Source organism: Pseudomonas sp. YuFO8 (assembly GCF_035065025.1).
GTDB lineage: Bacteria > Pseudomonadota > Gammaproteobacteria > Pseudomonadales > Pseudomonadaceae > Aquipseudomonas > Aquipseudomonas putida_AE.
Genome location: NZ_JAXDEQ010000008.1, coordinates 57672 through 115342 on the forward strand (window position 1 = coordinate 57672; position 57671 = coordinate 115342).

51 protein-coding genes and 2 pseudogenes (2 of these 53 cut by a window edge) are annotated in these 57671 nt (G+C 60.0%); 32 read left to right on the top strand and 21 right to left on the bottom strand.

All coding sequences use genetic code 11. The annotated features are described in order from the left end of the window. The 3 genes from SOP95_RS09480 to SOP95_RS09490 all read right to left on the bottom strand — a co-directional run. Positions 1–43, bottom strand: the beginning of a protein-coding gene (locus tag SOP95_RS09480) for a hypothetical protein (RefSeq protein WP_323606922.1). 1214 nt of this gene lie to the left of the window's left edge; 43 of the gene's 1257 nt are visible here — the first part of the coding sequence; the start codon lies at positions 41–43; its stop codon lies beyond the left edge, outside the window. 33 nt (positions 44–76) lie between these two features. Further along, the gene (locus SOP95_RS09485) at positions 77–2599 is read right to left on the bottom strand and encodes a TcfC E-set like domain-containing protein (RefSeq protein WP_323606923.1); all 2523 of its coding nucleotides are present in this window, start codon (positions 2597–2599) and stop codon (positions 77–79) included. Between the two features lie 110 nt (positions 2600–2709). After that, complete coding sequence (locus SOP95_RS09490) at positions 2710–3207, bottom strand: CS1 type fimbrial major subunit (protein ID WP_274074257.1); 498 nt, start codon at positions 3205–3207, stop codon at positions 2710–2712. A 490-nt stretch (positions 3208–3697) separates the two neighbouring features. Here SOP95_RS09490 and SOP95_RS09495 point away from each other — a divergent pair, with 490 nt between their 5' ends. Continuing rightward, positions 3698–4273, top strand: coding sequence for a PadR family transcriptional regulator (locus tag SOP95_RS09495; protein WP_274074256.1), 576 nt, complete (start codon positions 3698–3700; stop codon positions 4271–4273). Next, the gene (locus tag SOP95_RS09500) at positions 4270–5055 is read left to right on the top strand and encodes a siderophore-interacting protein (protein ID WP_274074255.1); all 786 of its coding nucleotides are present in this window, start codon (positions 4270–4272) and stop codon (positions 5053–5055) included. Before SOP95_RS09495 ends, SOP95_RS09500 begins: the two co-directional genes overlap by 4 nt. Before the next feature lie 92 nt (positions 5056–5147). Here the strand turns inward: SOP95_RS09500 and SOP95_RS09505 are convergent, their stop codons facing one another. The 3 genes from SOP95_RS09505 to SOP95_RS09515 all read right to left on the bottom strand — a co-directional run bounded on the left by SOP95_RS09505 (position 5148) and on the right by SOP95_RS09515 (position 6646). Next, complete coding sequence (locus tag SOP95_RS09505) at positions 5148–5537, bottom strand: hypothetical protein (protein ID WP_323606924.1); 390 nt, start codon at positions 5535–5537, stop codon at positions 5148–5150. Positions 5538–5754: 217 nt separating this feature from the next. Next, positions 5755–6396, bottom strand: coding sequence for a Pr6Pr family membrane protein (locus tag SOP95_RS09510; protein WP_442967737.1), 642 nt, complete (start codon positions 6394–6396; stop codon positions 5755–5757). 19 nt (positions 6397–6415) lie between these two features. After that, a complete protein-coding gene (locus SOP95_RS09515) occupies positions 6416–6646 on the bottom strand; it encodes a VF530 family protein (protein WP_274074250.1) in 231 nt (76 codons plus the stop codon). A gap of 258 nt (positions 6647–6904) precedes the next feature. Here SOP95_RS09515 and SOP95_RS09520 point away from each other — a divergent pair, with 258 nt between their 5' ends. The 5 genes and pseudogenes from SOP95_RS09520 (at position 6905) to SOP95_RS09540 (ending at position 14855) form a co-directional block, all read left to right on the top strand. Then, positions 6905–8272: a carbohydrate porin gene (locus tag SOP95_RS09520; RefSeq protein WP_323606926.1), complete on the top strand. Its 1368-nt coding sequence runs from the start codon at positions 6905–6907 to the stop codon at positions 8270–8272. 39 nt (positions 8273–8311) lie between these two features. Beyond that, positions 8312–8401, top strand: a pseudogene (locus SOP95_RS09525) (outer membrane lipoprotein carrier protein LolA); the annotation flags it as partial. Positions 8402–8495: 94 nt separating this feature from the next. Continuing rightward, positions 8496–10904, top strand: a complete 2409-nt coding sequence (locus SOP95_RS09530) for a glucose/quinate/shikimate family membrane-bound PQQ-dependent dehydrogenase (RefSeq protein WP_323606927.1) — start codon at positions 8496–8498, stop codon at positions 10902–10904. A gap of 316 nt (positions 10905–11220) precedes the next feature. Beyond that, positions 11221–13272: a putative bifunctional diguanylate cyclase/phosphodiesterase gene (locus SOP95_RS09535; RefSeq protein WP_274074247.1), complete on the top strand. Its 2052-nt coding sequence runs from the start codon at positions 11221–11223 to the stop codon at positions 13270–13272. Between the two features lie 227 nt (positions 13273–13499). Continuing rightward, positions 13500–14855: an imelysin family protein gene (locus SOP95_RS09540; RefSeq protein WP_274074246.1), complete on the top strand. Its 1356-nt coding sequence runs from the start codon at positions 13500–13502 to the stop codon at positions 14853–14855. Between the two features lie 72 nt (positions 14856–14927). Here the strand turns inward: SOP95_RS09540 and SOP95_RS09545 are convergent, their stop codons facing one another. Then, complete coding sequence (locus SOP95_RS09545) at positions 14928–19178, bottom strand: dermonecrotic toxin domain-containing protein (RefSeq protein ID WP_323606928.1); 4251 nt, start codon at positions 19176–19178, stop codon at positions 14928–14930. 191 nt (positions 19179–19369) lie between these two features. Between SOP95_RS09545 and SOP95_RS09550 the strand changes: the two genes are divergently transcribed. The 5 genes and pseudogenes from SOP95_RS09550 (at position 19370) to SOP95_RS09570 (ending at position 27383) form a co-directional block, all read left to right on the top strand. After that, positions 19370–20797, top strand: a complete 1428-nt coding sequence (locus SOP95_RS09550; protein WP_323606929.1) for a di-heme oxidoreductase family protein — start codon at positions 19370–19372, stop codon at positions 20795–20797. Positions 20798–20823: 26 nt separating this feature from the next. Then, on the top strand, positions 20824–21888 hold the full coding sequence (locus tag SOP95_RS09555; RefSeq protein ID WP_274074243.1) for an imelysin family protein: 1065 nt from the start codon (positions 20824–20826) through the stop codon (positions 21886–21888). A 14-nt stretch (positions 21889–21902) separates the two neighbouring features. Continuing rightward, a pseudogene (locus SOP95_RS09560) lies at positions 21903–23002 on the top strand (DUF1513 domain-containing protein). Between the two features lie 191 nt (positions 23003–23193). After that, the gene (locus SOP95_RS09565) at positions 23194–24342 is read left to right on the top strand and encodes an efflux RND transporter periplasmic adaptor subunit (protein ID WP_323606930.1); all 1149 of its coding nucleotides are present in this window, start codon (positions 23194–23196) and stop codon (positions 24340–24342) included. A 14-nt stretch (positions 24343–24356) separates the two neighbouring features. After that, entirely contained in the window at positions 24357–27383 is a 3027-nt protein-coding gene (locus SOP95_RS09570) for a multidrug efflux RND transporter permease subunit (protein ID WP_274074240.1), read from the top strand. Positions 27384–27528: 145 nt separating this feature from the next. On the opposite strand, the gene SOP95_RS09575 is transcribed toward SOP95_RS09570, so the two are convergent. The 5 genes from SOP95_RS09575 to colR all read right to left on the bottom strand — a co-directional run bounded on the left by SOP95_RS09575 (position 27529) and on the right by colR (position 31237). After that, a complete protein-coding gene (locus tag SOP95_RS09575) occupies positions 27529–27756 on the bottom strand; it encodes a hypothetical protein (protein ID WP_081504798.1) in 228 nt (75 codons plus the stop codon). Positions 27757–27758: 2 nt separating this feature from the next. After that, the gene (locus SOP95_RS09580; protein ID WP_274074239.1) at positions 27759–28472 is read right to left on the bottom strand and encodes a lipopolysaccharide kinase InaA family protein; all 714 of its coding nucleotides are present in this window, start codon (positions 28470–28472) and stop codon (positions 27759–27761) included. A gap of 3 nt (positions 28473–28475) precedes the next feature. Further along, entirely contained in the window at positions 28476–29144 is a 669-nt protein-coding gene (locus SOP95_RS09585) for a class I SAM-dependent methyltransferase (RefSeq protein ID WP_274074379.1), read from the bottom strand. Between the two features lie 136 nt (positions 29145–29280). Next, positions 29281–30564, bottom strand: a complete 1284-nt coding sequence (locus tag SOP95_RS09590) for a sensor histidine kinase (protein ID WP_323606931.1) — start codon at positions 30562–30564, stop codon at positions 29281–29283. Beyond that, complete coding sequence (gene colR, locus SOP95_RS09595; RefSeq protein ID WP_053155177.1) at positions 30554–31237, bottom strand: two-component system response regulator ColR; 684 nt, start codon at positions 31235–31237, stop codon at positions 30554–30556. Before colR ends, SOP95_RS09590 begins: the two co-directional genes overlap by 11 nt. 219 nt (positions 31238–31456) lie before the next feature. On the opposite strand from colR, the gene SOP95_RS09600 reads away from it, so the two are divergent. Beyond that, positions 31457–32194: a phosphatase PAP2 family protein gene (locus tag SOP95_RS09600; protein ID WP_323606932.1), complete on the top strand. Its 738-nt coding sequence runs from the start codon at positions 31457–31459 to the stop codon at positions 32192–32194. 163 nt (positions 32195–32357) lie between these two features. Here SOP95_RS09600 and groL read toward each other — a convergent pair whose 3' ends face one another. The 4 genes from groL to SOP95_RS09620 all read right to left on the bottom strand — a co-directional run bounded on the left by groL (position 32358) and on the right by SOP95_RS09620 (position 35872). Beyond that, a complete protein-coding gene (gene groL, locus SOP95_RS09605; RefSeq protein ID WP_274074236.1) occupies positions 32358–34004 on the bottom strand; it encodes a chaperonin GroEL in 1647 nt (548 codons plus the stop codon). 49 nt (positions 34005–34053) lie between these two features. Beyond that, a complete protein-coding gene (locus tag SOP95_RS09610; protein WP_020799908.1) occupies positions 34054–34347 on the bottom strand; it encodes a co-chaperone GroES in 294 nt (97 codons plus the stop codon). Between the two features lie 250 nt (positions 34348–34597). Continuing rightward, entirely contained in the window at positions 34598–35074 is a 477-nt protein-coding gene (locus SOP95_RS09615) for an FxsA family protein (protein ID WP_274074235.1), read from the bottom strand. A 66-nt stretch (positions 35075–35140) separates the two neighbouring features. After that, positions 35141–35872 (bottom strand): HugZ family pyridoxamine 5'-phosphate oxidase, encoded by a 732-nt coding sequence (locus SOP95_RS09620; protein WP_274074234.1) that lies wholly within the window; start codon positions 35870–35872, stop codon positions 35141–35143. 153 nt (positions 35873–36025) lie between these two features. Between SOP95_RS09620 and SOP95_RS09625 the strand changes: the two genes are divergently transcribed. After that, positions 36026–36784 carry an SDR family oxidoreductase gene (locus SOP95_RS09625; protein WP_274074233.1) on the top strand — a complete coding sequence of 253 codons (759 nt, stop codon included), beginning with the start codon at positions 36026–36028 and terminating at the stop codon, positions 36782–36784. A 126-nt stretch (positions 36785–36910) separates the two neighbouring features. On the opposite strand, the gene apbC is transcribed toward SOP95_RS09625, so the two are convergent. Further along, positions 36911–38005, bottom strand: a complete 1095-nt coding sequence (apbC, locus tag SOP95_RS09630; RefSeq protein WP_323606933.1) for an iron-sulfur cluster carrier protein ApbC — start codon at positions 38003–38005, stop codon at positions 36911–36913. A gap of 153 nt (positions 38006–38158) precedes the next feature. Between apbC and metG the strand changes: the two genes are divergently transcribed. The 8 genes from metG to SOP95_RS09670 all read left to right on the top strand — a co-directional run bounded on the left by metG (position 38159) and on the right by SOP95_RS09670 (position 45099). Then, entirely contained in the window at positions 38159–40210 is a 2052-nt protein-coding gene (gene metG / locus SOP95_RS09635) for a methionine--tRNA ligase (RefSeq protein ID WP_274074231.1), read from the top strand. A gap of 201 nt (positions 40211–40411) precedes the next feature. Next, positions 40412–40981: an electron transport complex protein RnfA gene (locus SOP95_RS09640; protein WP_323606934.1), complete on the top strand. Its 570-nt coding sequence runs from the start codon at positions 40412–40414 to the stop codon at positions 40979–40981. Continuing rightward, positions 40978–41988, top strand: coding sequence for an electron transport complex subunit RsxB (gene rsxB, locus SOP95_RS09645; protein WP_274074229.1), 1011 nt, complete (start codon positions 40978–40980; stop codon positions 41986–41988). Before SOP95_RS09640 ends, rsxB begins: the two co-directional genes overlap by 4 nt. Then, positions 41975–42961 carry an RnfABCDGE type electron transport complex subunit D gene (locus SOP95_RS09650; RefSeq protein WP_274074228.1) on the top strand — a complete coding sequence of 329 codons (987 nt, stop codon included), beginning with the start codon at positions 41975–41977 and terminating at the stop codon, positions 42959–42961. Before rsxB ends, SOP95_RS09650 begins: the two co-directional genes overlap by 14 nt. Continuing rightward, positions 42958–43569, top strand: coding sequence for an RnfABCDGE type electron transport complex subunit G (locus SOP95_RS09655; RefSeq protein WP_323606935.1), 612 nt, complete (start codon positions 42958–42960; stop codon positions 43567–43569). Before SOP95_RS09650 ends, SOP95_RS09655 begins: the two co-directional genes overlap by 4 nt. Continuing rightward, positions 43562–44149: an Rnf-Nqr domain containing protein gene (locus tag SOP95_RS09660; protein ID WP_323606936.1), complete on the top strand. Its 588-nt coding sequence runs from the start codon at positions 43562–43564 to the stop codon at positions 44147–44149. The genes SOP95_RS09655 and SOP95_RS09660 overlap by 8 nt, the downstream gene beginning before the upstream one ends. 25 nt (positions 44150–44174) lie before the next feature. After that, entirely contained in the window at positions 44175–44813 is a 639-nt protein-coding gene (gene nth, locus SOP95_RS09665; protein WP_274074225.1) for an endonuclease III, read from the top strand. A gap of 106 nt (positions 44814–44919) precedes the next feature. After that, complete coding sequence (locus tag SOP95_RS09670; protein WP_046819033.1) at positions 44920–45099, top strand: PA3496 family putative envelope integrity protein; 180 nt, start codon at positions 44920–44922, stop codon at positions 45097–45099. A 90-nt stretch (positions 45100–45189) separates the two neighbouring features. Here SOP95_RS09670 and SOP95_RS09675 read toward each other — a convergent pair whose 3' ends face one another. Beyond that, complete coding sequence (locus SOP95_RS09675) at positions 45190–45816, bottom strand: response regulator transcription factor (RefSeq protein WP_008057539.1); 627 nt, start codon at positions 45814–45816, stop codon at positions 45190–45192. 516 nt (positions 45817–46332) lie between these two features. On the opposite strand from SOP95_RS09675, the gene SOP95_RS09680 reads away from it, so the two are divergent. Continuing rightward, positions 46333–47106: a hypothetical protein gene (locus SOP95_RS09680; protein WP_323606937.1), complete on the top strand. Its 774-nt coding sequence runs from the start codon at positions 46333–46335 to the stop codon at positions 47104–47106. Positions 47107–47174: 68 nt separating this feature from the next. On the opposite strand, the gene SOP95_RS09685 is transcribed toward SOP95_RS09680, so the two are convergent. Further along, complete coding sequence (locus SOP95_RS09685) at positions 47175–48392, bottom strand: argininosuccinate synthase (protein ID WP_020799894.1); 1218 nt, start codon at positions 48390–48392, stop codon at positions 47175–47177. A 129-nt stretch (positions 48393–48521) separates the two neighbouring features. Further along, positions 48522–49427, bottom strand: coding sequence for a flagellar protein MotY (locus SOP95_RS09690; RefSeq protein ID WP_274074223.1), 906 nt, complete (start codon positions 49425–49427; stop codon positions 48522–48524). Between the two features lie 159 nt (positions 49428–49586). Here SOP95_RS09690 and pyrC point away from each other — a divergent pair, with 159 nt between their 5' ends. Further along, positions 49587–50633, top strand: coding sequence for a dihydroorotase (gene pyrC, locus SOP95_RS09695; protein ID WP_020799892.1), 1047 nt, complete (start codon positions 49587–49589; stop codon positions 50631–50633). Then, complete coding sequence (gene rnt / locus SOP95_RS09700) at positions 50630–51307, top strand: ribonuclease T (RefSeq protein ID WP_323606938.1); 678 nt, start codon at positions 50630–50632, stop codon at positions 51305–51307. Before pyrC ends, rnt begins: the two co-directional genes overlap by 4 nt. Positions 51308–51457: 150 nt before the next feature. Here rnt and SOP95_RS09705 read toward each other — a convergent pair whose 3' ends face one another. After that, a complete protein-coding gene (locus SOP95_RS09705; RefSeq protein WP_008057532.1) occupies positions 51458–52060 on the bottom strand; it encodes a peroxiredoxin in 603 nt (200 codons plus the stop codon). 305 nt (positions 52061–52365) lie between these two features. On the opposite strand from SOP95_RS09705, the gene SOP95_RS09710 reads away from it, so the two are divergent. The 7 genes from SOP95_RS09710 to SOP95_RS09740 all read left to right on the top strand — a co-directional run. Next, positions 52366–52584: a bacterioferritin-associated ferredoxin gene (locus tag SOP95_RS09710; protein ID WP_008057530.1), complete on the top strand. Its 219-nt coding sequence runs from the start codon at positions 52366–52368 to the stop codon at positions 52582–52584. A gap of 198 nt (positions 52585–52782) precedes the next feature. After that, on the top strand, positions 52783–53259 hold the full coding sequence (gene bfr / locus SOP95_RS09715; protein WP_274074221.1) for a bacterioferritin: 477 nt from the start codon (positions 52783–52785) through the stop codon (positions 53257–53259). 200 nt (positions 53260–53459) lie between these two features. Next, positions 53460–54362: a chemotaxis protein CheV gene (locus SOP95_RS09720; protein WP_274074220.1), complete on the top strand. Its 903-nt coding sequence runs from the start codon at positions 53460–53462 to the stop codon at positions 54360–54362. A 27-nt stretch (positions 54363–54389) separates the two neighbouring features. Continuing rightward, complete coding sequence (locus SOP95_RS09725) at positions 54390–54848, top strand: GNAT family N-acetyltransferase (protein ID WP_323607007.1); 459 nt, start codon at positions 54390–54392, stop codon at positions 54846–54848. 87 nt (positions 54849–54935) lie between these two features. Continuing rightward, positions 54936–55250: a hypothetical protein gene (locus tag SOP95_RS09730; protein ID WP_323606939.1), complete on the top strand. Its 315-nt coding sequence runs from the start codon at positions 54936–54938 to the stop codon at positions 55248–55250. 105 nt (positions 55251–55355) lie between these two features. Further along, the gene (locus SOP95_RS09735; protein WP_323606940.1) at positions 55356–56516 is read left to right on the top strand and encodes an efflux RND transporter periplasmic adaptor subunit; all 1161 of its coding nucleotides are present in this window, start codon (positions 55356–55358) and stop codon (positions 56514–56516) included. Next, positions 56513–57671, top strand: the 5' portion of a protein-coding gene (locus SOP95_RS09740) for a multidrug efflux RND transporter permease subunit (RefSeq protein ID WP_274074216.1). Its footprint extends 1955 nt past the window's final position; the window shows 1159 of its 3114 coding nt (coding positions 1–1159); the start codon lies at positions 56513–56515; the stop codon falls past the right edge of the window. The genes SOP95_RS09735 and SOP95_RS09740 overlap by 4 nt, the downstream gene beginning before the upstream one ends.

Genomic DNA, 57671 nt, shown 5'->3' on the forward strand with positions numbered 1-57671 from the left:
CGCTGCCACGCAACCGCTTCGGTAATACGCGAAAAAACTTCACTGTCCTGCCCCCTTGAAATACGTCCGAGACGGTTTAACCCGCCTCCCCTTCCGCCTGCCCGATACCCGCCAACGTATCCGGCGTGCAGCGCAGATCGCCGATCATCAACACGTTGTTTTCAGTGCGCCCAAGGCTCGGGTCCAGGCGGAACTGGCAGAGCAACTGGTTGCCGTGGCGCACCTCCAGCGTCGGTGAGCCTGCGTTCATTTCCATGGAGAAAAACCCGTCCACTTCACTCACGCCGCGGCTGGCGTGGTTGATGATGTGGTGGCCCTTGAGCGGATTGCCCTGGGGGTCGATCAAGCGGCCGAGCACGGTGAGGGTTTTCATCACGCGGACCTGGCGATATTCCACGCCGCCCTTGTTCAGGTGATAGCTCGAACGGGCGGGCTGGATGGTCGCGGCAGGCACGTGATTGCCCTCGAAATCGAAGCTCACCGAGCTGCTTCTGTAGGCGGTGATCGGCACGAAATTTCGCCCCGGGCGCAGCACCGCGCTGCCGCCACTGAGGTCGTCGGCACGCAGGGCAATGCCCTCGATATCGGACTCCACGTCGATGATCATGCCGGCGCCGTTACGGTGGTACTGGCTGGTCATGACCATTTTCTGTCCGCCAACGGCCACGGTGCTGTCCAGGTTCAGGCCACCGGTGAGGTCGTTGTTGTAGGACGAGCGCTGAATGAAACCGTCGCCGTTGACCAGGTCCGATGTCATGGTCGCCATGGCGTTCAGACCGATGCCGTAAGTGTCGGTGATGGCTGTCGCCGAAACGCTTTGCAGCAGGTGATCCTGCAAGTCCTTGCGGTAGGTGACCGAGGCATTGTTGTCCCGACCGCCATCGCGGTCGGTGCGCGAGCCGATGCTGCCGGAAATCTGCTGACCCGGCCCGCCCAAGGCCAGGGTCAGGCTCAAGTCGACGCCACGATTTCTATCGTCACCGGAGCTGTAACTGCCAGGCCGATCGAACAGCGACAGCCGCCAGTTGGCATCGCTGCCGAACAGGCGCGTGCGCTGGGTCCAGCCGAGGTCCACGCCGGTGCCTTCGGTGTTGCCTTCACTGTGGGACACCCGGGCATTGAGGGAATTTTTACTGTCGAGCCGATGATTCACCGACAACGAAGAGTTGCTGGTCTGGCCGACAAACACGTTGCGCTGCCGCACCCGTGTACCATCGGGCAAGGTGTCGTAGAGTCGGGTCGTGTCGAGCCAGCTGCGGGTGTGGCTGGCGACGAGGCTGCCGCTGCCATAGGACCAGAGCCCCTGCACATCGAGGCCGGTGCCGTAGTCTTCGGTCTGGTAGATGTTGGCAAAGAGATTGGCATTGTTGACGATCGCCCAATCGACCGACGTGCCGTATTGCAACGTGTCGCGCACCTGCCGCCCGCTTAAGCCCAGGATGACCCGCGGGTGCAGCAGGAAGTTGAAGGCCGCGCCGGCGGTCATGTCGCCGTCGTCCTGCTCGTCCCAGTTACTGAGTACCTTGGATTCACGGCCGGCAAACAGGTTGTAGCGCCAGCGCTCGTCGTGATTGCGCCAATTGTTGGGTTTGTAGATCAGCTCCTGTGTGCTGGAGGTGATCTGGCCGTCCTCGATCAGGCGCACTTCCACTTCATAAATGCCGCCGGGTAGCGGCCGGGTATCGAGGGTCTGCAATCCGGCCGGTACGGCCTGGGTATTGATCAACAGACCGTCGCGGTAGATTTCCACCGACCCCTGGCGATTGGCGGTGACGTAGACCGGATAGACCGCCGGTTTCGGGTTGTTGATGGCCAGGCTGTCGGAGCTGCCATACATGACGCCCACCGCGGTGTCGGGGCTGGTGCCGAAGGTACGCGGTTGGCGGGTCAGGCCTTCGGACGAGGGCGTGAAAAGACCCAGGCGCAGGAAGTTGCCCTCCAGTTCGCGTTGGGTGTACAGCTCGTTGACCGAGTGATAGAGCTGGTTATCCAGGCCACCCAATCGAGACAACTGAACGTTCAACGCTTGAGTCCAGTTGCCCAGGCTGCTGCTGGCCTCCAGGCCATAACGCCCACCCAGGTCCTGGTTCTGGCCACCGTTGAGGTTCAACTGGTTGCGCACGATCAAGCCGGTACTGCCGCCTTCGGGCAGGCTGTAGTAACGCTGCACCTGGTCGTCGCGCTCGGCGTTTTCGGTCAGGATCGAAACCAGGGAATTTTCCAGGCTGTAGTGCACGGCCAAAAGCTGTTCCGGGCACTTGGCCTGACACCCGCCCAGCGCTATGCCTTGCTTGAGATAGCTCGACCAGGTATCGCGTTCACTGGCCTTGATGGAGCTGTCGCTGACATCAGTGAAGTCAACGAGGGTGATGCGATCGTCGCGCGATAACACGACCATCGCCTCACCGAGAAATTGTTGATCAAGTTCCACGCGCACCGCCAGCGGCACATCAAAGAAGTGCTCTTCAAACTCACTCGGTAAACCTTTGGCTTGCGCCAGCAAACTTCGAGGCGTCTGGCTGTTATCCATGGGCGCAGCCAGGGCGCTTGCACAAAAACACAGGGCAAGCGCCGTCGCGATGGGCGTCATCGGGAACATGAACGGAATTCTCTGAAGATAAATGCATTGAAACCCGATCGACGGACAGAAGTTACCCGTCGACCGGTATTTGTCATCAAACAGGGACAGTGCCCTGGTGAATAACCGTATTACTGGGTGATGCGAGGAATGGCGTCGAAGACCACCACTGGATTGGCGGTGTACAGGCCGGTCTGACCATCGCCCGGTTTGGCCGCCGTAATACGCATCTCGGCACGCATCCCGCCATTGGACTCGGTGTCACCCACCACTTCCTGAGAAGTGCCGGTCAGTGTTACGCCGTTGAAGGTGTAGGTCAGTGGAATGTTTTGCGCTGGATTGCCATTGAACAATGGCTGCGGGCCGCCTTCGACGTAAGCATTCACCGAGCCGTTGGTGTGCTGGATGTCGAACATGCCGGCTACATCGGTCAAGGTACCGGTGCCCAACTGGTACCGCATATTTTCGTCTTTGCCGAAATCCGGGTTCACAGGCTGGGCATGAAACACCTTGCTCGGAATATCAGCGGTGATGTTGATGGAGGTGCGCGCTTCTTCCGCAGCGAACGCCATCGAAGTGCTGAGGGCCAGGAGGGTCATCGGGACGGCGATTGCAAACTTCTTGAACATTGTCGAGTACCTGTGTTTTCAAAGGATTGGTCTGTAGAAAGTTTTGATGATCCGTGCCAACAACCAGAATGATGGCGTTTCGGTTCAACTTTCGACACGGAGAATGATTGACCAATTTCCTAAGAAAGTAAGTACGAAAACTCTGCGCAACATGTAATAAAAGTGACTCACGCACATACGGAAAAATCATGTAAATCAGACAACTACGACATTTACCCATCAGCCATATCCTACACACAGTTTTATCTGAAAAAGCATACAGACAAAAACTAAAACAACTTCTGTAAGATCCATACTACTTAGCCAGTAACTAACTACTGACAATAGTTGGAAGCCTGATAATTAGTTTAATTACTCTAAAATAGCCAGCACTCCTTTCTCCCGCCGGACCGACGGGCGCGGCGCACCTGCCGACCGCTGGTCAAAAAAGCTTGCACGGGGCATAAGATATATCTTACGTTGTATCTTGACACGACAAGAGAAGGAAAAAATGAGAGACCATCATTCCCCCCACCGCGAACACGGCGACGGTCGCGACGGCTTCGAAAAACGCCCCGGCCGCGAACGCGGCGGTCGCGGCCCCCGGGTATTCGCCCCCGGCGACCTGAAATTGCTGTTGTTGGCCCTGATCGCCGAACAGCCCTGCCACGGCTACGACCTGATCCGCCAGATCGAAGGCATGTTCGACGGCGCCTACAGCCCCAGCCCCGGTGTGATCTACCCCACCCTGACCTTTCTGGAAGAAAGCGAAATGATCCAGGGCGATGCCGAAGGCGGGAAGAAACGCTACAGCGTGACCGACGCCGGCCGCCTGTCCCTGAGCGATCAGGCCATCGCCCTCGAAGGCGTGCGGGTGCGCATCGATGTCAGCAAACGCTCACTGCGCGGTCATGATCGCCCGCCGGAAATCCACGAGGCGGTGCATAACCTGCGCCATGCCCTGCAACTGCACCACGGCCGCTGGAGTGCGCAAGAGATCCAGCGCGTCGCCACCCTGCTCAACAACACCGCCAAAGCCATTGTCGACGGCCCTGCCGTTCAGGCTGGCCAGGAGATCGCCGAATGACCGCAGTCGATACCTCAACCATTCACCGTGTGATGCACGAGATCAAACGTCGCAAACTTGAAGTCCTGCGCGTCGTTGACCTGACCCCGCGCATGCGCCGTATTACCTTGGGCGGCCCTGAGCTGGCCGGTTTCATCAGTCTCGGCACCGACGACCACGTCAAACTGCTGTTCCCGCAGGACGCGGCGCAACAGGCGGCACTGGACACCCTGGTACTCGGCGCCGGCAAGGACGACGGCCCAAAGCCGGCCATGCGCGACTACACCCCGCGCCGCTATGACCTGGATGCCCTGGAGCTGGATATCGATTTCGTCCTGCACGGCGACGGCCCTGCCTCGACCTGGGCCGAACAGGCTCAGCCCGGGCAGTTCCTGCACATCGGCGGGCCACGGGGTTCGATGATCGTGCCGGACATCTTCGACAGCTACCTGCTGATCGGCGACGAGACCGCCCTGCCCGCCATCGCCCGACGCCTTGAAGGCCTGGCGGCCAATCGCAAGGCGCTGGTGATTGTCGAAGTGGAAAACGGCAAGGAACAGCAGGTGTTGGAGAGTGCTGCCGAGGTCAATGTAATCTGGGTGCTGCGCGAAGGCGGCAAGGATCATCTGCTGAGCACCGTGCGCCAGATCCAGGTGCCCGCCGGCAGCCTGTACGCGTGGGTGGCGACCGAGAGCAAAGTGTCGCGGCAGATTCGTCGGGTGTTGCTCGATGAGCATGGGCTGGATGAGCAGTTCGTCAAGGCGGTGGGTTACTGGCGGCTGGATGACAGCGACGAGGAGTGACCGGCTTCAGGGCCCCATCGCCAGCAGGCTGGCTCCCACATGGGATCTGTGTACACCACCCCCTAGTGGGAGCCTTGTGGTGCCATGCTGGTTCAAATGATGGTGAGTAAAATCGGGTCTGAATCTGTAGTCAGACTCGATTCTCCTGTTCCCTGATAACGCAATTCCACTATTCGACCCTTGAACCATTGCAACTGCGCCAGGGACAGCTCGACCTCCAGGTCTTGGCTCTGTTGATATTCACCGTCTTCCGGTTCTGCATCTGGCGATGAGGGTACCCACTCGCCTGCGGCGATGTCGGCACCTTTCAATTCGGGGTCTTCGGGATCACCCAGAATGGGGTAGACCCTGCCTTCCGGATAAAGCTGTGCGGTATTGGAGATGCCGAGGCGCAGAGGTCCCTTGAACGTGGCGAGTGTAATCGTTGCTTGGGGGGGAGAGCCGGTGACGTCGATACTCAGCGTTGGCGCAGGATTGGCCATGATGAAAGCTCCTTGTAGTTTAGCCATCAGGTGTACGGCAGAAGCCGGCACTTGGCTTCAGGGGAGACTTATCCGCTGCGGGCTTGTTGGGGGGAACTGTTAGAAATAACAGTTCCGACCAGCGGCCCTATCGCCAGCAGGCTGGCTCCCACATGGGATCTTGTATACATCACACTTGTGGGAGCCAGCCCTGCTGGCGATGGCGATGTTACCTACACTACAAATCCAGGACTTTGACACGACGCCCCAGCCACCGATCCCAGCCGATCAGCAACAGCGCAATCAAAAAAAACCCCACCAGCAATCCCCCGGCATTGATGAACACCTGTGGATAACCCAGTTTCTCGACATCAATGAATGGGTAGGGATAAACCGCCAGCACATGCCCACGCAGCAGCGAATAGGCGAAGTAGACTAGCGGATAGATCACCCACAACCCGATGTGTCCCACCCGCAGCCTGCCCTTGGGCACGCAACGCCACCAATACACCAGGAACAGCAGCGGCATCACGTCATGCAGCAACTCATCGGCCAACCATTGCCAGCCTTCTGGATGCCATAGATGACGCAGCAACAGGTTGTAGGCCAGGCTGACCACAACGATGCTCACGGCAATGCCACTACTGACCCACGGCTGCAGGAACCAGCGACGCGCCGCCGATTCGCGGGACGTCGCTGCACAGGTCAGCACGGTCGCCACCAGGGTGTTGCTCAGTACGGTGAAATAGCTGAAGAAACTCACCAGGCCGCCGAGCAGACTGGCGCCGAAATTCCAGCGCGCAAAAAAAATCAGGTACAGCTGGATACTCAGGCCGGCCCAGCCCAGCACGGCCGCCAGTGTAATCAAGCGTCGCTGCATACCCTGCGCGGGCGGCATGTCAAACCGGGCGCTTGGTGCGCATCAGTTTCACGTATAGACGTTCGACTTTCTCCCGCGCCCACGGGGTCTTGCGCAGGAACGTCAGGCTCGACTTGATGCTCGGATCGCTCTTGAAGCAACGGATATCGATGCGCTCGGCCAGCCCCGACCACTCGTAGTGTTCAACCAGCGCGTTGAGGATCTGTTCCAGTGTCACGCCGTGCAGCGGATCGGGGTTGTGTTCGTTCATGCCAGGCCTTCGAGCAGAGTGGGAATTGGAAGCCGCGCACCTTACGTTAAATGTAGGTGAAACGGAAAAGATCGCAGCCTGCGGCAGCTCCTGCAGGACTGTTACCAAATCTGAAAGGATGCATGTCGGTAAAAGCGCTTTCTCTATTCGTAACAGAACATTATCCTTACGCCCGCCCAAGCTGAAACGCTTCTGCCGTCAGCTTTGCTTCTGTCGTTTACGTTCATCCCCCAGAAAAAGATCAAGAATTCCTTCTCTATGCCTGAATCACGATTCTCGAAAGACAGCGCTGTCTTTGCGCCTGTCGCATGCCTGCTCACAGGCCTCGGCGCTTTCAGCCTCGCCACTTGCGCCCAGGCGGCGCCCGCCTTCGACAGCGACTCCCCGTGGATGCTCGGTGACTGGAACGGCACCCGCAGTGAACTCTCGGCAAAGGGCTACGATTTCAAGATCGACTACACCGGCGAAATGGGCAGCAACCTGCATGGCGGCTACGATCACGATCGCACCGCTCGCTACAGCGATCAGTTCGCCCTGGGCACTCACCTGGATCTGCAGAAAATCCTCGGCTGGGACGACGCCGAGTTCCAGCTGACCATCACTAAGCGCAGCGGCAACAACATCAGCAACGACCGGATCAACGACCCACGGGTCGGCGGCTTCACCTCGGCCCAGGAAGTCTGGGGTCGTGGCCAGACCACGCGTCTCACCCAGATGTGGTACCAGCAGAAATTCCTCGACCAGAAACTCGACATCAAGGTCGGCCGTTTCGGCGAGGGCGAAGATTTCAACAGCTTCCCCTGCGACTTCCAGAACCTGGCGTTCTGCGGCTCCCAGGTCGGCAACTGGGTGGGCGACATCTGGTACAACTGGCCCGTCAGCCAGTGGGCGATGCGGGTCAAGTTTCACCTGACACCCGAGTTGTACGCGCAGGTCGGCGCCTATGAGCAAAACCCGTCGAACCTCGATCGCGACAACGGCTTCAAGCTCAGCGGCAGCGGTACCCAAGGGGCCATCCTGCCGGTGGAGCTGGTGTGGACGCCAAAGCTCAACGGTCTGCCGGGTGAATACCGTGCCGGCTACTACTACAGCAACGCCAACGCCACCGATGTCTACAAGGACAGCCACGGCCAGCCTGCCGCCCTGAGTGGCGAGGCTTACCGCAGCGCATCGAGCAAGCATGGCGTGTGGCTGGGCATCCAGCAGCAAGTCACCAGCATCGCCAGCGACCATTCCCGCGGCCTGAGCCTGTTCGCCAACGGCACGATGCACGACAAGAAAACCAACGCCATCGACAACTATGTCCAGGCCGGCATCGTCTACAAGGGACTGTTCGATGCCCGCGCCAGGGATGACATCGGCTTTGCCATGGCCCGCGTGCACGTCAACCCGGCGTATCGCAAGAATGCCGAGGCGAGCAATCAGGCCAAGGCTGTCTTCGACTACGACGACCCGGCCTTCCTGCCGCCCCAGGACACCGAATACAGCGCCGAGCTCTATTACGGCGTGCACGTCACGAACTGGCTGACCGTGCGCCCGAACCTGCAATACATCCGCCACCCCGGTGGCGTGAACGAGGTCGATGACGCGCTGATTGGCGGGATCAAGATCCAGTCGTCCTTCTAACCAACACCACAACCCCCTGTAGGAGCGAGCTCGCTCGCGATGGTCGTGAACGATAACGCTGCGAACCTGACACCCCGCATCGTTCTCAGGTTTTTCGCGAGCAAGCTCGCTCCTACAGGGGATTGCGTGAACCCGATAGATATATCTGAACCATGCCCACGCGGGATCGTCATCTACAGTGAACCTGCGCGGGACCACTTGAAACGTCACGGAGAACCACACTATGAGCACTGAAGGTGCTTTGAGTCGAAGCCGTTTATTGCCGACCTTGCTCGGCATACTGCTTCTGGTAATGGGCCTGGCCATGCTGGCCGGCGGGATCAAGCTGAGCATGCTCGGCGGTTCGCTGTACTACCTGCTGGCCGGTATCGGCCTGGCGCTGACCGGCATCCTGCTGATCGCCGCGCGCCGCGCCGCGCTGGGCCTGTACGCACTGGTGCTGTTCGCCAGCACCGTCTGGGCACTGTGGGAAGTCGGTCTCGACTGGTGGCAACTGGTGCCGCGCCTGGCGATGCTATTCGCCCTGGGCCTGGTCATGTTGCTGCCGTGGTTCCGCCGTCCACTGCTGCGTAATGGCGCCGCCCCCATGGGCACCGGCGCCCTGAGCGTGGCCGTGGTGATCGCGGGCGCAACCGCCCTGGCCAGCCAGTTCACCAACCCGGGTGAAATCAAGGGTCAGCTGGACCGCGACAGCGTGCCGGGCATGACCAACACCGCCCCGGCCATGCCTGACGGTGACTGGAACTCCTATGGCCGCAGCGCCCATGGCGACCGTTACTCGCCGCTGGCGCAGATCACCCCGCAGAACGTCAACAAGCTGGTACCGGCCTGGACCTACCGCACCGGCGACCTGCCAGGGCCGAATGACCCGGGTGAAACCACCGCCGAAAACACCCCGCTGAAAGTCAACGGCATGCTCTACGTGTGCACGCCGCACAGCCAGGTGATCGCGCTGGACCCGGACACCGGCAAGGAAATCTGGCGTTTCGATCCGAAGCTGTCGACGCAGAACGCGGCGAACTTCAAGGGTTGGGCGCACATGACCTGCCGTGGCGTGACCTATCACGATGACGCGGTGTATGCCTCCGAGCAGAGCCCGACCGGTTCGGCCAGCCCGGCCCCGGCCAGCGCTTGCCCGCGCAAGATCTTCCTGCCGACCGCCGACACCCGCCTGATCGCCCTGAACGCCGACACCGGCAAGATGTGCGAAGACTTTGGCGACAAGGGCCAGGTCGACCTGCGCGCCAACATCGGCGGCTTCACCGCCGGCGGTTACTACTCCACCTCGCCTCCCGCGGTCACCAAGGACCTGGTGGTGATTGGCGGCCACGTCACCGACAACGTCTCCACCGACGAGCCGAGCGGCGTGATCCGCGCGTTCGACGTGCACACCGGCAAACTGGTGTGGAACTGGGACAGCGGCAACCCCGACGACACCACCCCGATTGCCGAGGGCAAGACCTACACCCGCAACTCGCCAAACATGTGGTCGATGTTCGCGGTCGATGAAAAACTCGGCATGCTCTACCTGCCGATGGGCAACCAGACCCCGGACCAGTTCGGCGGCGCGCGTACCCCCGAATCGGAATTGCACGCCGCCGGCCTGACCGCCCTGGACATCGCCACCGGTAAAGTGCGCTGGCACTTCCAGTTCACCCACCATGACCTGTGGGACATGGACGTCGGCGGCCAGCCAACCCTGATGGACCTGAAAACCGCTGACGGCGTGAAGCAGGCCGTTTTGGCGTCGACCAAGCAAGGCAGCATCTACGTGCTGGACCGCAGCACCGGTCAGGCCATCGTGCCGATCAACGAAGTGCCAGTGCCGCAAGGCGCGGTGGAAGGCGACTACACCTCGCCGACCCAACCGAAATCCGACCTCAACCTGATGCCACCGCCGCTGCAGGAGCGCGACATGTGGGGCGTCACGCCGTTCGACCAACTGATCTGCCGGATCGACTTCAAATCCATGCGCTACGACGGCCCGTTCACCCCGCCATCGCTGCAGGGTTCGATCGTCTATCCCGGTAACTTCGGCGTGTTCGACTGGGGCGGAATCTCGGTTGACCCGGTGCGTCAGATCGCATTCGTGAACCCAAGCTACATGGCGTTCAAATCGAAGATGATCCCGGCCGCCGAAATCGCCGCCCAGGGCCCGCGCAAAAGCGAAACCGAAGGCGTGCAACCCAACAAGGGCGCGCCGTACGGTGTGGTGCTCGAAGCCTTGCTGTCGCCAATGGGCCTGCCGTGCCAGGCGCCGGCATGGGGCTACGTGGCCGCGATCGACCTGACCACCCATGAAAAGATCTGGATGCACAAGAACGGCACCGTGCGCGACAGCTCGCCGGTTCCGATTCCCCTGAGCATGGGCGTACCGAGCCTGGGCGGCACCTTCACCACCGCCGGTGGTGTCGGTTTCCTCAGCGGTACCCTCGACCAGTACCTGCGAGCCTATGACGTGAAAAACGGCAAGCAATTGTGGGAAGGTCGCCTGCCGGCAGGCGCGCAAACCACGCCGATGACCTACACCGGCAAGGACGGCAAGCAATACGTGCTGGTCGTGGCTGGCGGTCACGGTTCGCTGGGCACCAAACAGGGTGACTATGTGATTGCGTACAAACTGTCGGAATAAGCGACAACCGTAGTTAAAGCCAGGGCGACTCTCGCAAGAGGGTCGCCTTTTTTGTGCCCTGAAACCGGCACTCGGCCCCTTGCCTCAGCGCCACAGCCGTCTAACATCAAACAAAAGGAAATTTTGTCCCAATCCCCTCAAGTTGAAGGACTCGACTACCGACACAGTACTCATTGGGCAATCGCCCCAGACAACAGCAAATCGGCCAAGCAGCAGGCAAATTCCCCCAGGGTGGATTGTCCCTTTGACTGCCATCACGGGATTGCCAATACTCATGGCAACTTGACGCTACCCGCACGGAACAAGGAATAACCCTTTGAAGCTGGAACTCAAGAACAGCTTGTCGGTGAAGTTGCTCCGGGTCGTGCTCCTGTCGGCATTGATCGTCGGCGTGGTCTTGAGCTGCGCGCAGATTGTTTTCGATGCCTATAAAACACGCCAGGCCGTCGCCGGCGATGCCGAACGCATCCTCGACATGTTCCGCGACCCTTCGACCCAGGCCGTCTACAGCCTGGACCGGGAAATGGGCATGCAGGTGATCGAAGGCCTGTTCCAGGACGATGCCGTGCGTCAGGCGTCCATCGGCCATCCCAACGAAGCCATGCTGGCGCAGAAATCCCGTGAGTTGCAGCACTCCAGCAGTCGCTGGCTGACCGACCTGATCCTCGGCAAGGAACGCACCTTCACCACCCAGTTGGTGGGACGCGGCCCTTACAGCGAGTACTACGGCGACCTGAGCATCACCCTCGACACCGCCACCTACGGCAAGGGTTTTATCGTCAGTTCGGTGATCATCTTCATTTCCGGGGTATTGCGTGCCCTGGCGATGGGACTGGTGCTGTACCTGGTCTATCACTGGCTGTTGACCAAACCTTTGTCGCGCATCATTGAGCACCTGACCGAAATCAATCCCGACCGCCCCAGCGAGCACAAGATTCCGCTGCTCAAGGGCCACGAGAAAAACGAACTGGGGGTGTGGATCAACACCGCCAACCAGTTGCTCGAATCCATCGAGCGCAACACCCACCTGCGCCACGAAGCGGAAAACAGCCTGTTGCGCATGGCCCAGTACGATTTCCTCACCGGCCTGCCCAACCGCCAGCAATTGCAGACGCAGCTGGACAAGATCCTGGTCGATGCCGGCAAGCTGCAACGCCGGGTCGCGGTGCTGTGTGTCGGGCTCGATGACTTCAAGGGCATCAACGAACAGTTCAGCTACCAGACCGGCGACCAGTTGCTGCTGGCCCTGGCCGATCGCCTGCGCGCCCACAGCGGACGCCTGGGCGCCCTCGCCCGCCTGGGTGGCGACCAGTTCGCCCTGGTCCAGGCCGATATCGAGCAACCCTACGAAGCCGCCGAACTGGCGCAAAGCATTCTCGATGACCTGGAAGCGGCGTTTGACCTGGATCACCAGCAGATCCGCCTGCGCGCGACCATTGGCATCACCCTGTTCCCCGAGGATGGCGACAGCACCGAGAAGCTGCTGCAAAAAGCCGAGCAGACCATGACCCTGGCCAAGACGCGCTCGCGCAACCGCTATCAGTTCTATATCGCCAGCGTCGACACCGAAATGCGTCGGCGTCGCGAACTGGAAAAAGACCTGCGCGATGCACTGACCCGCGACCAGTTCTACCTGGTCTACCAACCGCAGATCAGTTATCGCGATCACCGGGTGGTCGGCGTCGAAGCGTTGATCCGCTGGCAGCATCCCGAGCACGGGATGGTACCTCCGGACCTGTTCATCCCGCTGGCCGAGCAGAACGGCACCATCATCGCCATCGGCGAGTGGGTACTGGACCAGGCCTGTAAACAGTTGCGCGAGTGGCACGACCAGGGCTTCAGCGACCTGCGCATGGCGGTCAACCTGTCCACCGTGCAGTTGCACCACGCCGAGTTGCCACGGGTGGTCAACAACCTGCTGCAAATGTATCGCCTGCCACCGCGTAGCCTGGAGTTGGAGGTCACCGAGACCGGCCTGATGGAAGACATCAGCACCGCCGCCCAGCATTTGCTCAGCCTGCGCCGCTCCGGCGCGCTGATCGCAATCGACGACTTCGGTACCGGTTATTCGTCACTGAGTTACCTGAAAAGCCTGCCGCTGGACAAGATCAAGATCGACAAGAGCTTCGTCCAGGACCTGCTCGATGACGACGACGACGCGACCATCGTTCGCGCCATCATTCAACTGGGCAAGAGCCTGGGCATGCAGGTGATTGCCGAAGGCGTGGAAACCCTGGAGCAGGAGGCCTACATCATCTCCGAGGGCTGCCACGAGGGGCAGGGCTACTTCTACAGCAAACCCCTGCCGGCGCGGGAGTTGAGCGCTTACCTGAGGCAGGCCCAGCGTAGCAACGCCGCCATCTTGTAATCCCTATGTGGGAGCGAGCTTGCTCGCGATGGACGTTAACGATAACGCGTGCTGTCTGAATAAACGCGGCGCCCTGACGTTCATCGCGAGCAAGCTCGCTCCCACAAGGTGAATAAGAAATATTTCCAACCACAACCCTTTACACATAATGCGAAAGATTTGCATTATGTCGCAGTTTTGCGCGCTGGACGCGTTATACCACCCCCTCTCGAAGCAGGATGTTCGCCATGATTCGTATGCCTCTGGCTACCGCCAGTCTGTTGGCCATCGCAATTTCCCTCGCCGGTTGCGGTGAAGGTAAAGACAAAGAAAAAGCGGCCGCTCCTGCGCCAGCGGCCAGCACCGCTGCTGCCCCGGCCGCTCCAGCCGCTGCACCTGCCGCTGCCAGCAAGGTCGACGAAGCCGCTGCCAAGGCCGTTGTCGCACATTACGCCGACATCGTGTTCGCCGTTTACAGCGATGCCGAATCCACTGCGAAAACCCTGCAAACCGCCGTTGACGCTTTCCTGGCCAAGCCGAACGCCGACACTCTGAAAGCCGCCAAGGCTGCCTGGATCGCCGCCCGCGTGCCTTACCTGCAGAGCGAAGTGTTCCGCTTCGGCAACACCATCATCGACGACTGGGAAGGTCAGGTAAACGCCTGGCCACTGGACGAAGGCCTGATCGACTACGTCGACAAATCCTACGAGCACGCACTGGGTAACCCTGGCGCCACGGCCAACATCATTGCCAACACTGAAATCCAGGTCGGCGAAGACAAGGTCGACGTGAAGGACATCACCCCGGAAAAACTCGCCAGCCTGAACGAACTGGGCGGTTCCGAGGCCAACGTCGCCACTGGCTACCACGCCATCGAATTCCTGCTCTGGGGCCAGGACCTGAACGGCACCGGCCCTGGCGCCGGCAACCGACCAGCTTCGGACTACCTGGAAGGCAAAGGCGCCACCGGCGGTCACAACGATCGTCGCCGCGCCTACCTGAAGTCCGTGACGCAATTGCTGGTCAGCGACCTGGAAGAAATGGTCGGTAACTGGAAGCCGAACGTGGCCGACAACTACCGCGCCACCCTGGAAGCGGAACCGGCTGAAAGCGGCCTGCGCAAAATGTTGTTCGGCATGGGCAGCCTGTCCCTGGGCGAACTGGCGGGCGAGCGCATGAAGGTTTCCCTGGAAGCCAACTCCCCGGAAGACGAACACGACTGCTTCAGCGACAACACCCACAACTCGCAGTTCTACGATGCCAAAGGCATCCGTAACGTGTACCTGGGCGAATACACCCGCGTCGATGGCACCAAAATGACCGGCGCCAGCCTGTCGTCCCTGGTGGCCAAGGCCGACCCGGCTGCCGACACCGCGCTCAAGGCCGACCTGGCCGCCACCGAAGCCAAGATGCAGGTCATCGTCGACCACGCCAACAAGGGTGAGCACTACGACCAGCTGATCGCTGCCGGCAACACCGCCGGCAACCAGATCGTCCGTGACGCCATCGCCTCCCTGGTCAAGCAGACCGGTTCGATCGAAGCCGCCGCCGGCAAACTGGGGATCAGCGACCTGAACCCGGACAACGCTGATCACGAGTTCTGATCAACGCAGGCCAGCCTGTGCATAAAAATGCCCCGACACGTTCGGGGCATTTTTTTTGTCGCTTCGCTTGCCTCAGATGCGGAAAACGAAAATATTCACCGCGCCACCCTCCACCGGCCGCTGGATACCGCCGATCAATGTCACCAGGTTGTTGTCAGCTTGAGCTTGAACGAACAACGCACGGGTTGCAGGGTCCATCTGGTGAGTCCTTGGACCGACATAGCTGCCGCCCTCGACCACGTCCCCCACGACGCTGCGTAAGGTCAACCAATACAGCGTCTCACGCCCCGGACGCCGGAAAATCAGCTCGGACCCGGCACCGCCGGGGACCACCTGGTAGCGACTGCCGGTCAATCGCTCGGTCATCAATGTCCGTAGCGTACTTCCAGATCCGCTACTGAGCGCGTCATGCAACAGCACATCAACCCCTTCAGTGCTGAAATGCAGCCGACTGTAATAACCTGGAGGGCTGTTGAGCGTCCAGGACCCATCCAGTGCCCTCGGCGCTCTCGGCAGCATCGACAACGGATCACCCAATGACGCTCGGGTTGCCGAGGGCCCGAAACGCCAGTTCTGCAGGGTGCGCCGCATCGAAGTGATCCCCCAGCCGGTTGGCCCCGCTGGATTGGCCTGATTGAACAGGCGGTTGGCCACCTGCAACCGCGAATCCACGGTCAACGTCGCAAACCCATCCTCCACGTACGCAGCGATACTTTTCTCGAAAGGCAACTCGATCGGATGTACCCACCGGGACAGTGTCGTACTGAAGGTGGCCACTCTTGGCTGGCTGAACAGATCAGACCGCAGCAACTGCTCGAATTGCACAAAATTATTGATCTCGATGGCCGGGTCGTACATGAAAACCAGCCCCTCTCTCACGGTTCCCCCGGCAGGCAGGATCGGATAATAGCGCTCGTCGATCTTGACGTAGTCGCGCCCGACCAACGCCGGGTCGCCCGCCGTTCGTCGATAGATCCCCATTTGCGCGTTTTGCAACTGAAGCTGGGTCGCATCAATGACTTGCCCCCAATCGGCAAATTTCTCATTGGCTGGACGGGCCGGGCGCGACGGGGCGGGCGCCGGTCGACTCGGCCCTGGCGTCGGCTCAACGGGTGCCGGTCGAGTGGTGTCGGTAACCTCGCCGCCGCTCCATGAGCGCGAGAAATCCAGGCCTCTGAGGCGTAATTGCAAACGATGGGGAGAGATCGTCAGGTACGGGTCGAAAACACTCAGGTCCATCCCTCTGCGCAGGTGATCAACCAGACTCAATTCGAACTCGCTTTGACGTCCTCGCGGAAAAAGGAACGAGTCGAACACGCGCCTGGCCTGTGTTTCGTCAAGAAACGGTCGAACATCCCTGAGTGCTCTCTCGGTGACTCCGCCGCCCAACCCGGGCGCATCGTGATGAGTGCCGATTTCCCAGTGCCCCGCCGAATCCTGGCGAATCGGTGAGTAATGCCCCTGGATCGGTTTGCGAGCGTCCCTGACTCGCCAGGCGTCCTCGAAACCTTCATCGATGATCGAGTACCAGTGGTTTCGGTCATTGAGGAAATACTGCTTTGAACCATCGACTTTCGATGTTCTGTAGTGGATGCCCTTGCCCTCCCACCCCGGCAAGGGCAACAGCCCCTCGGGCTTTTTCCCTAGCGCCATTTCCGGGTTCAACCATCGCGCGCCTGGAGCGACCTTCAGCCCGCCACTGACATGCCGCGAGCCGACAAACCCATCGGCCAACGCACCGACAAACTCGCCCAATGCCCGGACGACGTGATGGGCCGCGGCGGTTCGGTCTCCCAGGCTCGCCGCTTCCACCACGTTGAAGACGGAATACAGGCTCCTGGCCAGGCCGATCGGCAAGGTCACCCGCACCGGCAATACCATCATCAGCACATCGAGCGCCGTGGTGGCAACGCTGATTCCAGTCTCGACGTTGGTTTGCTCGGTGGTGGTCACTTGAGCCGCTGCATCGTTGATCGCAAAATTGACCTCGGTTTCGTAGGCGTCCTCAAAGAGGTTGTTGGCAATCCTGGACATGTGAACCATTGAAAGGTCGCCCCGACCTCTCAACGTGGACCGGACATGGGGTTGGAACGCCCGCTCTACCCGCCCAACCAGATACTCCCGCCATTGACTGTCATGGGTGAAATCAAGCGTGAAGCGCTCAGCGACAAACTCATGAAACACCCGCCCGCCAGGCGCCTGGGGCGTATACGCCACAATTGAACCGCCGGCCGCGGACGTACGGAACAACAACACCCCGCGTACCCGCTGACCGCGCAGCTTCAAATGTTCTACCACCACCCGATGCCCCTCGACCTCGCGACGCTTATCGTCGTCGACCGGCGCATCGAGCACCGCCTGTACCCAGTTGAAACCACGTGCCAGCCGGTCCGGGTAAAAATCGCCATTGATCTTGGCTTCAATGGCGTCCAGGCGCAGCTGCCGTTCCATGACCCGGGCATAAGCTTGCTTGCGAACCGCCGCCTGCGGGGAAGTGATCAATGCGTCCTTCAAAAAAGCGTCGTAATTTTTACCGACGTTGAGCCTGCGGACCAGGTCCTTGACCTGCTCAAGGCTCAAGTCGTCAAACGTCTCGGCCGATTTCGCTGCCTGCATATCCTCGGGCTGCAAGGCTTCCTCGGGCTTGTCGCTGCCCTCGACCTTCAAGGTCATCCTGGAGAAATGGGTGAAGTTGAAATCCAGTCCACCGACATTTTCCAGGGCCAGCTCGGTCAACGTCCGCTTGCGGTGCTTGTACAGCGGCTCGCCGGGGTCGCGGATGGTGGAGCCGGGCGCGCCGGGGGGAACGACAATCGGAGGGACTGATGGCTCCTTGCTGTGGACGATGATGTCGTCCGGATTGACCGTCAGGCCATACTCGCCCTCGAGGGCCGCGCGAAGTCGGCGATTGCTGTAGGCCAACAGGTCACGGCGGTTGCTGAACTGGGTTAATGACGGAAACCCTTCGGGCTCGGACAGGTTGGCCAGTTCCTCGCCATAACTGGCCGTTGCTGTGGCCCAGGCATTTTTGTCGGTTTCGTCGGCATCCTGCAGAAAGGCCGCCAACCGGGCCCTGCAGCGCTTTTTGATCCGCGCCCACAAGACCTGCTCGACATCAAAGGCCCCGCGCAAATCGGTCACCCGGTCAAATCCGCAGGGCAGGTCCGCCTTATCGATGTGCGCCCCCGTATCCTGGTACCTGTCAACGGTCGAGGCGAGGTTTTCGCGAATCAGCAGGCACTGCGATTCAATGCCATGGCTGAAGGGAGAGTCCAGACGCTCCAGGTAGTGCACCCGATCGCGTTCAGGGGCAGCACGATGCAAGGCCAGGCCGCGGGCCTGGTCCTTGTCGGCCACCAAGGCCAGCAACGTCGTGAACTCGGCGCCATGGCTCAATCTTCGATGCAGTTCGCGGTCAAGGCTGGCCAACGAGTCGAACGCTTCAAGACCCATGGCCGGGACAAACAACAACACCTGGCCCACATTGGCTGTCGGCGCAACGGGACGAATCGTCGGGGCAGCGTCCTTGGTATCCCACTTCACCTCCGAGTCTTGCGGGTCCCGTGCGGTCAGGATGAACGCACCATGCAGCGGGATATGGGCTGCCTCATCGTCCTTGAGGGCCAGCCCATACACACAAGGACGATAACTTTTTAAAAACTGTCGAGCCTGCGCGGTCGGGTAACGCAACACTTTGCCGAACAGCGCCTCATCGGTGGCGTCGAGCAAACCATCACCTTTGAGCAAGGCGACTTCGGCTTTCAGCGCCTCGGTTCGAGTCTCGATCAACCATTGCTTGCGGGTTCGCGAATCGGTCGGGCCCACGGCGCCAGCCCAGTATTCATCCAGGTACTGTCCATAGTTCGCCAGCAACCCGCCGGCCAGGTCATCGAGAAATGTATCGAACGCCCCGGGCGTGAGCGCGGTCAGGAGCGTCGCCTCCTTGCCCGCTTCGGGTACTCGATAGAAGCGGGCCTTGCGACTGGTAAAGTCCGCCGCTTGCCCATTGACGATACGTTGCACCACCGCGTCCATCAGGCTGGACGACATCGACTGGATATCGAACGTGTCGTCCGGCTCCCCGGTGGACGCGTCGTCGGTTTCGAGACACTCGATAAAGCTGCGCAGCAGATCCAGCGACGGCGTCAGATCAGGGAACGCCTTGTCGAAGTGCTGTTGCACGAAAGCATGGAAGGCAGGTTGGCCCTGGAACAGCTCTGCGGTCTGGATACTCAGTGCCGACAACTTCCTGCTCTGGGTGATTTGCAAGGAATTGTCCCGGACGGCAGGTAACGCTGCCAGGGATGAAGGTTCATGCAGCATGGCGAATCTCTTCTGTGGGTAAACAGCCCCCATCGTGCCCCTGGGAGAACCCCCTGGTGCGTTACATATGTATTGGGTGCGTCAGGCCTGGGTCTATGTCCCAAATCAGGCAAACGATAATTCCTCTTATTCAAAACCCCCTGCCCTGTTAGACTTTGCGCCCTTGTTTTGCTCGTCTTGCAGGATGTCTGATGCCCTCGCTGCCTCTTCGCTTGTCCGCACTGTTGCTGGCCCTGTGCCTGAGTGCCTGCGATGACGCCCCGAAGTTCACCCAGGCCGAACCCGGTGAAGCCCGCTCCGGCGGCAGCACGACCGTGCGCAAGACCGACCAGAACGCCTTTTCGCTGCCCTCCGCCAACCTGCCGCCGTCACGGCGCGTGGACTTCAGCGTCGGCAACAGTTTCTTTCGCAGCCCCTGGGTGATCGCGCCTTCGACCACCACCGCCCGCGACGGCCTCGGCCCGCTGTTCAATACCAATGCCTGCCAGGGCTGCCATATCAAGGACGGCCGCGGTCACCCGCCGCCCGCCGATGCGTCGAATGCCGTGTCGATGCTGGTACGCCTGTCGATTCCCGACGCCCCGGCCTACGCCAAGGTCATCGAGCAGCAGGGCGTCGTACCGGAGCCGGTCTATGGCGGGCAGTTCCAGGACATGGCCGTGCCTGGCGTCACCCCGGAAGGCAAGGTGCGGGTCGAGTACACGCCGGTGCCGATTCGCTTCAAGGACGGCACCGAAGTCCAATTGCGCAAACCGAGCCTGAACATTACCCAACTGAACTACGGCCCGATGCACCCCGACACGCGATTCTCGGCCCGGGTGGCGCCGCCGATGATTGGCCTGGGCTTGCTGGAGGCCATCCCGGAAGAGGCGATCCTGGCCAATGCCCAAGCGCAGGCAAAGGCCAATAACGGCATTGCCGGGCGTCCGAACCGGGTCTGGGATGACGTGCAGCAGAAAACCGTGATTGGGCGATTTGGCTGGAAAGCCGGGCAACCGAACCTCAATCAACAAAATGTGCATGCGTTTTCCGGTGACATGGGCCTCACGACCAGCCTTCGCCCCTTTGACGACTGCACCGACGCGCAAACCGCCTGCAAACAGGCACCAAGCGGCAACGGCCCCAATGGCGAGCCGGAAGTCAGCGACAACATCCTGCGCCTGGTGCTGTTCTACACCCGCAACCTCGCCGTGCCGGCGCGTCGCGATGTCGGCACCCCTGAGGTGCTGGCCGGCAAGAGCCTGTTCTACCAGGCCGGCTGCCAGTCCTGTCATACACCCAAGTACACCACTGCCGCCAACGCCGCCGAACCTGAACTGGCCAATCAAGTGATTCGCCCCTACAGCGATCTGCTGCTGCACGACATGGGCGACGGCCTGGCCGACAACCGCACCGAGTTCCAGGCCAGTGGCCGCGATTGGCGCACCCCGCCGTTGTGGGGCATTGGCCTGACGCAGGCGGTCAGTGGCCACACCCAGTTCCTGCATGACGGCCGCGCCCGCAACCTGCTTGAAGCCGTGCTCTGGCATGGCGGCGAGGCAACAGCGGCGCAGCAACAGGTTTTGACTTTCAATGCCGAGCAGCGCGCTGCGTTGCTGGCGTTCCTGAATTCCCTTTAATACGCATCTTCCAGCGGGAGCCCGACATGTTCCGTCCCAAATTGTTGTTCACCAGCCTTGCCGCACTCGCCCTGGGCGCCTGCTCGCCGCAGGACCCGCAGGCCGTCACCTCGGCAGCGATCGCCAAGTCGGTGATCCTGCCGACCTACACCCGCTGGGTTGAAGCCGACCGCCAGTTGGCCGTCAGCGCCCTCGCCTACTGCGAAGGCAAGGAAAACCTCGAAACCGCCCGCGCCGACTTCCTGCACGCGCAAAAAGCCTGGGCCGAGCTGCAACCGCTGCTGATTGGTCCACTGGCCGAAGGCAACCGTGCCTGGCAAGTGCAGTTCTGGCCGGACAAGAAGAACCTGGTCGGTCGTCAGGTCGAACAACTGGTCACCGCGCAACCACAGATCGATGCCGCGGCGCTGGCCAAGTCCAGTGTGGTGGTGCAAGGCCTGTCGGCCTACGAATACATCCTGTTCGACAGCAAGCCTGATGTGGCCAACGCCGAGCAGAAGGCCAAGTACTGTCCGCTGCTGATCGCCATTGGCGAGCGCCAGAAACAGCTGGCCGAAGAGATCCTCAAGAGCTGGAACAACACCGACGGCATGCTCGCGCAGATGAGCAAGTTCCCGAACCAGCGTTATGCCGACTCCCACGAAGCGATCGCCGATCTGCTGCGTGTGCAGGTGACCGCCCTCGATACCTTGAAGAAAAAGCTCGGCACGCCGATGGGCCGCCAGAGCAAAGGCGTGCCGCAGCCGTTCCAGGCCGATGCATGGCGTAGCCAGTCGTCCCTGAGCGCCCTGGAGGCCAGCCTCGCCGCCGCCAAAACGGTGTGGGAAGGTGTCGACAACAAAGGCCTGCGCGGCCTGTTGCCGAGCGATCAAAAGCCATTGGCCGACAAGATCGACGCGGCCTACGCCGCCTCGTTGAAACTGTTCGCCAGCAGCCAGCGCTCGCTGACCGAAATGCTCGACGACGACGCCGGTCGCCAGCAACTCAATGATCTCTACGACAGCCTGAACGTCGTCCACCGCCTGCACGAAGGCGAGCTGGCCAAGGCGCTGGGCATCCAACTGGGCTTCAACGCCAACGACGGTGACTGATGAGGGCAAGTTCCATGCTGCGACGCCAGGCTCTGAAGTTAGGGAGTTTGCTGCTGGGTGCGGTGACACTGGGCGGCTGGACGCTGTCCAGGCACAAGGATGAAAGCCCGCTGCTGCTCTCGGCGCGGGACGATACCGACGGCAAGCACTACGCCGTCGGTTACCGGCTGGACGGCACCCGGGTGTTTGCCACCCAGGTCGGCCAGCGCTGCCACGACATCATCAACCACCCGACGCTGCCGATCGCGCTGTTCGTCGCCCGGCGTCCGGGCACCGAGAGCTACCTGATCGACCTGCGAGACGGCATGCTGCTGCAAACCGTGACGTCGCAGCCGAACCGGCACTTCTACGGACATGCGGTGATTCACCACAGTGGTGACTGGCTGTACGCCACAGAAAACGACACCACTGATCCGGGTCGCGGCCTGCTTGGTGTCTACAAGTTCGAAGGCGAACGCCTGGTCCACAGCGGCGAGATCTCCACCCACGGCATCGGCCCGCATCAAGTGTCGTGGATGCCCGATGGCGAGACCCTGGTGGTGGCCAACGGCGGCATCCGCACCGAAGCCGAAAGCCGGGTCGAGATGAACCTCAATGCCATGGAGCCCAGCCTGGTGCTGATGCAGCGCGACGGCACCCTGCTGAGCAAGGAGACCCTCGGTCAGCAGATGAACAGCGTGCGTCACCTGGGCATCGCCAGCGACGGCACCATCGTTGCTGGCCAGCAATTCATGGGGGCGGCTCACGAGCACTCGGAGCTGCTGGCGATCAAGCGTCCCGGCCAGCCATTCGTGGCGTTCCCGGTGCCCGAGCATCAATTGCAGGCCATGGGGCACTACACCGCCAGCGTCGCGGTGCACAGCGACCTGCGCCTGGTCGCCTTGACCGCGCCCGGGGCAATCGCTTTTTCATCTGGGACCTGGACAGCGGCGAAGTGCGCCTGGATGCGCCACTGCCCGATTGCGCCGGGGTGGGTGCGGTGGCCGACGGGTTTGTCGTGACCTCGGGCCAGGGCCGTTGCCGTTACTACGATTGCCGCCAGGAAAACCTGCTGGCAAAACCGCTGGAGCTGCCTGCGGGGCTCTGGGACAACCATCTTCACTTGATGGCTTGATGGAGATCCTGTAGGAGCCGGCTTGCCGGCGAAGGCGCCCCAAAGATCGCTGCAAATCCAGCGACCCCTTCGCCGGCAAGCCGGCTCCTACAGATGGGGGGAAGCCCCAAAAAACATCCATTGGAATCACCTGCGGAGTCGGGGTAAGGTTCCCCACTGTCTCACCTGATTTTCTCCAAGGAACTGGAAATATGCTGCGTCGCCGCATGCTGATCATGTTGGGTGTTGTTCTGTTGGTCGTGCTGGTCCTGGCCGGTTACAAAGCCTTCTCCATCTACACGATGATCCAAGGCTTCTCCGCGCCCAAACCGCCGATCAGCGTCGCCGTGGCCACGGCAACCGAACGGCCATGGCAGGCCCGCCTGCCCACGGTCGGCACGCTCAAGGCGCTGCAAGGCGTGGACCTGAGCCTGGAGACCGACGGCACGGTCGTCGATCTGCAGTTCGAGTCCGGGCAGAAGGTCAAGGCCGGTCAACCGCTGCTGCGCCTGGACAGCGCCGTGGAAAGCGCCTTGCTCGAAACCGCCCAGGCCGACCTCGGGTTGGCCCAACTCGATTACGGTCGCGGCAGCCAGCTGGTGGGCAGCCAGGCCATTTCCAAAGGCGAGTTCGATCGCCTGTCGGCGGTACAGAAAAAGAGCAAGGCCACGGTCAATCAACTCAAGGCGGCGCTCGGCAAAAAAAGCATCGTCGCCCCCTTCAGCGGGACCATCGGCATTCGCCAGGTGGACGTTGGCGACTATCTGGCCAGTGGCACCATGATTGCCACCCTGCAAGACCTCAGCAGTCTCTACGTCGACTTTTTCGTGCCCGAGCAGTCGGTGCCGAAGGTCGCCATCGGCCAGCCGGTGGAAATCATCGTCGCGGCCTACCCTTCCCTGACCTTCCCCGGCACCATCAGTGCGATCAACCCGAAACTGGAAAACAGCACGCGCAACATGCAGGTCCGCGCGACCCTGGCCAACCCCGATGGCAAGCTGCTGCCCGGTATGTTCGCCAGCCTGCAGGTGATGTTGCCCGACCCGCAACCGAGCATCGTCGTGCCGGAAAGCGCGATCACCTACACGCTCTATGGCAACTCCCTTTATGTGGTCGCAGAGAAAAAGGCCGAAGACGGCAGCCTCGAAAAGGACGACAAGGACCAGCCGGTCCTGATCGCTGAACGGCGCTTCATCGAAACCGGTGAACGCCGCGACGGCCAGGTGGTGATCACCAAAGGTGTGAAGAACGGCGAAAAAGTGGTCACGGCCGGCCAGATCAAACTGGACAACGGTGCGCACATCGCCATCAGCGACGACAAGACCCTGGCCGAGAAGAACAGTCAGCCTCGCGCGGACTGATCAAGGAACCCCCAATGGCTTTTACCGACCCGTTCATCCGTCGCCCGGTGCTCGCCACCGTGGTCAGCCTGCTGATTGTGCTGCTGGGCTTCCAGGCCTGGAGCAAGTTGCCGCTGCGCCAATACCCGCAAATGGAAAATGCCCTGATCACGGTCACCACCGCTTACCCCGGGGCCAACGCCGAAACCATCCAGGGGTACATCACCCAACCCTTGCAACAGAGCCTGGCCAGCGCCGAGGGTATCGACTACATGACCTCGGTCAGTCGCCAGAACTTCTCGGTGATCTCGATTTATGCGCGCATCGGCGCCAACAGCGACCGCTTGTTCACCGAACTGCTGGCCAAGGCCAACGAGGTCAAGAACCAGCTGCCCCAGGATGCCGAAGACCCGGTGCTGAGCAAGGAAGCCGCCGATGCCTCGGCACTGATGTACATCAGTTTCTTCAGCAAGGAACTGAGCAACCCGCAGATTACTGACTACCTGTCGCGAGTCATCCAGCCGAAACTGGCGACGCTGCCGGGCATGGCCGAAGCCGAGATCCTCGGCAACCAGGTATTCGCCATGCGCCTGTGGCTGGACCCGGTGAAGCTGGCCGGTTTTGGCCTGAGCGCCAGCGACGTGACCAACGCGGTACGCCAGTACAACTTCCTTTCCGCCGCCGGCGAAGTGAAAGGCGAGTACGTGGTCACCAGCATCAACGCCAACACCGAACTCAAATCCGCCGAAGCCTTCGCCGCGATCCCGCTCAAGGTCGACGGTGACAGTCGTGTGCTGCTAAGCGATGTCGCGCGGGTCGAGATGGGCGCGGAGAACTACGACACCATCAGCTCCTTCGGCGGTACGCCCTCGGTGTACATCGGCATCAAGGCCACGCCCGCGGCCAACCCGCTGGACGTGATCAAGGAAGTGCGCAAGCTGATGCCGGAACTGGAGGCCCAGCTGCCACCCAACCTCAAGGGGGAAATTGCCTACGACGCCACGCTGTTCATCCAGGCGTCGATCGACGAGGTGGTGAAGACCCTGTTCGAAGCAGTGCTGATCGTGATCGTGGTGGTGTTCCTGTTCCTCGGTGCGTTGCGCTCGGTGGTGATCCCGGTGGTCACCATTCCGCTGTCGATGATCGGCGTGATGTTCTTCATGCAGATGATGGGTTACTCCCTGAACCTGCTGACCCTGCTGGCGATGGTGCTGGCCATCGGCCTGGTGGTGGACGACGCCATCGTGGTGGTGGAAAACATCCACCGTCACATCGAGGAAGGCAAGACACCGCTGGACGCCGCCATCGAGGGCGCCCGGGAGATCGCCATGCCGGTAGTCTCGATGACCATCACCCTGGCGGCGGTGTATGCGCCGATCGGCTTCCTCACGGGCCTGACGGGGGCCTTGTTCAAGGAGTTCGCCCTGACCCTGGCCGGTGCGGTGGTGATCTCCGGCATCGTCGCCCTGACCCTGTCACCGATGATGTGCGCCCTGCTGCTGCGCCACGATGAAAACCCCACGGGCCTGGCCCACCGCCTGGACATGATTTTCGAACGCCTCAAGCGCCGTTACCAGAAAATGCTCCACGGCACCCTCAACACCCGGCCAGTGGTGCTGGTGTTCGCGGTGATCGTGCTGTGCCTGATTCCGGTGCTGCTCAAGTTCACCAAGTCGGAACTGGCACCGGATGAGGACCAGGGCATCATTTTCATGCTGGCCAACGCTCCCCAACCGACCAACCTCGACTACTTGAACACCTACACCGACGAGTTCATCGAGATCTTCAAGGCGTTTCCCGAGTACTACTCATCGTTCCAGATCAACGGCTTCAACGGTGTGCAATCGGGCATCGGCGGTTTCCTGCTCAAGCCCTGGAACGACCGCAGCCGCACGCAGATGGAGATCCTGCCCGAGGTCCAGGCCAAGCTGGAAAGCATTTCCGGGTTGCAGGTTTTCGGCTTCAACCTGCCCTCCCTGCCGGGCACCGGCGAGGGTCTGCCGTTCCAGTTCGTCATCAACACCGCCAACGATTACGAGTTGCTGCTGCAGGTGGTCGACCGAGTGAAAAAACGCGCGATGGAGTCCGGCAAATTCGCTTTCGTCGACGTCGACCTGGCCTTCGACAAGCCGGAAGTGGTGGTGGACATCGATCGTGCCAAAGCGGCCCAGATGGGTGTGTCGATGCAGGACCTGGGCGGGACACTCGCGACCTTGCTGGGTGAGGCGGAAATCAACCGATTCACCGTTGATGGGCGCAGCTACAAAGTCATTGCCCAGGTCGAACGGCCCTTCCGCGATAACCCTGACTGGCTGAACAATTACTACGTGAAGAACACCCAGGGCGAACTGCTCGCCCTCTCGACCCTGATCAGCGTGACCGACCGGGCGCGGCCGCGGCAACTGAACCAGTTCCAGCAACTCAACTCGGCGATCCTGTCCGGGGTACCGCTGGTGAGCATGGGTGAAGCCATCGACGCCGTGCGCCAGATCGCCCGGGAAGAAGCGCCGGCAGGCTTTGCCTTCGACTATGCCGGCGCATCGCGGCAATACGTCCAGGAAGGCAGTGCGCTATGGGTCACCTTCGCCCTGGCATTGGCGATCATTTTCCTGGTGCTCGCAGCTCAGTTCGAAAGCTTCCGCGACCCGCTGGTGATCCTGGTGACCGTACCGCTGTCGATCTGCGGCGCATTGCTGCCGCTGTTCCTCGGCTGGTCGAGCATGAACATCTATACCCAGGTCGGGTTGGTGACGTTGATCGGCCTGATCAGCAAGCACGGGATCCTGATCGTCGAGTTCGCCAACCAGTTGCGCAAGGACAAGGGCCTGACGCCCCGCGAAGCGGTGGAGGAAGCCGCGTCCATTCGTCTGCGTCCGGTATTGATGACCACGGCGGCGATGGTGTTTGGCATGGTGCCCTTGATCATCGCCACGGGGGCGGGCGCGGTGAGCCGGTTCGACATCGGTACGGTCATCGCCACGGGGATGTCGATCGGTACGTTGTTTACCCTGTTTGTGTTGCCGTGCGTGTACACGCTGCTGGCCAGACCCGATAAACCTTAAAATCAAAAGATCGCAGCCTTCGGCAGCTCCTACAGGGTGTACGCCGATCCCCTGTAGGAGCTGCCGAAGGCTGCGATCTTTTGATGTTGCCGTTAAACAAAAGGCCTCGCATTTAGCGAGGCCTTTTATTTGGGCTTCAATCTGTTCAACTTTGCGGCCTCAGTCCTTGAGAAAGTCCGAACATGAACAGCAACAGATCATGATCGGGTTGAGTGGCCACGGATGCCTTGGCAACTCGTGGCAACGGACAGTGCGCATCACTGTGTACTGAACTGAGGACTTGCGTGCGGGGCTGCTCCCATGCCGCCACCGCGAGTGAAGCAACTGCCAAGGCTCCTACCAGAAACAAACCTCGCGCAACTTCAAGTTTCATTTCTATAAACCTTTGATAGCGCTGCCAAACGCCGTCTCATAAAAATAGACGAGTTTCTTCCAGTCCGTCGTGCTGAATGACGAGTGGCGGCGCAGCTGCTTCATGTCATGGGCAGCCGCCTGGCGGGCGCTCAAGCGCTGCCGGCACTTCTCCAGATCGATCAAGGCAACCTCGACTTTGGCCGCCTCGCCCTCACCGGTGACGCGAACAAATACGTGCTTGATATAGATGCAGCTGTGTTGCCAACGCCCCTTGTGCATGCGCGCCAGATTATCGGCCAGGTCCTTGAGCACGCGATCGTGCACAGCCTCGCCATGGCGCTCGCGTCCACCACCTTCGTACCACTTCTCGATTTCCTCGAAGCCGTCCAGGGACTTGGTCACCAGCAATGCGCGCCATTTGTGCACGGGATCGCGTTGTGCTTCACAGAAAACGATTTCCGGAACTCGAACATTGAGTAGGCGAAGGCCGGTGAGTGCATCACGCTCACGCAACACCGTCGGCCGTCCGAAAGGGTGCAAGAGCCCCCGATGGATATGGCCGGTCTGGCGTTTTACGTAGAGCAACTGCCCATCACTGCCCATCAGGCGCTGCACGCCACTCTCACCACCGCGCCGGACGTTGGGCTCTTCCACCCATTCTCCGCGCTGATTCCAGAAGAAATCGAATCGGTCCTGGGAGGCCAGGCCCGATCCTGCTGCACACTGCTCTGCCATCTGTTACCTCTTGCGCAATACGTAAACTCGCCACATGGCATAGAGCGGCAAAAAGTCGATACGTTCCTGAATACGGAAACCTGCCTGCTCAAATTCTTTTTCTACGACAGCTGCCGGTAACACAAATCGATTTTGGTAACCTTCCTGCCCACGGGTTCTCTCCGCACGCTTGCGTTTCCAGGCTTTGAAATTGCCGTCGACCCATAGCGAGAGGATGACGCTGTCACGGCTGACGCGCTCGAATTCGCGCAAGATCGCCAGTCGATGCTCGGCTTCACCGATGTGGTGGAGCAACCGCATGCAGAAAATACTGTCGACGGCGTTATCCGGCAAGGCGATGTCGAATGCAGACGTCTGCAAGGGTTGTACCCGTTTCACCACTTCAGCCGGCTGCGACTGTGTAGCGATCTTGATCATGGAATCGGAGTTGTCGGCACCGATGATCACGCGGTTGGGTTTTTCCGCCAGCATCGGCCAGAAACGCCCGGCACCGCAGGGCAGATCGAGGACCAGGCCCGGCTCGCCAACCAACGCCAGCGCCTTGCGCGCCATTTGCACGTCGCGCCAGTGGGACAAGCGGCGACCCACGCCATCCTTATGCTTTTGCAGGTAACGTTGAGCGTGTTGATCGTCGTACTTGTTGGAAAAATCCAGTTTGATCGGGCCATCCACCATCTTCAATGTCTCCTGAGCTTCTGATGCCGACCACCTTAGGTAGCGATGTGTCAGTTTCAGGTCATGCAATTGTGAAAAATTTGTCATGTACAACCCAGAACCATTTCAAGGTTTTACAATTCAGCGATACCGATCAATTCACATTCGATGTATTGAACTGGACCTGAAAACGACAGCCATTGGGTTCCATGGTCGTCAGGCTGACGCTCCAGCCCTGGTTTTCACAGATCCTTTGTACTAACGATAGCCCAAGACCCAAGCCCTCTCCGCGTTTCTCGTTACCCCGCACGAAAGGTTCGAACATCGCTTCGCGTTTTTCCTCGGGAATGCCCACGCCACTGTCCTCGACCATGAACCCCCTGGGCATCAGGCTCAGGCGGATAAACCCACGGTCGGTGTAATGCAGCGCGTTACGCAACAGGTTGCCCATCACCGCCTGCAGGAGCGTCGCGTTGTAACGCGTCGTGTGTGGGCTTCCCCAGTCGACGATCAGCTTGAGACCTTTGGTCTCGATCGGCTCGCGCCACAGGCTGATCAACCCGTCGGCCACTTCGCCCAACGTCTGCTGCGCAGACATGCCGGCATCTTCGCGCTGAGTGCGAGCCAGCATCAGGAAGGTTTGTACCAGCTCGCGCATTTCTTCACTGGCGCGGGCAATTCGCTCGACCTGGGCACGGCCGCGCTGATCGATGCCGGGGTTTTCCAACAGCAACTCGCAGGAACTGGCCAGCACCATCAAGGGTGTGCGCAGTTCATGGCTGACGTCGCTGGTGAACATGCGCTCGCGGGTCAGCGCCTGGCGCAAACGGCCGAGGGTCGCGTCGAAGGCCACGGCCAGTTCACCCACCTCATCCGCCGCATAATCAGGCGCCAGCGGCGGCGCCAGGCCCAGCAACTGATCGCGATGACGTACCTGGCGCGCCAGCCTGACCACCGGCGCCATCACCTTGCGTGCCAGTACCCAGCCGAGGAACACCGCCAGCGCCAGACTCAGCACGAACCCCACCAATACCACGGCAAACAGCACCCGCTCGCGCTCTTCGAAGTCACTCTGGTCTTGCAACAGGACATAGCGCCGGCCATCGACGATCTCGACCATCGCGTGGTACGACAGCTGCTCGCGGAAGACTTCGTGAAACCCCGAGTCCAGGTGGCGCAAATCCTTGGGCAACTCGAAATCGCCCGGCCCGCCGCTGAAATAGAACAGTTGGTCCGGTTCCGGGCGGTGGCTCCAGTCCGAGACGTTGTCCATCAGCAACAGGCGCTGCAAATCGCCGCCCAGGCCCGCCGAGATCAGTTTTTCTTCCACCAGGTGCACGGTGAAGACGATACCCATGGCAAAGGCGCCCGCCACCAGTGCGCTCATCAGCGCAAAGGCAATGATGATCCGTTGCGAAAGGCTCTGTTTAAACTCCATCACGCCCCTCGGCCAGGCGGTAACCCACACCGTGCACGGTTTGCAGCAGCGGTTTGGCGAACGGCTTGTCGATCACCTGGCGCAATTGATGGACGTGGCTGCGCAGGCTGTCGCTGTCCGGACAGTCATCGCCCCACAGGGCCTCTTCGAGAATTTCCCGGCGCAGTACATGCGGGCTTTTCTGCATCAGTACCGCCAGCAACTTCAGGCCCACCGGATTGAGCTTGAGCAAGCGGCCTTCACGGGTGACTTCCAGGGTGTCGAGGTCATAACTCAGGTCGCCGACCTGCAAGGTCCGGCGACCGCCCCCCTGGGTGCGACGCATGACCGCTTCGACCCGCGCCGCCAGTTCGGACAAGGCGAAAGGTTTGATCAGGTAATCGTCGGCACCGGACTTGAAGCCCTGTAGCCGGTCGTCCAGTTGATCGCGAGCGGTGAGCATGATCACTGGAGTGTCGCGGCGGGCATCTTCGCGCAGGCGTTTGCACAGCGTGTAACCGTCGATGCCAGGCAACATGATGTCGAGCACGATCAAGTCGTAATGCTCGGTGGCTGCCAGATGCAGGCCCGACAAGCCGTCCTGTGCGCAATCCACGGTATAGCCCTTGAGTCCCAGGTAGTCGGCCAGATTAGCCAGGATATCGCGGTTGTCTTCAACCAATAAAATTCGCATGGGCATCTTCTCCGTACACAGTGACGGCCGTCTTGGCCCGCGCAGCTTAAGGCCAAGTAAGCCTCAGGGCCAGGGTTGTGTGCAGGCGTTTGCCTGGCGAAATGACCGGCTCGAGCCTCAACGTTTTTTTCACTATCGGTTCACAGGTTGACGACAGGATAGAGCGCAGACTCCGCGCGGCTGCGTACTCAAGAACATTCCACTGACCAAGGATTTGCCATGGTTTCGATCTCTGCACGCCCCGCTTCCCGACCGCTCAACTTCTGGGTGTGCCTGGGTGTTCCCGCCATTGCAGCCATCATTCTGGTATTGCTCGAACTGACGACGTTGGACATGGACCTGGCCAGGCTGTTCTACGACCCGGTCGCCGGGGATTTCATCGGGCGGCACAGTTATTTCCTGGAAACCGTCCTGCACGACCGGGCCAAGCAACTGGTCATCGCCTTTTCGGTGCTGGCAATCTTCGGCTTTGCCGGTTCATTCTTCATGACCCGGCTCAAACCGTTCAAGCGGGAATTGGGCTGCCTGGTGCTGTCCCTGGGGCTGGCGACGTCCTTCGTCACCCCGATGAAAGCGGTAACGGCGGTGCAATGCCCGTGGAGCCTCGAGCAGTTCGGCGGCCACGAGACCTACAGCGAATTGTTGAGCCCGCGTCCGGCCACGGAGAAACCGGGTCGTTGCTGGCCTGGCGGTCACGCCGCGACCGGTTTCACCCTGTTTGCGCTGTTTTTCGTGTTGCGTGATCGCCGTCCACGCATGGCACGTGCGGCACTGGTTTTCGCCTTTGCCCTGGGTTCGGTGTTTTCCATCGGCCGGATGCTGCAGGGGGCACACTTTTTCTCGCACAACGTGTGGACGGCGGTGTTTTGCTGGCTGATTTGCCTGGGATCTTATTACTGGATTCTGTATAAGCCTGCTTCGAGGGTTGAGCCCGTGGTCAATGTTCAAACGGCCTGAGCCTGAACGAAGATCAAAAGATCGCAGCCTGCGGCAGCTCCTACAGGGGGAACGCAGTTCCATGTAGGAGCTGCCGCAGGCTGCGATCTTTTGATCCGGGCAATAATAAAAAACCCCGCCTGCTTTCGCAGGCGGGGTTTTTTAGTACAGGGGTAAGGCTGGCTTACATCATGCCGCCCATGCCGCCCATACCGCCCATGTCTGGCATGCCGCCGCCAGCGCCGCTGTCTTTCTTCGGTGCATCAGCTACCGCAGCTTCGGTGGTCAGGATCAGACCGCCGATCGACGATGCAGCTTGCAGCGCGGAACGGGTGACCTTGGTAGGATCCAGGATACCCATTTCGATCATGTCGCCGTATTCGCCAGTCGCAGCGTTGTAACCGAAGTTACCTTTGCCGTTCTTGACTTCGTTGACCACAACGCTTGGCTCGTCACCGCTGTTGGCAGCGATCTGACGCAGCGGTGCTTCAATGGCACGGCGCAGAACAGCGATACCTACGTCCTGATCAGCGTTGTCGCCTTTCAGATCGTTCAGGGTTTGCAGAGCGCGGATCAGCGCAACGCCACCGCCAGGTACCACGCCTTCTTCAACGGCTGCACGGGTAGCGTGCAGGGCGTCTTCAACGCGGGCTTTCTTCTCTTTCATTTCAACTTCGGAACCAGCGCCAACCTTGATCACCGCAACGCCGCCGGACAGCTTGGCCAGACGCTCTTGCAGTTTTTCACGGTCGTAGTCCGAGGAAGTCTCGGCAACCTGGGCACGGATCTGGTTGATGCGTGCTTCGATGTCGCCTTGAACGCCAGCACCGTCAACGATGATGGTGTTTTCCTTGGACAGGGTCACGCGCTTGGCGTTACCCAGGTGCTCAAGGGTAGTGCTTTCCAGGCTCAGGCCGATCTCTTCGGAGATCACGGTACCGCCGGTCAGAACGGCGATGTCCTGCAGCATGGCCTTGCGACGGTCGCCGAAGCCTGGAGCCTTGACGGCTGCGACTTTGACGATGCCACGCATGTTGTTCACAACCAGAGTCGCCAGGGCTTCGCCTTCAACGTCTTCGGCCACGATCAGCAGTGGACGGCCGGCTTTGGCAACGGCTTCCAGCACTGGCAGCATTTCGCGGATGTTCGAGATCTTCTTGTCGACCAGCAGGATCAGCGGGCCGTCCAGCTCAGCGACCATGGTCTCTGGCTTGTTGACGAAGTACGGGGACAGGTAGCCACGGTCGAACTGCATGCCTTCAACAACCGACAGTTCGTTTTCCAGGCCCGAGCCTTCTTCAACGGTGATCACGCCTTCTTTACCGACTTTTTCCATGGCTTCGGCAATGATGTCGCCGATGGAGTTGTCGGAGTTGGCGGAGATGGTACCTACCTGAGCGATAGCCTTGGTGTCAGCGCATGGCTTGGACAGGGCCTTCAGCTCTTTGACGATCGCGATGGTCGCTTTGTCGATACCGCGCTTCAGGTCCATCGGGTTCATGCCGGCAGCGACGGCTTTCAGGCCTTCGTTGACGATCGATTGAGCCAGAACGGTAGCGGTGGTGGTGCCGTCGCCTGCGTCATCGTTGGCACGGGAGGCAACGTCTTTGACCAGCTGCGCGCCCATGTTTTCGAAACGGTCTTCCAGTTCGATTTCTTTGGCTACGGAAACGCCGTCCTTGGTGATGGTCGGAGCGCCGAAGCTCTTCTCGATGATCACGTTACGGCCTTTCGGGCCCAGGGTCGCTTTTACCGCGTCAGCCAGGACGTTGACGCCTTTGAGCATTTTCTTGCGGGCGGAATCGCCAAACAGAACTTCTTTAGCAGCCATGATCGATATTCCTTAAATACTTTGTAGTAACGGGAAAATGAGCGGGTAATCAGCCTTCGACAACAGCGAGGATTTCGTTCTCGCTCATTACCAGCAGGTCTTCGCCGTCGACTTTCACTGTGTTGCTGCCGGAGTAAGGACCGAACACAACCTTGTCGCCCACTTTCACGGACAGTGCACGCACTTCACCGTTTTCCAGTACGCGGCCGGTGCCGACAGCGAGGATTTCGCCGCTGTTGGCTTTTTCAGCAGCCGAACCTGGCAGGACGATACCGCCAGCGGTTTTCTTTTCTTCTTCGCTGCGACGGATGACGACGCGGTCATGCAGAGGACGAAGCTTCATTGTCGATCTCTCCTAATTGTGGTTTTCATCGGCCGGTGTAGTCCCGGCGGGTTTAACAAAGTCCGGCGGTGCCGGGTGCGGTTCGCCGAGCGAACCGCGGAAGTCTGTCTGGCGTGTTCGCCAGAAACCTTGCGGTGACCGTTACATAAGGGCGTACAAGCTGATTACAAGGGCGGGGATCGAAAAATTTTTTACGCCGATCTCCCGAAAACGAACACGGCACCCGAAGGTGCCGTGTGCAGGTGACGTATCACTTGGTATCGCGGTGTTCGAACTCGCCTTCGATCACATTGGGCTCGCGACCGAGCGGCTCGCGGGGTGCGGGACCGCCACGGGGCGCAAGATCATCGGCGAACGCACGCTGGCGGATCGCTTGTTCCTCGGCACGCTGGCGCATTTTATTGGCCAGCAGGCGACGGCTGACCGGCAGCAACATGACCAGGCCGATCACGTCGCTGATGAATCCCGGAAGGATCAACAGGCCCCCGGCCAAAGCCAGCATCAGGCCCTCGAGCATGGTCTGGGCCGGCAGCTCGCCGCGGTTCAGGCTTTCACGGGCACGCAGCGCCGTGGCCAGCCCGGCGACGCGCAACACGAACACACCGAACATCGAGCCGAGAATGATCAGCAGCAGGGCCGGGAAAAACCCGATTGCCCCTGCCACCTTGACGAATATGAACAGCTCCAACACCGGGAACAGCAGAAAGAGCAACAAAAAAGGGCGCATCAAATGGTTCCTCAACGCAAGAATGCCTTGCCAGTAATCCTTAGATGACGTCGCCGTTTCGTGAATTCAAGCGTCGGCCACTGCATTTTTCGGCCAATGTTCGGCGTGAGCCAGGAAAACCAAGGCTTCGCGAACTTGTGTCGGCGTATTACAAGGCGCTTGGAACGGCAACCAATGCAGCCCTTGACCGATCAGCAGGTGCATACCTTCGCTGTCGATGCCCACCAGCCTGGCTGGCGAGGTATTCGGCAGGCCGGCCAGTTCGACGTAATGCGCGATGGCCTTGGCGTGATCGGCGTTCATGTGCTCGATCATGCTCAGCTCGGCCTTGCCGGCAAAGGGGTTGGCCAGGGTCAGCTCGTTGACCCAGTGAATCGCGCCGAAGCCGCCGATGTAGCGATGACGCACCGGCGTGAGCACCCAGAAATCGAAATCGTGGGCCTTGTGATAACTCTGCGAATCCGGGAAATAGCGGTAGTAACGTTCGGCAGCGGCTTCGATGGCTGCCTCGTCTTCGATCTGTTGCGCCTCGGCCAGGTACGTCAGGCGACCAACGGCCTGGACATCTTCAGCGCCTCGCTCGCCCACGAACAGCGAGCATTTTGGATCCTTTTGCAGGTTGTGGGTGTGCTGGGCGATGCGGCTGATAAGGATCAGCGGCCGGCCGAGCTCGTCCAGGCAGTACGGAACCACGGAGCCGAACGGGAAACCGGGCATCGATTTGGAGTGTGTCGAGAGCACCCCACGGTATTCCTTGAGGAGCAATTCTCGTGCATTCTTAGCCGCTTCAACGCTCAATTTATGACTCCTTATTAAGAATCCGTCGTAAAAACGGATCAGCTACTGGCACAGGTACCAGTTGACCATTGGGGGCAGTTCTCATGTGCCAAGGTAGGCGTGATGGAGAAGATGCCTTATGAAAAAACACCCAAACCTACCGGGGCATTACGAATGCAACTCACTGACAAAGTAATCATTATCACTGGCGGTTGCCAGGGTTTAGGCCGCTCCATGGCCGAGTATTTCGCCGCCAGGGGCGCGAAGCTGGCGCTGGTGGACCTGAACCAGGAAAAACTCGACGACGCCGTTGCCGCCTGCAAGGCCAAGGGTGTCGAAGCCCGCGCCTACCTGTGCAATGTGGCCAATGAAGAGCAAGTAAGCCACATGGTCGCTCAGGTCGCTGACGACTTCGGCGCGATCCATGGCCTGATCAACAACGCCGGTATTTTGCGTGACGGCCTGCTGCTCAAGGTCAAGGATGGCGAAATGACCAAGATGAGCCTGGCCCAGTGGCAGGCGGTCATCGACGTCAACCTGACTGGCGTATTCCTGTGCACACGTGAAGTCGCGGCGAAAATGGTCGAGCTGGACAACAGCGGCGCGATTATCAATATCTCGTCGATTTCCCGCGCCGGCAACGTCGGCCAGACCAACTACTCCGCCGCCAAGGCCGGTGTCGCTGCGGCGACGGTGACCTGGGCCAAGGAACTGGCGCGCTACGGCATTCGCGTGGCCGGCATTGCACCGGGCTTCATCGAAACCGAAATGACCCTGAGCATGAAACCTGAAGCGCTGGAGAAGATGACGTCGGGGATTCCGCTCAAGCGCATGGGCAAGCCGGAAGAAATCGCCCAATCGGCGGCTTACATCTTCGAGAACGACTATTACACCGGTCGGATTCTGGAGCTGGATGGCGGGTTGCGGATTTAAAGCCCCCATCGACCAATGTGGGAGCCAGCCTGCTGGCGATTGCGGTGGTTCAGCCAACATATTTGTTGAATGTGAATTCGCTATCGCTAGCAGGCTAGCTCCCACAGTTGATTGTGTGTCAGGCCATCAATCGTCGCTGATGCTGATGTTCGGCATCGCCGGCGTCAACGCCTCCTGCAACACGATCCGTGCGCCGACATGGCGCGCCAGCTCCTGGTAAACCAGGGCGATCGGGCTGTCAGGCTCGGCGATCACCGTTGGCTTGCCGCCATCGGCCTGCTCGCGGATGGCCATTGCCAGCGGCAACGAAGCCAGTAGCTCGACGCCATACTGATTGGCCAGCTTCACCCCGCCGCCCTCGCCGAACAGATGTTCGGCATGCCCGCAGTTCGAGCAGATGTGCACGGCCATGTTTTCCACCACGCCCAGCACCGGGATGTTGACCTTGCGGAACATCTCCACGCCCTTGCGTGCGTCCAGCAGTGCCAGGTCCTGGGGGGTGGTCACGATCACCGCACCGGCCACCGGGACTTTCTGCGCCAGCGTCAGCTGGATATCGCCGGTGCCTGGCGGCATGTCGATGACCAGGTAATCCAGGTCGCCCCACGCGGTCTGCGTCACCAGTTGCAGCAAGGCGCCAGAGACCATCGGCCCGCGCCAGACCATCGGCGTGTTGTCGTCGGTGAGGAACGCCATGGACATCACTTCGACGCCGTGGGACTGGATCGGCACGAACCATTTCTGATCCTTGATCTGCGGCCGGGTACCCTCGGCGATGCCGAACATGATGCCCTGGCTCGGACCGTAGATGTCCGCATCGAGAATGCCGACCTTGGCCCCTTCGCGGGCCAGGGCCAAGGCCAGGTTGGCGGCGGTGGTGGACTTGCCCACGCCGCCTTTGCCGGACGCCACGGCCACGACGTTCTTGACGTTGGCCAGACCCGGGATCTGTGCCTGGGCCTTGTGCGCGGCGATCACACTGGTGATGTCGATGCGGGCAGTACTGACACCGTCAAGGCCCTCAATGGCCATTTGCAGCATCTGCGCCCAACCACTCTTGAACAAACCGGCGGCATAGCCCAGTTCCAGCTGCACGCTGACGCGGTCGCCCTGGATCTCGATATTGCGCACGCACCCGGCGCTGACCGGATCCTGGTTCAGGTAGGGGTCGGTGTATTGGCGAAGGACGGCTTCCACCGCTGCGCGATTGACGGCGCTCATGGGCAACTCCGAAAACAGGACTGGGAATAGATGGCGGGTATCCTACCCCTTCTGTCTTCCGGACGGCATGCCCGGCAACGATTTGCAGGGGTGAAATATCTTTGCCGGCGCTTTATAGTGGCCGACCTCCGTTTCATCAAGTAGCCGAGCCCCATGTCCGAGCCACGCAAGATCCTCGTCACCAGCGCCCTGCCCTATGCCAATGGTTCGATTCACCTCGGCCATATGCTGGAGTACATCCAGACCGATATGTGGGTGCGCTTCCAGAAGCACCGCGGCAACCAATGCATTTATGTCTGCGCCGACGACGCCCACGGTTCGGCGATCATGCTGCGCGCGGAAAAGGAAGGCATCACCCCGGAACAACTGATCGCCAACGTCCAGGCTGAACACAGCGCCGACTTTGCCGAGTTCCTGGTGGACTTCGACAACTTCCACTCCACTCACGCCGAAGAAAACCGTGAGCTGTCGAGCCAGATCTACCTCAAGCTGCGCGACGCCGGGCACATCGCCCAACGCTCGATCACGCAGTATTTCGACCCGGAAAAGAAAATGTTCCTGGCCGACCGCTTCATCAAGGGCACCTGCCCGAAATGCGGCACTGAAGACCAGTACGGCGACAACTGCGAAAAATGCGGCGCGACCTACGCACCGACCGACCTGAAGGATCCGAAGTCGGCAATCTCCGGCGCCACCCCGGTGCTCAAGGATTCCCAGCACTTCTTCTTCAAGCTGCCGGACTTCCAGGAAATGCTGCAGGCCTGGACCCGCAGCGGCACCCTGCAGGACGCCGTGGCGAACAAGATCGCCGAATGGCTGGATGCCGGCCTGCAACAGTGGGACATCTCCCGCGATGCGCCGTACTTCGGCTTCGAGATCCCCGACGAGCCGGGCAAGTACTTCTACGTCTGGCTGGATGCACCAATCGGCTACATGGCCAGCTTCAAGAACCTTTGCGACCGTACGCCGGAGCTGGACTTCGACGCGTTCTGGGGCAAGGACTCGACCGCCGAGTTGTACCACTTCATCGGCAAGGACATCGTCAACTTCCACGCCCTGTTCTGGCCAGCGATGCTCGAAGGCGCGGGTTACCGCAAGCCGACCGGCATCAACGTGCACGGCTACCTGACCGTCAACGGCCAGAAAATGTCCAAGTCCCGTGGCACCTTCATCAAGGCCCGGACCTACCTCGACCACCTGTCGCCGGAATACCTGCGCTATTACTACGCGGCCAAGCTGAGCCGTGGCGTCGACGACCTCGACCTGAACCTCGAAGATTTCGTGCAGAAGGTCAACTCCGACCTGGTCGGCAAAGTCGTCAACATCGCTAGCCGTTGCGCCGGGTTCATCAACAAGGGCAATGCCGGCGTGATGGTCGAGACCAACGCCGCGCCGGAGCTGACCGAAGCCTTCCTGGCCGCCGCGCCAAGCATCGCCGACGCCTATGAAGCCCGCGACTTCGCCCGCGCCATGCGCGAGATCATGGGCCTGGCCGACCGCGCCAACGCCTGGATCGCCGACAAGGCACCGTGGTCGCTGAACAAGCAGGAAGGCAAGCAGGATGAAGTCCAGGCCATCTGCGCCACCGGCGTCAACCTGTTCCGTCAACTGGTGATCTTCCTCAAACCGGTACTGCCGCTGCTGGCCGCCGATGCCGAGGCGTTCCTCAATGTTGCGCCACTGACCTGGAACGATCACGCGACCTTGCTCGCCAACCATCAGTTGAACGAGTTCAAGCCGTTGATGACCCGTATCGACCCGGTCAAAGTGCAAGCCATGACCGACGCCTCGAAAGAAGACCTGACCGCCAGCCAGACCGACACCGGCGAAGCCACACCAGCCGGTAATGGCGAGCTGGCCAAGGATCCGCTGTCGCCGGAAATCGAGTTCGACACCTTTGCCGCGGTTGACCTGCGCGTCGCCCTGATCGTCAAGGCCGAACACGTGGAAGGTGCCGACAAGCTGCTGCGCCTGACCCTGGACATCGGTGACGAGCAACGCAACGTCTTCTCCGGCATCAAGAGCGCCTACCCGGACCCGTCCAAGCTCGATGGTCGCCTGACCATGATGATTGCCAACCTCAAGCCACGGAAAATGAAGTTCGGCATTTCCGAAGGCATGGTGATGGCAGCCGGTCCTGGCGGTGAAGAAATCTACCTGCTCAGCCCTGACAGCGGCGCCAAGCCTGGTCAGCGGATCAAGTAAGGCACTGCGGTAAACCGATCCCACAGTCGCGCCTGGCGCGACTGTGGGATTTTCATGTCTGGCCCATACTATTACTGAACTCGGGCATTACTTGTAGGAGCTGCCGCAGGCTGCGATCTTTTGAATTTGCTTTGAAAAAGATCAAAGATCGCAGCCTGCAGCAGCTCCTACAGGGTTATCGAGCAACGGATACGGACGATCATGACCGAAACCCTGCTTACGCTTATCAGCACTGCCCTGCTCAACAACTTCGTGTTGCACTGGCCGCTGGGTGTCGAGCCGCTGTTGGCCAGCGAACGTCGCCAGGTCCATGCCTTGGGCATCGCCACGACCTGCCTGATGCTGATTACCGGGGTGCTCGGCTATGCGCTCTATCACTGGTTGCTGGTGCCGCTGGAGATGACGGCGCTGCGCCTGTTTGTGTTTCTGCCATTGAGCGTGCTGCTGATCGGCCCGTTGTTGCAGCTGCTGGCACGGGTGTTTTCGACATTGTCCTTCGAAGGCCTCTGGCCTTTGCTGCTGTGTAATGCCGGGGTGCTCGGCGTGGCATTGCTCAACGCCCGGGAGGACATGGGATTTTTTCACGCCACAGCCTTGAGCCTCGGTGCCGGGCTGGGCTTCTGGCTGGTACTGAGCCTGTTCAACGACCTGCGCCAGCGCACACTTGATAACGATGTGCCCCTGCCCTTTCGCGGCCTGCCGATCGACCTGGTCGGTGCCGGCCTGATTGCAGTGGCCTTTCTCGGATTCAGCGGACTGATCAAAACATGAGTCTGATTCAACGCATCGACGCCCTCTTGCCGCAGACCCAATGCGGCAAGTGTGGCCATCCCGGATGCAAGCCGTACGCCACCGGCATTGCCAACGGCGAGCCGATCAACAAGTGCCCGCCCGGCGGCAGTGAAACCATCCACGCCCTGGCCGAACTGTTGCACGTACCGGTGCTGGAGCTGGACGTCAGTCGCGGCTCGGCCCCGGCGCAGATTGCCTATATCCGTGAGGCCGAATGCATTGGTTGCACGAAATGCATTCAGGCCTGCCCAGTGGACGCCATCGTCGGCGCGGCCAAGTTGATGCACACGGTCATCATCGACGAATGCACCGGGTGCGACCTTTGCGTGGCGCCTTGCCCGGTGGACTGCATCGAAATGCATCCGCTGCCATTGAACAGCGTGCTGCCGATTGTCGGTGGCCTGGCTTTCAGCCTGGAGGAGCAACGGGCGCGCGCCGCCAAGCGCGATCATGCGCGGCGCCGTTTCGAGCAGCGCAACGCCCGCTTGCAGCGTGAAGAACAACAAAAAACTGCCGAGCGCGAGGCCCGTGCGCAACGGGTCGTCCAGCCCAGCGAAACGATCCTCGACCCGGTACAGGCAGCCCTGGAACGCGTCCGCGCGCAAAAGGCGGCGAATGCCGATGCGGCCCTGAAAAAAGCCAAGATCGACCTGGCGATGAGCCGGGCGCAGTTGAACAAGTCGCTCAAGGCCTTCGGTCATCCGCCGACCTTCGAACAGCAATCGCAGTTGATTGTCCTGCAACAGCAGTTCGAAGCCGCCGAGCAGGCTTTGGCCCAACTGGAACGTAGTGCGCCACCTACCCCGTCCCCCGTCGCGGCTCCGGCGCAGGACGCCGAGCTGAAACGCGCAAAAATTCAGCTGGCCATGCGCCGCGCCGAACTGAAGAAAGCCCAGGCCAGCGCAGCACCCGCCGAACAAATCGAAGCCCTTGAGCGGGCCCTGAGCGAAGCCGAACGCCAGGTGGATGCCCATGCCGCCCCTTGAACCGGTCGACGAGCGCCTGCAACAGGCGATGAAACTGGTTCTGCTGGCGACGTTGCCAGGGATGCTGGCGTTATTCTGGTTCTACGGCTGGGGGGTGTTGCTCAACCTGATACTGGCAGGCGTCAGTGCGCTGGCCGCGGAAGCGGCGGTACTGCGCTTGCGCCGGCGTGCGCTCAAGCCGACCTTGAGCGACGGCAGCGCCCTGGTCAGTGCCACGCTACTGGCCCTGGCCTTGCCGCCCTACTGTCCCTGGTGGCTGACGGTCAGTGCTGCCGCGCTGGCCATGGTGTTCGGCAAGCACCTGTATGGCGGGGTCGGCAGCAATCCGTTCAATCCGGCGATGCTCGGTTTCGCCCTGGTGATGGTGACGTTTCCGCAACAGATGACCCAATGGCCTGCCTCCCAGGGCATGGACCTGTGGGGTGGTGTGCAGCAAGTATTCGGTGTCGGCCAAAGCCCGGACGCCTGGGTCCGGGCCACGGCACTGGACAGCCTGCGGATCAACAAGAGCCTGACCATGGACGAACTCTTCTCGGCCAATCCGGCCTTTGGGCGTTTCGGCGGTCGCGGTGTGGAATGGGTGAACCTGGCTTTTCTCGCCGGCGGCGCGTTTTTGCTGCAACGCCGCGTATTCAGCTGGCACGCGCCTGTCGGCATGCTCGCCAGCCTGTTCGTCATCAGCCTGTTGTGCTGGAACGGTTCGGGCTCAGACTCCCATGGTTCGCCGCTGTTTCATCTGCTCACCGGCGCCAGCATGCTGGGCGCATTCTTCATCGTCACTGAACCGGTATCCGGCGCCAAAAGCCCCGGGGCGCGACTGCTGTTTGGTGCAGGAGTCGGGTTGCTGACCTATCTGATTCGCACCTGGGGCGGTTACCCGGACGGCGTGGCCTTTGCCGTGCTGCTGATGAACCTCTGTGTACCGGCGCTGGAGCGGCTGGTCGCGGCCAGGCAGGAGCGGATCGCACCATGAGCCGAGCGTCGAGCGCCGCCATCCTCGCGTTACTGACTGCCCTCGGAGCGGGCCTGACCTATCTCGCGCAACACAGCAGCGCGCCACGGATTGCGGCTGAGCAGCGCCTGATCGACAGTCGTTACCTGCTCGACCTGCTACCGCCCGACAGCTACGACAACCAGCCGCTGGACCAACCGCTCACGCTCGACAACACCGCGCTGGGCAACAGCACGCTGCTGGCAGGCTACCGCGCGACCAAGGCCGGCCGAGCCTATGCCGTGCTTTTACGCAGCCAGACCCTGGGCTACGCGAGCACCATCGATTTGCTGATCGCCATCGATCTCGACGGCAGACTGCTGGGGGTCAAAACCCTCAAGCAAACGGAAACCCCGGGGCTCGGCGCACGAATCGCCGACTGGCCCAATACCTGGCTTGCAGCCTTTTCCGGCAGGTCGCGAACCGATCCGGGCGACAATGGTTGGGCCTTGAAAAAGGACCAGGGGCAGTTCGACCAGATTGCGGGAGCGACCATCACCTCAAGAGCGGTGATCAATGCCACCCATGACGCCTTGCGTTATTTCGATGAGCACCGGCCCTCACTGCTTGGGAGCCCCTCCGATGAGTAATCCATTGCGGTTGCAGAACACCTTGATGCTCGTGCCGCTGATTGGCGCCACCAACTCGCTGGTGAATGCCCTGGGCCTGTGGTGGCTGTTCATTGTCGTGATCAGTGGGTTCGGCCTGTGCATGAACGCCTTGCGATCGCGCCTGCTCCCGGCGACCCACTTGTCGGCCAGCGTGCTGCTTGCCGCAACGCTGACCAGTTGCGCAGAACTCGGCGCGCAGGTCTGGTCGCTGCAATGGCACCAGCATGCCGGGATCTATACCGGCTTGATCGCCTTGCAATGTGTCGTACTGGAGCGCTCCGATTTCTTCCAGAGCCCCTGGCGAGAGCGCTGGCGTCTGTGCGGCCTGTTCGGCGCATCGATGGTGGCTATGGGCCTGCTGCGTGAACTCATCGGTTACGGGACACTGGGCAACCACCTACCCTGGCTGGCTGCTGTAACACACGCGGATTGGCCGGGCTGGGTACTGACCGCTGACGGTGGCCTGCGCCTGGCCACGCTGGCCCCCGGAGGTTTCATACTGCTGGGATTGCTGATCGCCGCCTGGCAAGCCTGGCACCGCCCGACACGCTCAAACTGACTGCCTTCGAGGAAACGCTTCGCCCATGAATGCCGCAAAACGTCTGGAAATTTTCCGCAGGCTGCATGAAGACAATCCAGAACCGAAGACCGAACTGGCCTATTCCTCAGCCTTTGAATTGCTGATTGCGGTGATTCTTTCCGCGCAATCGACCGATGTCGGCGTGAACAAGGCCACGGCAAAACTGTTTCCGGTTGCCAATACTCCGGCGACGATTCATGCCTTGGGGGTCGAAGGATTGTCGGAATACATCAAGACCATCGGCCTGTACAACAGCAAGGCAAAAAACGTGATCGAGACCTGCCGCCTGCTGGTTGAGCGTCATGCAGGCGAAGTGCCGCAAACCCGTGAGGAACTCGAGGCGTTGCCTGGCGTTGGCCGCAAGACCGCCAACGTGGTGCTCAATACTGCATTCCGCCAGTTGACGATGGCCGTGGACACTCACATTTTTCGGGTCAGCAACCGCACCGGCATTGCGCCCGGCAAGAATGTGGTTGAGGTCGAGCATAAATTGATGAAATTTGTGCCAAAGCAGTACCTGCTCGACTCCCATCACTGGCTGATCCTTCACGGACGTTATGTTTGCCTGGCCCGCAAACCTCGCTGCGGCAGTTGCCGGATCGAAGACTTGTGCGAATACAAGCACAAGACCTCGGACGATTGAGCCGCTATTGGGTTTATCAATATATCGATTGAAAAAATCTTTTTTACCCGTCGCAGGATTGTCGATATAAGGAGCCCCAAAGGCCTTCTTCGCCTGGAGTAACTAAATGAGCACTGGCAAAGAGCAATTGGATGTAGATGACGACTTCACCCCCGTAGAGGCTGATGATGCCGAGCCGGTGGTTGAAGTAGCGAAAACCAACCTGAGCAAGCGCCGGACCATCGACAATCTGCTGGAGGAGCGCCGACTGCAAAAGCAATTGGCCGATTACGATTTTGACTTGTAAAACCTAAAAGCCTCCCGAAACGGAGGCTTTTTACCAAGTGCCGAACCGCGATCAACGCTCGCCTGGTGTACTCCGTCAGAGGCAGGCTCATCATGCCAGACCATTACGCTGGGCCAGTTCAATCAGATCGACCAGGGAGCGCGCATTGAGCTTTAACAGTAGTCGGGTCTTGTAGGTACTGACGGTCTTGTTGCTGAGAAACATCCCATCAGCAATCTCTTTGTTAGTCTTGCCCCGGGCCAACTGCTGTAGCACCATCATTTCCCGCCCAGAAAGACGATCCACCATATCGGCTTCACTGGCGTTGCCAAGACTGGCACGCACAGTGTGCAAGGCCTGATTTGGAAAGTAACTGTAGCCTGACAATACCGCCTTTATTGCACTGAGCAACTCCGTGAGATCCTGTTGTTTACAAACATATCCGGCGGCTCCCGACTGCATGCAGCGCATGGAAAAATGACCAGGTGACTGGGACGTCAATATCAGCACTTTCATCGGCATCGCAGCCGAGGTCAGTCGTGCAATGACTTCCAGTCCATCGAGTTTAGGTATTCCTATATCCAGGATGACAATGTCCGGCATGTATTCACGGGCTAGTTGTAATGCATCCACACCATTATCTGTTTCTGCAATGACTTCGTAGCCATGACGCTCCATCAGCATTCGTACCGCAAGACGAATGACGGGGTGATCATCCACAATCAGCACTTTATTCATGGGCAAGTCCAATTTCGCTGTTCGAATTTTTAGAGCCCGCACAATAGCCTAGTCGTTTCCCCCCTGGCATGTCGCCTCCCCCAACCACTTGCACCGAGAGACATTCCCTACAAAATTCACAGATTTTTCCTACAAAAAATCGAGCAAATCGTTAGGCGGAAAACTTTTTTTGAAGTCTTGACTTTCCAATTGCGATTACTTTTTTGTATCGACCTGCAACGAAAAAATGAGCGGAGTTTTATTTTCAGACAGCGATCAGACATGTGCCGCCCTACCCAACCGCGCAAAGGTAATTGGGATAATCCAATATCCACACTGACTCCAGAAATATCACACACAACTTATCCACTCGTTCTTACAGCAAAAATCACCCCATCATCGATTATAAGAAAACCGTAAACAGGAAAACGTCTACCCGACATCAAATAAATTAAAAAACAGAAACCATGGATGCCCAACATGCGTTAGATGGATTAAATTCAAACCAATCAAGCAATAGCTATCGAGGAATTTAAAATGGACAGGATTAAAAAAAGAATAAACAACCCCATGACAGTGATTGCGATATTCGCAACACTGTCTGAAACATCAGCTGCGATTTCACTGCCCTTTCTTGATGATGATGATAGAGACATCTACGTCTGGTTCCTGATCAGCTTTCCTTTTTATCTGCTGTTGCTATTCTTTGTCACTCTCAACTTCAACTATCGATCGCTTTACGCCCCCTCCGACTTTGAGAAGGGAAAACACTTCATAAAAGTCATGGACGGTCTCGAGCAATCCGAGAACAAGAAGACTCGAAAGTCCCCGACCAGGGCATCGGGTACTGGCGACCAATCCACTCGCCGCCCATCGAAAGCACAAGACCCACCTTCAGCAACAGTTTCTGCCAACGCCCTTTCGGCGCATCACCACGTACGTCTACCCGAACGGTTGAAGGACCTGTATGTGATTGATGCACGCAGGATGACAGGCCAGGCCGAGTTCAGCCATTTGTTGGAGAGCATCCAGATCGAACCGGGAAAGGCTGCACGTGCAGTGGTGTTCCTCACCTGTACCGAGTCGGATTCAAAACTGAGGGAAAGCGCAGCCGCTCCTTCAAAACACGTGAAGAAACATTGCCGCACAACATTCTGTGCTGCCTACAACTTAAATTCACAGGGTTTGACGATCATTGACCAACATTTGCCCATCGACGCACGGCAACCCGAAGCGTTTGACGATCGATCAGAAGGGAATGATGAGAGGAGTCATAGCAAGGCGGGAAAGAACACTGATACGGGCAGGTAGCAACTCCCCCCTTTTAAATGTGCGGCCCTGTCGACGACCGGGCCACACATTCCATTGCGTCAAAGGTCTCAGAAAAGCTTGCGACCTTTGTTCGCCGCGATGCGCATGCGCAAGGCGTTGAGCTTGATGAAGCCCGCTGCGTCGGCCTGGTTGTAGGCGCCGCCATCTTCTTCGAAAGTCGCAATGTTGGCGTCGAACAACGACTCGTCTGACTTGCGACCGGTGACGATCACGTTGCCCTTGTACAGCTTCAGGCGCACAACGCCATTCACGTGAGCCTGGGACGCATCGATCATCTGTTGCAGCATCAGACGCTCAGGGCTCCACCAGTAACCGGTGTAGATCAGGCTGGCGTACTTGGGCATCAACTCGTCTTTAAGGTGAGCCACTTCGCGGTCCAGGGTGATCGATTCGATCGCACGGTGGGCGCGCAGCATGATGGTACCGCCAGGAGTTTCGTAGCAGCCACGGGACTTCATGCCCACGTAACGGTTCTCGACGATGTCCAGACGGCCGATACCGTGTTCGCCACCGATACGGTTCAGAGTCGCCAGCACGGTGGCCGGGGTCATTTCGACGCCGTCCAGCGCGACGATGTCGCCATTGCGGTAGGTCAGTTCCAGGTACTGCGGCTTGTCGGGTGCCTTCTCCGGGGAGACGGTCCAGCGCCACATGTCTTCTTCGTGCTCGGTCCAGGTGTCTTCCAGCACGCCACCTTCATAGGAGATGTGCAGCAGGTTGGCATCCATCGAGTACGGGGATTTCTTCTTTCCGTGACGCTCGATCGGGATCGCGTGCTTTTCAGCGTAATCCATCAGCTTTTCACGGGACAGCAGGTCCCATTCGCGCCACGGAGCGATCACTTTCACACCTGGCTTCAAGGCGTAGGCGCCCAGTTCGAAACGAACCTGGTCGTTACCCTTGCCGGTGGCGCCGTGGGAAATGGCGTCAGCACCGGTTTCGTTGGCGATTTCGATCAGGCGTTTGGCGATCAACGGGCGAGCGATGGAAGTACCCAGCAGGTACTCGCCTTCGTAAACGGTGTTGGCGCGGAACATCGGGAAAACGAAATCGCGCACGAACTCTTCGCGCAAGTCGTCGATGTAGATCTCTTTCACGCCCATGGCTTGAGCCTTGGCACGTGCAGGTTCGACCTCTTCGCCCTGACCCAGGTCAGCGGTGAAGGTCACCACTTCACAGTTATAAGTATCCTGCAGCCACTTGAGGATCACCGAAGTGTCCAGGCCGCCGGAATACGCCAGAACGACCTTGTTTACGTCCGCCATGCCATCACTCCACGGGGTTCTACGGAAAGCCGTCAAGTCTACCGCCCGCGCAAGATAATTTACAGTGGCGCGACAGCTTATGACGACGAAGCGACAGATTATGTCGAGAGCGCGACGATGACCAAGGGGTCAGGAAGTCGCCGAAGCGGCAGGCTTCGTCGCTTGCGGGGCTACCTGCTCCGCGGGGGCTCCGCGCTCCAGGCGTATCGCTACCCGGCGGTTTTTCGCGCGGTTGGCGTTGCTGATGTTGGGGGCCAGGGGATAACGCTCGCCATGGAAACGCAGGGTGATTTGCGATTCCTGGACGCCATTGGCCTTGAAGAAGTCCATCACCGCCAGCGCCCGACGCCGTGACAGGTCACGGTTAGTCAGGCGGTTGCCGCTGTTATCGGAGTGGCCGTCAAGCTCGATGCGATTGACCGTCGGATCGGCTTTCATGTACTCCAGCATGACTTGCAGCCTGGCCTTGGCGGCCGCATCCAGATCGATACCGCCACCGGGAAAGCCAATCTGGGATTGCTTGACCTGATCGAAGTTCTGCGGCAGCAACTTGGCCACGCAGCCCTGATACTCGGCAAATGCCTTGGTGAACCGGACCGGCAACAAGCGCACCTCCGACACCCGGCCATCGCCCGAGGAATTTCGAACCACAGGACTGCGTCCGTCGATCAGGCCGCTGATCAAGCGTGCGGCCTGGGCCTGGGAGCTGTTGAAGAGGATGTTGCCGCTGCCGATTCTTACCGTGCCCAGGTTGATATCACCGCGTCCCGGCTGCCAGGGTGCAGCGGCCGCCAGCAAGGTGGCAGAACCACCGCCCATCATTGCGTTGTAGGCATTCAAACGAAACGTCGCCTGTTCCCCGGCGCGCCGCACGAATTCACCCGAGCCGAAATCGGTGATCGGCTGAGTCAGCCGGCATTCGAATTTGTCGCCTTCGACCGTCCACTCGATGCTCTCCAGGCGAGTCTGGAAAGTGAGTGCCATCGCGGGAAGGCTGGCAAACACGCTGAGCAAGGCTAAATAACGCTGGCGCACGGGAGGCTCCACTGGCTTCTACGACAAAAAGACCGACACACAGATGTTCACGGCATACCTGTTGGATATCGGAAGCTTCCCGTAAAACTTGATAGCGAGTGCCTGCAAGAGTCTTTTCCGGTAGCATTCCCTTCAGTTTGACCCGCCTGGAATCCCCTCATGTCCGACCGCCTGACCCTGCTGCGTCCCGACGACTGGCATATTCATCTTCGCGATGGTGCCGTGTTGACCAATACCGTCGCGGATGTCGCGCGCACCTTTGGCCGCGCCATCATCATGCCCAACCTGGTACCACCAGTGCGCAATGCGGCTGAAGCCGACGGCTATCGCCAGCGGATTCTCGCTGCTCGCCCGGCCGGCAGCCCGTTTGAACCGCTGATGGTGCTATACCTCACCGACCGCACCCAGCCTGAAGAAATTCGCGAGGCCAAGGCCAGCGGTTTCGTTCACGCCGCCAAGCTGTATCCGGCCGGCGCGACCACCAACTCGGACTCGGGCGTCACCAGCATCGACAAGATCTTCCCGGCCCTGGAGGCCATGGCCGAAGTCGGGATGCCTTTGTTGATCCACGGTGAAGTCACCCGCGGCGATGTCGACGTGTTCGACCGCGAAAAAATCTTTATCGATGAGCACATGCGCCGTGTGGTCGAGCGTTTCCCGACCCTCAAGGTGGTGTTCGAACACATCACCACCGCTGACGCCGTGCAGTTCGTCAACTCGGCTTCGGCCAACGTTGGCGCGACCATCACCGCGCATCACTTGCTGTACAACCGCAACCACATGCTGGTGGGCGGGATTCGGCCGCACTTCTACTGCCTGCCGATCCTCAAGCGAAATACCCACCAGGAAGCCCTGCTCGACGCCGCCACCAGCGGCAGCGAAAAGTTCTTCCTCGGCACCGACTCGGCGCCCCACGCCCAGCACGCCAAGGAAGCCGCCTGTGGCTGCGCCGGTTGCTACACCGCTTATGCCGCGATCGAGATGTACGCCGAAGCCTTCGAACAGCGCAACGCGCTGGACAAGCTCGAAGCCTTCGCCAGCCTCAACGGCCCGCGTTTCTATGGCCTGCCGGCAAACACCGATCGCATCACCCTGGTCCGCGAAGAATGGACCGCCCCGACCAGCTTGCCGTTTGGCGAGCTGACCGTTATCCCGCTGCGCGCCGGTGAAAAACTGCGCTGGCGCCTGCTGGAGGAACACGCGTGAGTGAAGACCATTTCGACGACGAACAGGAAGGTCAAGGCGGTGGCGGCGGTTCCCGTCACCCAATGGCCGCCAGGTTCCGTGGCTACCTGCCGGTTGTCGTCGACGTAGAAACCGGTGGTTTCAACTCGGCCACCGACGCCTTGCTGGAAATCGCCGCGACCACCATCGCCATGGATGAAAAGGGTTTTGTGTACCCGGATCACACCTACTTCTTCCGGGTCGAGCCGTTTGAAGGTGCGAACATCGAAGCGGCCGCCCTGGAGTTCACCGGGATCAAGCTCGATCACCCGCTGCGCATGGCCGTGAGCGAAGAGTCGGCGCTGAACGATATCTTCCGCGGCGTGCGCAAGGCGCTGAAGGCCAACGGTTGCAAACGCGCGATCCTGGTTGGGCACAACAGCAGTTTCGACCTGGGCTTCCTCAATGCCGCGGTCGCACGCCTGGACATGAAACGCAATCCGTTCCATCCATTCTCCAGTTTCGATACCGCGACGCTCGCCGGCCTGGCCTATGGTCAAACCGTGCTGGCCAAGGCCTGCCAGGTTGCCGATATCGACTTCGACGGGCGCGAGGCGCACTCGGCCCGCTACGACACCGAGAAGACTGCCGAGCTGTTCTGCGGCATCGTCAATCGCTGGAAACAAATGGGCGGCTGGGAAGACTTCGGCGATTGATTCGTTTGTAGGAGCTGGCTTGTCGGGTCGCAGCGATGGCGGCATAACGGCTACCATCGCATCGCCAGCAAGCCGGCTCCTACAGGGTTCCAGACATTTTTCGCGCATAAAAAAACCGGCCCTGAGGCCGGTTTTTTTGTACCTGGTGCCTTACAACGCAGCAGCGTGCTCGGTCAGGTAAGCCGCAACGCCTTCTGGCGAAGCGTTCATGCCTTTGTCGCCTTTTTTCCAGTTGGCAGGGCAAACTTCGCCGTGCTCTTCGTGGAATTGCAGGGCGTCGACCAGACGCAGCAGCTCTTCCATGTTACGGCCCAGCGGCAGGTCGTTGATGATCTGCGAACGGACAACGCCTTTGTCGTCGATCAGGAACGCGCCACGGAAAGCAACGCCGTCAGCGGACTGAACGTCGTAGGCCTTCATGATTTCCTGCTTGATGTCGGCAGCCATGGTGTAACGCACTGCGCCGATACCACCATCGTTTACCGGGGTGTTGCGCCATGCGTTGTGGGTGAAGTGCGAGTCGATCGACACAGCGACCACTTCAACGTTGCGTGCCTTGAATTCGGACATGCGGTTGTCCAGAGCGATCAGCTCCGACGGGCAAACGAAGGTGAAGTCCAGTGGGTAGAAGAACACCAGGCCGTATTTGCCTTTGATGGCCGACGACAGGGTGAAGCTGTCCACGATTTCGCCATTGCCGAGTACGGCCGGTACGGTGAAGTCAGGGGCTTGTTTGCCTACGAGTACGCTCATTGGATATCTCCTGGTGTAGAAGCGTTAAGAACAAGGTTTGCGTCAGCCTGCCACCCTCAGGCGACAGCCCTGTGACACGAACCCGTTTCGAAAAGACCGGCCATCATACACTGCGTTTTTGACCTGTCCGTAACGGTTTCTCCCCTGGGCGTAAAAAAGGACGAAGGGTATTTCGGTTGACGGCGCGTCGCTGGTCAACCGTTCGTCAGGCCTGTCAAAAACCCTTCTCAAAGCACTTTGACAATCATTCTCGTTAACATTAAGATCCATCGCATTCGAGACATAAACAGCGACGGTTTTCACTTATGTATGTTTGCCTCTGCACTGGCGTCACCGACGGCCAAATCCGCGATGCGATCTATGAAGGATGCTGCAGCTACAAGGAAGTGCGCCAGGCCACCGGCGTTGCCAGTCAATGCGGCAAATGTGCCTGCCTGGCCAAGGAAGTGGTCCGCGAGACCCTGACCAAATTGCAAACGGCCCAGGCGGCGATCCCTTTTCCTGTTGAATTTACCGCCGCATAAATAACCGATTTCAAAGAACCGGACTCATGTCCGGTTTTTTTATGCCTGAAAATCAATTGCTTAGGCTCTAGACGCGGAACACAAACATTCTTATTCCGATTAATTTTCATTTATTATTCAATAACTTAGGTTTGACACTCTTAGTTGTGCGGCTCAAACTCTGCCTTATAGACAGCTAATACAGGGCAGGACCCCATCATGAAAGGCGACGTTACAGTCATCCAGCATCTCAACAAGATCCTTGCCAATGAGCTGGTCGCGATCAATCAATACTTCCTGCATGCACGCATGTACGAAGATTGGGGCCTGAACAAGCTCGGCAAGCACGAGTACCACGAATCCATCGACGAGATGAAGCACGCGGACAAGCTGATCAAGCGCATCCTGTTCCTTGAAGGCCTGCCGAACGTCCAGGACCTGGGCAAGCTGCAGATCGGCGAGCACACCGAGGAAATGATCCAGTGTGACCTGCGTATCGAGAAGACCGGCCATGCCGACCTGAAAGCGGCGATCGCGCATTGCGAAACAGTCGGCGACTTCGGTAGCCGTGACCTGCTTGAAGATATCCTCGAGTCCGAAGAAGAACATATCGACTGGCTGGAAACCCAACTGGGTCTTATCGACAAGATCGGTATCGAGAACTACCTGCAATCGCAGATGGGCGACGACGAGTAAGTTCTACTGCGCCAGTCTTGATGCAAAACAAAGCCCCGCGCTCTTTTAAAGAGACGGGGCTTTTTTGTTTCAGTTTGCAAGGGTCTGCACAGCCCTGGGGATTTTTCCTAAAGCCTGCCCCCGACAAGTCGATAACCTGACATCGAAAGCTGTGGCTGATCCACTGATCGCCTCACCACCTTTTTCCACAGAAGGTTTTTATGTCCTCCACCAAAGCCCGCGCAGATTCACTTTCGCTTCTGCTGTTTACCTTGCGCAGTGGCAAGCTGATGGCGATCAACCTGCTCAAAGTCAGTGAAATCATCCCTTGCCCGCCACTGACCAAACTCCCCGAAGCGCATCCCCACGTCAAAGGCATCGCCACCCTGCGCGGCACCTCGTTGTCGGTGATCGATCTCAGCCGTGCCATCGGTGAGCGCCCGCTGGCAGATCCTGACGGTGGGTGCCTGATCGTCACGGACGTCAGCCGCTCCAAACAAGGTTTGCATGTACAGGCGGTGAGCAAGATCGTGCACTGCCTGACCACCGACATCCGTCCGCCGCCCTTCGGCTCTGGCGGTTCGCGCTCGTACATCACCGGCGTCACCTCGGTGGACGGCACTCTGGTGCAGGTGCTGGACATCGAAAAGGTCATCCATGGCATCGCCCCGGTGCCCATCGACATGGCGCCGACCGAGCTCAGCATGGAAGATGCCGAGACCCTGGGCAGCGCGCGCATCCTGGTGGTCGATGACAGTCAGGTCGCGCTGCAGCAATCGGTGCACACCTTGCGCAACCTGGGCCTGCAATGCCACACGGCGCGCAGTGCCAAGGAAGCCATCGACTGCCTGCTGGACCTGCAAGGCACCGCCGAGCAGATCAACCTGATCGTCTCCGATATCGAAATGTCCGAAATGGACGGCTACGCCTTCACCCGCACCCTGCGTGAAACCCCGGATTTCGCGCACCTCTACGTGCTGCTGCATACGTCCCTGGACAGTGCGATGAACAGCGAAAAGGCGCGGCTTGCGGGCGCGAATGCGGTGCTGACCAAGTTCTCTTCGCCGGAGCTGACCAAGTGCCTGATCGACGCGGCCAAGGCTGTGGCCGAACAAGGTCATTGAGTCTTGGACGAGCAATTCTGCTTTCTCATGCGCCGCTGTCTCGCTGAAGCCGTGCCCGCCATCACCTGGCCCCCGGGAATCGTCCTGACCGGGTATCGTCCCGAACAGGCAGAAGAAGTTCATCGCTTGATGGAACTGGGTCACGCGCAAGGCGGCGGCCGCGTCCCGGGCCTGGACGTATGGCAACAGCGATTTGAAACCGATCCTGAATATGATCCGACACTGTGTTTCATCGCTCTGGATGCCCAGGGTATCGTGGGCGTCTGTCAGTGCTGGACCAGCGCCTACATCAAGAGTCTGGTGGTGCATCCACGGGCTCAAGGCCGCGGCTTGGGGCGAGCCTTGCTGCTCAATGCCTTCACCGAATTTCAACGGCGGCGCGAAGGCTACGTCGACCTGAAAGTGCTGGAAGGCAACCTTCGCGCACAGCGGTTGTATGAAAGCGCCGGGATGTATGTGGTGCGCCGGGAACCGGTTCCGGTCTGACCCGTCCCTCGCCGAGCCGCGCGTTCGCCCCCCAAGCCTTCAGGCATACTCACACCTTGGCCAACCCCGCCCAAGGATCCCTGAACCATGAAAGCTGTCACCCTGACCTTCGCCTGCCTCACTGCCCTCGCCACCCAGGCCCACGCCTCCAGCCCCGAGGCCTGGGCCGCTTTCGACAAGGCCGTGCTCGCCAGTTGCACCAAGGCCAGCGGTCTGGCGAACGCCAAACCCGTCGGCAACGCCGCACAATTCGATGATCGGGTCGGCTACACCGCCCTGCTGCTGCAAGGCCAGTACCCGCAAAAGCACATGAAAGGCCAGCAAGGTACCGAACTGTGCCTCTACAACAAGAAAAGCAAAACGGCTTACGTGACCGAGTGGGACTCCGTACGTGCAAACTGACACCGCTGTCAGTTAACAGTCACTTTCCTGACCGGGTCACGGGGCTATAACGTAGAAAGACAAAGCTGCGAACACTTCCATTTCCCGACCCGGCGCCCCTCTCGCATGCGAACCCAGAAAAAATCCGTTCTTCTAGCAGCCTTTCTGATCGTGCTGGTGGCGCTGGGCGCGTGGTACCTGATGAAACCGTCCACGGTTAAAGTCGCCGCACCGACCGCCATTCCGGTGCGCGTGATCAACGTGGTGGAAAAAGACGTGCCCCGCTACGTCACCGGCATCGGCTCGGTGCTGTCGCTGCACAGCGTGGTGGTCCGACCGCAGATCGACGGCATCCTCACCAGGATCCTGGTCAAGGAAGGCCAACTGGTGAGCAAAGGCGACCTGCTGGCCACCATCGACGACCGATCGATCCGCGCCAGCCTGGACCAGGCCAGGGCGCAACTGGGCGAAAGCCAGGCGCAACTGCAAGTGGCCCAGGTCAACCTCAAGCGCTATAAGCTGTTGAGCGTTGACGACGGTGTGTCCAAACAGACCTACGACCAGCAACAAGCGCTGGTCAACCAGCTCAAGGCCACCGCCCAGGGCAACCAGGCGTCGATTGACGCGGCCCAGGTGCAGTTGTCCTACACCCAGATTCGCTCCCCGGTCAGTGGCCGTGTCGGTATTCGCACAGTGGACGAAGGCAACTTCCTGCGCATGACGGACACCCTGGGACTGTTCACCGTGACCCAGATCGACCCGATCGCCGTGGAGTTCTCCCTGCCGCAGCAAATGCTGCCGACCCTGCAAGGCCTGATCAGCGACCCGGAACGGGCCAGGGTCAAGGCCTACATCGGTGCCGACACCGACGGCGAAACCGGCAACCTGCTGGGCGAAGTCCGCCTGACCCTGATCGACAACCAGATCAACGCCAACACCGGCACCATCCGCGCCAAGGCCGAATTCAGCAACGCCGGACAAAAACTCTGGCCCGGCCTGTTGGTGACGGTAAAGATTCAGACAGCGCTGGATAAGGATGCGCTGGTGGTACCTCCCACCGTCGTACAGCGTGGCCTCGATCAGCACTTCGTCTACCGGGTAAACGGCACCAAGGTTGAAACCGTGCCCGTGCAGATGGTTTACCAGGGCAGCGGCCAGAGCATCATCAAGGGGGTGAAGCCGGGTGACGTGCTGGTCAGCGACGGTCAATCGCGGCTCAAGCCCGGCGCCACGGTGCAAGTGCTGACAGAACCGCCGCAGGTCGTGCAATCGGAGGCGGCGCCATGAAAGGCCACGGCTCGATATCCGCTTGGTGCATCGACCACCCGGTGGCCACGATCCTGCTGACATTTGCCCTGGTGCTGCTGGGGGTCATCGCGTTTCCGCGCCTGCCTATCGCGCCGCTGCCGGAGGCGGAATTTCCGACAATCCAGGTGGCCGCCCAGTTGCCTGGTGCCAGCCCGGAAACCATGGCGTCATCGGTGGCCACGCCCCTTGAAGTGCAGTTCAGCGCCATTCCCGGCGTGACGCAAATGACCTCGAGCAGCGCCCTGGGCTCGACCAACCTGACCCTGCAATTCACCCTCGACAAAAGCATCGATACCGCGGCCCAGGAAGTTCAGGCCGCCATCAACACCGCGGCAGGCAAACTGCCCAAGGATATGCCGAACCTGCCGACCTGGCGCAAGGTCAACCCGGCCGACAGCCCGGTGCTGATCCTCAGCGTCAACTCGTCGCTGATGCCTGGCCCTGAACTCAGCGACCTGACGGAAACCCTGTTGTCCCGCCAACTCAGTCAGGTCGACGGTGTCGGCCAGGTGTCCATCACCGGGCAGCAGCGCCCGGCGATCCGGGTCCAGGTGTCCGCCGACAAACTCGCCGCCATCGGCCTGACCCTGGCAGACATTCGCCTGGCGATCCAGCAGACCAGCCTCAACCTGGCCAAAGGCGCGCTGTACGGCGAATCGAGCATCTCGACGCTTTCGACCAATGATCAACTGTTCCACCCCGACGAATACAGCCAGTTGATCGTTTCCTACAAGGACGGAGCACCGGTTCACCTCAAGGATGTGGCGAAAGTCGTCAACGGTTCGGAAGATGCCTACGTCCAGGCGTGGGCGGGCTCGCAACCGGGCGTCAACCTGGTGATCTTCCGCCAGCCGGGCGCCAACATCGTCGAGACCGTGGATCGTATTCAGGCCGCACTGCCGGCGTTGCAGGCGATGTTGCCGGCCTCGGTGCAGGTCAAGGTGCTGATCGACCGCACCCAGACCATCCGCGCTTCGCTGCATGAGGTGGAAATCACCTTGATGATCGCCGTGCTGCTGGTGGTGGCGGTGATGGCGCTGTTCCTGCGCCAACTGTCTGCCACCCTGATCGTGTCGGCAGTGCTCGGTGTGTCGCTGATTGCCAGCTTTGCGCTGATGTACGTCATGGGTTTCA

Excerpts from the sequence above, each read along its gene's own strand:
- SOP95_RS09490 (WP_274074257.1), bottom strand. The coding sequence starts at position 3,207 with ATGTTCAAGAAGTTTGCAATCGCCGTCCCGATGACCCTCCTGGCCCTC.
- SOP95_RS09735 (WP_323606940.1), top strand. The coding sequence starts at position 55,356 with ATGCGAACCCAGAAAAAATCCGTTCTTCTAGCAGCCTTTCTGATCGTG.
- colR (WP_053155177.1), bottom strand. The coding sequence starts at position 31,237 with ATGCGAATTTTATTGGTTGAAGACAACCGCGATATCCTGGCTAATCTG.
- groL (WP_274074236.1), bottom strand. The coding sequence starts at position 34,004 with ATGGCTGCTAAAGAAGTTCTGTTTGGCGATTCCGCCCGCAAGAAAATG.
- SOP95_RS09720 (WP_274074220.1), top strand. The coding sequence starts at position 53,460 with ATGTCCTCCACCAAAGCCCGCGCAGATTCACTTTCGCTTCTGCTGTTT.
- SOP95_RS09600 (WP_323606932.1), top strand. The coding sequence starts at position 31,457 with ATGGTTTCGATCTCTGCACGCCCCGCTTCCCGACCGCTCAACTTCTGG.
- SOP95_RS09495 (WP_274074256.1), top strand. The coding sequence starts at position 3,698 with ATGAGAGACCATCATTCCCCCCACCGCGAACACGGCGACGGTCGCGAC.
- SOP95_RS09685 (WP_020799894.1), bottom strand. The coding sequence starts at position 48,392 with ATGGCGGACGTAAACAAGGTCGTTCTGGCGTATTCCGGCGGCCTGGAC.
- nth (WP_274074225.1), top strand. The coding sequence starts at position 44,175 with ATGAATGCCGCAAAACGTCTGGAAATTTTCCGCAGGCTGCATGAAGAC.
- SOP95_RS09500 (WP_274074255.1), top strand. The coding sequence starts at position 4,270 with ATGACCGCAGTCGATACCTCAACCATTCACCGTGTGATGCACGAGATC.
- SOP95_RS09575 (WP_081504798.1), bottom strand. The coding sequence starts at position 27,756 with ATGAAACTTGAAGTTGCGCGAGGTTTGTTTCTGGTAGGAGCCTTGGCA.
- SOP95_RS09725 (WP_323607007.1), top strand. The coding sequence starts at position 54,390 with ATGCGCCGCTGTCTCGCTGAAGCCGTGCCCGCCATCACCTGGCCCCCG.
- SOP95_RS09485 (WP_323606923.1), bottom strand. The coding sequence starts at position 2,599 with ATGTTCCCGATGACGCCCATCGCGACGGCGCTTGCCCTGTGTTTTTGT.
- SOP95_RS09520 (WP_323606926.1), top strand. The coding sequence starts at position 6,905 with ATGCCTGAATCACGATTCTCGAAAGACAGCGCTGTCTTTGCGCCTGTC.
- SOP95_RS09540 (WP_274074246.1), top strand. The coding sequence starts at position 13,500 with ATGATTCGTATGCCTCTGGCTACCGCCAGTCTGTTGGCCATCGCAATT.
- SOP95_RS09515 (WP_274074250.1), bottom strand. The coding sequence starts at position 6,646 with ATGAACGAACACAACCCCGATCCGCTGCACGGCGTGACACTGGAACAG.
- SOP95_RS09625 (WP_274074233.1), top strand. The coding sequence starts at position 36,026 with ATGCAACTCACTGACAAAGTAATCATTATCACTGGCGGTTGCCAGGGT.
- SOP95_RS09550 (WP_323606929.1), top strand. The coding sequence starts at position 19,370 with ATGCCCTCGCTGCCTCTTCGCTTGTCCGCACTGTTGCTGGCCCTGTGC.
- rsxB (WP_274074229.1), top strand. The coding sequence starts at position 40,978 with ATGAGTCTGATTCAACGCATCGACGCCCTCTTGCCGCAGACCCAATGC.
- SOP95_RS09640 (WP_323606934.1), top strand. The coding sequence starts at position 40,412 with ATGACCGAAACCCTGCTTACGCTTATCAGCACTGCCCTGCTCAACAAC.
- SOP95_RS09650 (WP_274074228.1), top strand. The coding sequence starts at position 41,975 with ATGCCGCCCCTTGAACCGGTCGACGAGCGCCTGCAACAGGCGATGAAA.
- metG (WP_274074231.1), top strand. The coding sequence starts at position 38,159 with ATGTCCGAGCCACGCAAGATCCTCGTCACCAGCGCCCTGCCCTATGCC.
- SOP95_RS09530 (WP_323606927.1), top strand. The coding sequence starts at position 8,496 with ATGAGCACTGAAGGTGCTTTGAGTCGAAGCCGTTTATTGCCGACCTTG.
- SOP95_RS09580 (WP_274074239.1), bottom strand. The coding sequence starts at position 28,472 with ATGGCAGAGCAGTGTGCAGCAGGATCGGGCCTGGCCTCCCAGGACCGA.
- SOP95_RS09615 (WP_274074235.1), bottom strand. The coding sequence starts at position 35,074 with ATGCGCCCTTTTTTGTTGCTCTTTCTGCTGTTCCCGGTGTTGGAGCTG.
- SOP95_RS09610 (WP_020799908.1), bottom strand. The coding sequence starts at position 34,347 with ATGAAGCTTCGTCCTCTGCATGACCGCGTCGTCATCCGTCGCAGCGAA.
- SOP95_RS09510 (WP_442967737.1), bottom strand. The coding sequence starts at position 6,396 with ATGCAGCGACGCTTGATTACACTGGCGGCCGTGCTGGGCTGGGCCGGC.
- SOP95_RS09565 (WP_323606930.1), top strand. The coding sequence starts at position 23,194 with ATGCTGCGTCGCCGCATGCTGATCATGTTGGGTGTTGTTCTGTTGGTC.
- SOP95_RS09545 (WP_323606928.1), bottom strand. The coding sequence starts at position 19,178 with ATGCTGCATGAACCTTCATCCCTGGCAGCGTTACCTGCCGTCCGGGAC.
- SOP95_RS09670 (WP_046819033.1), top strand. The coding sequence starts at position 44,920 with ATGAGCACTGGCAAAGAGCAATTGGATGTAGATGACGACTTCACCCCC.
- SOP95_RS09590 (WP_323606931.1), bottom strand. The coding sequence starts at position 30,564 with ATGGAGTTTAAACAGAGCCTTTCGCAACGGATCATCATTGCCTTTGCG.
- SOP95_RS09710 (WP_008057530.1), top strand. The coding sequence starts at position 52,366 with ATGTATGTTTGCCTCTGCACTGGCGTCACCGACGGCCAAATCCGCGAT.
- SOP95_RS09705 (WP_008057532.1), bottom strand. The coding sequence starts at position 52,060 with ATGAGCGTACTCGTAGGCAAACAAGCCCCTGACTTCACCGTACCGGCC.
- SOP95_RS09660 (WP_323606936.1), top strand. The coding sequence starts at position 43,562 with ATGAGTAATCCATTGCGGTTGCAGAACACCTTGATGCTCGTGCCGCTG.
- SOP95_RS09680 (WP_323606937.1), top strand. The coding sequence starts at position 46,333 with ATGGACAGGATTAAAAAAAGAATAAACAACCCCATGACAGTGATTGCG.
- apbC (WP_323606933.1), bottom strand. The coding sequence starts at position 38,005 with ATGAGCGCCGTCAATCGCGCAGCGGTGGAAGCCGTCCTTCGCCAATAC.
- SOP95_RS09655 (WP_323606935.1), top strand. The coding sequence starts at position 42,958 with ATGAGCCGAGCGTCGAGCGCCGCCATCCTCGCGTTACTGACTGCCCTC.
- SOP95_RS09505 (WP_323606924.1), bottom strand. The coding sequence starts at position 5,537 with ATGGCCAATCCTGCGCCAACGCTGAGTATCGACGTCACCGGCTCTCCC.
- pyrC (WP_020799892.1), top strand. The coding sequence starts at position 49,587 with ATGTCCGACCGCCTGACCCTGCTGCGTCCCGACGACTGGCATATTCAT.
- SOP95_RS09570 (WP_274074240.1), top strand. The coding sequence starts at position 24,357 with ATGGCTTTTACCGACCCGTTCATCCGTCGCCCGGTGCTCGCCACCGTG.
- SOP95_RS09675 (WP_008057539.1), bottom strand. The coding sequence starts at position 45,816 with ATGAATAAAGTGCTGATTGTGGATGATCACCCCGTCATTCGTCTTGCG.
- SOP95_RS09730 (WP_323606939.1), top strand. The coding sequence starts at position 54,936 with ATGAAAGCTGTCACCCTGACCTTCGCCTGCCTCACTGCCCTCGCCACC.
- SOP95_RS09555 (WP_274074243.1), top strand. The coding sequence starts at position 20,824 with ATGTTCCGTCCCAAATTGTTGTTCACCAGCCTTGCCGCACTCGCCCTG.
- bfr (WP_274074221.1), top strand. The coding sequence starts at position 52,783 with ATGAAAGGCGACGTTACAGTCATCCAGCATCTCAACAAGATCCTTGCC.